Here is a 56,431-nt window from a genome sequence, read left to right on the forward strand (position 1 = left end):
GCCAGCACCGCGTGATTCGCTTCCCAGCCGTCCGGGAATTTCACCAGGGTGCCCAGCTGGACCGGTTCCGTGGACGGGTAGTCGTCCAGGAGGTCGCTCACGCCTGCCCGGCAGACCACCACGCAGGCGTGCCGGTGGCGGGAGGCCAGGACGCACAGGCGGCCCGTCTCCAGGTGGAAGGCGGTGGCGTCGGGGCGGCCGGAGAGCGGGTGCAGGATCACCGTGACGTCGAACTCCATGCCCTGGAGGCGGTTCGCCGTGTCCACCGTGACGTCCGCGACGCCCAGTTCCGCCAGCGCTGCCCGTACCGCCGCCGCCTGGTCGCGGTGGGCCGTGCCGACGGCGACCCGGTCGGCGGTCAGGGCAGTGGGGGCGTCCGAGCGTTCGGAGGTGGCCGCGCCGCCTCGGTCCAGGAGTCGTCGCACGACCGTCGCGACCGCCCGTACCGCCTCCGGGTCGGTGCGGGGCGTGTGCCGGGCGGGCAGCTCCAGCAGGCCCCAGCCGGACTCCGCCGCCTCGTCGATCACCCGGTCGGTGCCCGAGCCGTCGGATGGCACGGCGAAGGACAGCCGGCGGTCGCCGTGGCCGGTGCCGCTGCGGAACGGCGTGTAGGGGTAGAAGGCGTCCGAGACCAGCGGCGCCGCCGACGCCGGGAGCCGCCAGGACACCGGGAGGCGGTGCTGCGGCAGCTCGGGGTTGTGGGCGAGGAGCGTCGAGACGGCCGAGGCCGACGGGTCGTACGACAGGCCCGCCCACTGCTCACCGCCGACGATCGAGAACGGGTCCAGCTGCCCCGGGTCGCCCACGAACAGCGCCCGCTCGAACAGCCCGGCCACGGCCAGCAGCCCGTCCGAGCGCATCTGGTACGCCTCGTCCACGATCGCGTGCCGCCACGGCTCGTCGACCTTCACATGCGCCCACTTGGCGGCGGTGGAGATCACCACCGGCAGCCCGGCCAGCTCCGCAGCCTTCGCCGACTTCCGTACGTTCGGCAGCTCCTCCAGCGCCTTGTCGTACGGGTCGGCGTCGCTGCTGTGCAGGCGGCCCACCGGCAGCTCGGGGTTCTTCTCGGCGAGCCGCACGACCAGATCGTCGACCTGCGCGTTGGTCTGCGCCACCACCATCAACGAGCGTCCTGCGTCGGCGAGTTCGAGCGCCGCGCGCACCACGAGCGTGGATTTCCCGGCACCGGGCGGGGAGTCCACGACGACCCCGCGCGCGGTGCCGTGCAGCGTGTCGCGCAGGATCGCGTCGGTGGCCCGGCCGGCGGCGGCACCGGGGTCGAAGACGGCCTCGGTGGTCACAGCAGGTCCTCCTGGGTCAGCGGGTCGGCGGCTTCCGGCACGGCGGCCGCCTCACTCGGCGGACCGCCGTGCGTCCACGGAGTGTCCTCCGGGTCGGGCAGCTTCGCGCCGCCGCGCTGTTCGTGTTCGAAGAGCGTGAAGCAGAGCAGGTCGCCCTTCTCGGGCACGGACCCCGCCTCGGGCTCCTTGCCGCGGCCCATCTTGTCGACGATCCGCAGCACCAGCAGGCCCTCCTCCACCTGCTCCACGAACTCCGCCGCCTGCGGCTTCCCGCCCAGCGACCGGAACACCTTCGCCCGCCCCGCGAGCTGCGGCCGGTCGTCCGTCCGCACGGTGACCAGCGGGCGCGGGCTCGGCCGCCTGCCCTCGCTGTACGCCATGACGACGTCGACGACCTCGCCCGCGAACGCCTCCCCGGCCAGCCGCCGCCCGGCCATCACCAGCGGGTCGTCCAGCGCCTCCTGGGCTTCCAGACGGGCCTGTTCGCGCTCGCGGGTGGCGAGCTTGTTCGCGGCGGTGACCGCGTCGTCACGGCGGGGCTGCGGGGGCTCTCCGGCGACGACCCGGTCGCGGTGCCCGGTGAACGACCAGCGGTCCCGCGTCCACCGCTCCTCGACGTGCGCGCCCTCCGGCAGCGCCCGCAACAGGTCCAGGCCGTCCCAGACCTTCTCCCAGGTGGGGAGCGTCCGGCTGCCCACCAGCGCGCGGATCTCCTGCTCGGCGGCGCTGAGCGCGCCCAGCCGGTCGTCGGCCTGCAGGCCGTCCTCGGCGGCGGCCAGGGCGGTGCGCGCGCGGTCGTAGCGCTCGATGGCCGGGGCGAGCAGTTTGTTGTCGAACGCCGGGTCGGTCGCCGGACCGGCCGGCGGGCACAGCAGCTGCCCCGCCGCGTCCCGCGCGAGCTCCGCCCGCAGCGCCGCCGCCGCGCCCGTCTCGCCCGCCTCAGGGGCGATCCAGGCGAGCAGCGCCCCCAGATGCTGGTCCTCCAGGCTTGACTGTCCCGTCGCCCAGTGCCGGCCCAGCACCTCGGTCAGCGCCAGCAGCAGCGACGACCCCGGCACCCGCGACCGCTCCCCGAAGTGCGTCAGCCACCGCCCGAGCAGCGGCACGCGCGCAGGCGCCGGATACGGCGTCTCGGGATCCTGTTCCGCCGTACGCCTGAAGCGCATGGAGCGGCCCAGGAGGCGGACGAAGTCGACGCCGGCGCGGCTCGGGACGATCAGCTGGGGCGCGTCGGCGCACAGCTCGACCTCGACCTTGACGCGCTTTCCGGTCTCCGGATCGGTCTCGTTGCGCTCGGCGGTCTCCACGGCGTCGGCGTAGGAGTCGATGTACGGCAGGACGATGTCGGACAGTTCGGCGAGGAACGCGAACCTGAGGTCGCGGTCGCGCGGCTGCGGTACGACGAGCAGGCGCGGCGCGGCCCGGTCGGTGCCGACCAGCGCACCCAGTGGCGCGCCGGCCTCACCGGCGGTGGTGAGCGGCACAAGGACCAGCGGCCGCTCGGAGAGGCGCCGGTGGCGGACGGTGGCGATGGGCTGGGCGCGGCCGGTGGAGACGGCCTCCAGGCGGGCGAGGGTGGCGATCAGTGACACATCGCCCCCACGGCTTCGGCGCGCAGCTGTGCGGCTCTGCGCAGGGCGGCCACCGCCGGATCGGTCGGGTCCCCGGCTTCGCCGCGGGCCGCCGCGAGGACGTCCTCGACGGTCGTCAGGCCGCCGAGTTCCGCGCGCACGGAGCGGCCCAGCGAGGTGACCGCGCCGACCGCGCGGGAGCGGTCGCGGCAGTGGAAGGCCAGCTCGCAGGCGGCCAGGCACTCGGGCGCGTACGTCGCCGGAACCGACTCGACGGCGGCCGTGAGCTGCTCCGCGGGCAGGTCGGGGGAGAAGCAGGCGCCCTCGGGGAGGGCGTCGGCGATGTCCTCGATGCGGGTGAGGCGGGCCAGCTGGCGGGCGGTGACCGCGCGCTGCTTGCGCACGTCCACGGCGGAGGCGGTGGGCAGGTTGGAGAAGTCCTTGGGGCAGACCAGGAGCACGCGGTGACGCACGCGCGGGGCCGGGTCGAGACGGGCGGCGACCTCTTCCAGGGCCAGCACATAGACGGCGGCCTGCCGGGCGGCGGCGCCGACCTTCGCCGGGTCCGCCGAACCGTCCAGCATCGGGAAGGACTTGATCTCCACGACCGTCCAGCTGCCGTCCGGGTGCACCACCACCGCGTCCGGCTCCAGGAAGGCGGGGGAGCCGGCGACGTCGAGCGCGATCATCGGGTGGTCCAGCAGCGTCCAGGTGCCGCTAGCCGCGGTGGCCTCGCGCAGCGCCAGCGCGGTGCGCGCGGTACGGCCCTCGGGGCCGACCGCCGACAGGTCGGGCACGGCGGCGCCGACGGGCGGAGCGGCGGCCGGGTCCAGCCGCTCGTGCACCAGCCGCAGCAGTTCCGCGCCGCCGTCCGCCTTCACCTTCGCCTCGAACGCGTTGCCGCGCGTGAGGGCGAACTGGGACTGTCCGAACGCCGACGGCGAACCCAGCGCGCCCGCCACCGCCGCCTTGTCCACCCCGGCGCCGTCGAGGATCGCGCGCCGTTTGCAGCCCGGGTTGGCGGCGAGCGCCGCGAGGGCGCGGGCGTCCAGCGCCTTGGCCGGTACGTCCGGTCCGCGCAGCTCAGCGAGCCGCTGCCGGAGCGCCGTCCCCCGCGTCCGAGGGAGAGGCATCCGGGTCGGTTCCGGGCCGAAGCCGTGGCTCGCGCTGCCGTGGAATTCGCTCACCCGGGGAAGTCTGGCATCCGCCACTGACAATCGAGGCCGATGCGGCGGGAGAGTCCGCCGGGAGCAGCGGGATGCGGGCCGTGAACCACACCCGCGCGCGGTCCGCGCCGCGCATCACCAGCGGGGTCAGCAGCAGTCCGACGCCCATCACGGCGGCGCCCGCGACCGCGTCGAGGAAGTAGTGGTTGGCGGTGCCCATCACCACGAGCGTCGTCACCAGCGGGTAGACGACGCCCGCCGTCTTCGCCAGGCGGGTGCCGCCGTGGCGCCACAGCATCACGCCGCACCACAGGGCCCAGCCGACGTGCAGGCTCGGCATGGCCGCGTACTGGTTCGTCATGCCGCCCATGCCGCGCGGGGCGCTCGCCTCGCCGCCCCACCAGCCGTACGAGCTGTACTGGGCCATCGTGTCCACGAAGCCGTGGCCCGCCGACAGCAGCCGGGGCGGGCAGGTGGGCAGCAGGGTGAAGCCGATGAGGCCCATGAAGGTGGACGTCATCAGCCAGGTGCGGGCGGCCCGGTAGCGCACGGCCCGGGACCGGAACAGCCAGACCAGGATCGCGGGCGTCACCACGTAGTGCAGCGACGCGTACCAGAAGTCGGCCGGCACGCCGATCCACGCCTGGGTTCTGAACAGCCGGTTCAGCGGGTGCTCGGCGTTGATGTGCAGGAACTTCTCGATGCGCAGGATCGCCAGGCCGTGGTCGACCGCCGTCGTGACGTCGCCGCGCGCGAGCAGGCGCCCCGCCGAGTAGCAGGCGTACACCAGCATGATCAGGGGCAGCTCGGTCCACCAGCGCAGCCGTGTCCGCGGGGCCGCCTCGGTGCCTGGTGTCTCGGTCTGCGGCATCCGATTGCCTCCCCCTTCTTGTCGCTGTGTGCTCGTCGCTGCGGCGCCGGTGGCGCGGGACAGGCCACTTTACGGCGTATGTACGCGCCCGTTACGAGCGCCCCGGCTCTCAAAGACGCTGAGATCGCCCGGCGGGTTGCCCCTGTTCAGGGTGAGCGATGATGGAGGGGTTCCGCCTCCGTTTTCTCCCCTGATCCCTCCAAGGGTTTCCCCGGAAAGGCCCCTTATGGCACCGCGCATCCTGCTGGCCCGGCACGGACAGACGCAGTGGTCGCTGTCCGGCAAGCACACCGGCAGGACCGACGTGCCCCTTCTGGAGGAGGGCCGGCGGGGCGCCAAGCTGCTCGGCGAGCGGCTGCACCGGGCGCCGTTCGACGGTCTGAGGGACGTCGAGATACGCACCAGCCCGCTGGCACGCGCGCGGGAGACATGCGAACTCGCCGGCTTCGGCGAGCGGGCCACGACCTGGGACACCCTCATGGAGTGGCACTACGGCGCCTACGAGGGTCTGACGCCCGCCGAGATCCAGGCCGTCCGGCCCGGCTGGCTGATCTGGCGCGACGGCGTCCCCGAGGGCGAGACCCTCGCCGAGGTGACCGCCCGCGCGGACGAGGTCGTCGGCTGGGCGCGCTCGGCCGAGCGGGATGTACTGGTCTTCGCCCACGGGCACATCCTCCGCTCCATAGGGGCACGCTGGCTGGGTCTGCCGCTGGACTTCGCGGCCCGTATCCGGCTGAACCCGACGTCGCTCTCGGTCCTGGGCTGGGCCTACGGCGAACCGGCGATCGAGAGCTGGAACGACCTCGGGCACCTCGCGTAGGGACGGCCTCGGCTGTCTCGGCCGCCCGGGCTGCCAGGCGGTGACGCGAGGGCGGCGCGAGGGAGCCGGGGGGTTCACACCGTCCGCGGTGTCGAGGCGTGCCGTTCCAGGAACGTCGAGACGCCCGCCGCCCGCCGGTGCGGCAGCAGGACCCGCGCCGTTCCGGCCAGCATCGTCTGGATCCGGGACGACTGGACCTGGTCCAGCAGGTCCAGGACGCGCATCCCGGCCACCGCCGCCTCGTCGGGGCGGCCCCCGCGCGCGAGGTCGTCCGCCAGCTCGGCCGTGTACAGCGCGATGTTGCGGGTGAAGTGCGGGTCCTGGAGTTCCGCCGCCCGTCCCGCGTGCCGGGCCGCGCGCGGCCAGTCGCCCAGCGTCGACCAGCACTGTGCCTTGAGCCCCTCCAGCTCGGCCGCGCCGTAGAAGCTCATCCACTCGGGGTCGTCGTCACAGGGGCCGCGGTCGTAGAGGGCCTGCGCGCGGACCAGGGCCTGCTCGCAGCCGGTGCGGTCGGCGAGCCCCGCCCAGCCGCCCGCCTCGCGCAGCGCGAGCAGCGACATCAGGCGGGGGGAGCCCAGCGGGCGGGCGACGCGCTGGGCGGCCTGAGCGGCGCGGACGGCCTCGCGGGGGCGGCCCGCGTCCCGGGCGAGGAACGCCGTGTTGCAGAAGGCGTGCGCCTCCAGCGCCTGGTCGCCGGTCATCCGGGCAGTGGCGAGGGCCTCCGCGTAGTGCGAGCGCGCGTCGTCGAACCGGCCCGAGTCGTGGGCCAGCCAGCCCACGGAGATGGCGAGCTCCCCGGCCCCGGAGTGGAGCCGGTCGGCGGTGGTCTGCCGGGTTGTCCCGGCGTCCAGCAGCGCGTAGGCGGCGCGCAGTGGAGCGGCCGCGCGCCGGTAGAGGCCGTCGGCCCCGTGCCGGTCGTCCAGCAGCCGGATCCGGCGGACCGCTTCTTCGAGGGCGCCCGCCTCGCTCGTCCCCGCGCGGCGCACGGGCCGTGCCGCCGCCGACGCGTCGGGGGCGAGCCCCAGGGGGCCCAGTGTGGCGACGGCCATCGTGGCGCCTCCGCCGGTCATGAATGCGCGACGCAGCACGTCGCTCTCCTCGTCGTTGTGGTGCGTGTCGTACGGGTCCTGCGTGTCATACGGCTCGTGCGCCCTGCCCGTCTCACCCGTGTTCCGCCCGTCACTCGTGGTGCGCTCCGGTCTTGTGGTGTGCGTGGAGGGCGCGTCCTCGGTAATGCGCGCCCCCCGTCCGCGAACGGACGAGCGGGGCGCGAACCCCAGATCGGTCAGCGTGCGGCCGGGGAACATGTGCAGGAACACCCGTTCGTACGCGTAGTTGGGGCAGCGGATCTCCCCCGCCTCGACCCGCCCGATGTAGCGCGCGTCACAGCTGACCCGCTCGCCGATCTCGCGCGCGGCCCGCCGTACGAGCGCGGCGAACTCGGCCGGCGAGCGCCGTCCACGCACCTGCCGGAAGGCGAGGTTGGGCCGGGCCGGCCGGTCGGGCCGAGGTGAGGGCACCGTTGACGACGCCATGGCCGGGTCCTCTCGTGCGAACCGTCGAACCATGCCGGAGTCGGGGTGAGTTGTCCGTGTGGCACCCTTGTTCCCGGCGGGCAAGAACGTACCTGCTGTGCTCGGGCCGTCATGCGCTGTTTGGCTACAAACCGGATATCTCATCCGTGATCTGCCATGAACTGCCATCCTTTGCGGCGGACTTCCGCCGTAGCCCTTGACGCCGTGCCGCGTTGAGCCTTGCGGACTACAGGCGGGCTGCGCGGTGGAGGCCGGGATGGAGACCAGCCAGAGCAACGATCCTTGTGTGCCGTCGGGGGCGGCGTGCGACCTAGTGACGGTGCCGACCCGGCAGGGGCTGGAGGCCGTCGACATCCTGCGGAGGGCATCGGCCGGGGACGGGGTGGGGCCCGTTCTGCACGACGACGGCGGCGGCACCCTCGGCTTCGTGGTCCCGGCCGGCACGGCGGCGGCCTGGGACGTACCGGGCAGCACCTGCACACAGACCGACGGCCGCGGACTGAGACTCGCCCCCGAGCCCCCGGTCAAGGGCTCGGACTGGCTGGTACCCCCCGGCGAGGCGGACCTCGCGACGGACCCGGCGGTGCTGCGCCAGGCGTTGGGCGAGGCGGCCCGAATGATCGAGGCAGCAGACAGCTGCCGCTGAGCCGCACCTGTCACCACTGACGAGGTGGGTGGGCAGTGGGCGCGCGCGGTGTGCTCGCGGCCTGCGCGGGCGTTGGGTGGGGCAGCCTCGGTGATCGCCGCGGCCGGCAGCTGCCGCTGAGCCGCAGCCGGTCGGCACGGGCGCGCCGGGCCGCTGCTGCCCCGCAGCCGGTCGGCAGTCGGCGCGGTACCCGCAGGGCGTCGGCGCCGGAGCCGCAGGCCGTTGTCGCTGTACCCGCAGACCGGGAGCCCGGGCCGTCGCTGCTGTCTGCGCAGGGTGTCGGCGTGGGAACACCGCTGCTCACCGGGGAGCCCGCAGGGGTGGCTCGGCTGGGCGCGCGGGGGGTGTTCGGGGGCTGCGAAAATGTTGTCATGGGAAAGTCCAGGAACACCCGGCGTGAGCGGGACGCCGAAGCCGCTGTCGTCGAGACCGTCGACGGCGGACTCGCCCAGCTCATACCCGACCGGGACCGGGCGCGGGCCTGGAGACTGCTCATCGACGGAGCTCCCCAGTCGCACGTCGACCTCGACGACCCCGCCCACCTCTCCTTCGAGTACCAGCGCCGCCTCGGCCACGTCATCGACCTCACCGCACCGCCCGCCAAGCCCCTGCACGCAGTGCACCTCGGCGGCGGCGCTTTCACCCTCGCCCGGTACGTCGCCGCCACCCGCCCCCGCTCCACCCAGCAGATCGTCGAACGGGACGCGGCCCTCGTCCAACTGGTGCGCAGAGAGCTGCCGTTGGACCCGGGGGCGCGGATCAGGGTCAGGTCGGCCGATGCGCGCGAAGGGCTCGCCAAGGTGCCCGACGGGTGGGCCGACCTCGTCATAGCCGACGTGTTCAGCGGCGCCCGCACCCCCGCCCACCTCACCTCGACCGAGTTCCTCGACGAGGTCCGCAGGGCGCTGAGGCCCGGCGGGCGCTACGCCGCCAACCTCGCCGACGGCCCGCCGCTCGCCCATCTGCGCGGCCAGATCGCCACCGCCGCCGCCCGCTTCCCGGAACTCGCGCTGGTCGCCGACCCCACCGTGCTGCGGGGCAAACGGTTCGGCAACGCCGTACTCGTCGCCTCCGACCTGCCCCTGCCGATCGCCGAACTGACCCGCCGGGCCGCCTCCGACCCGCACCCCGGGCGGGTCGAGCACGGCCGCGCCCTCATCGACTTCACCGGCGGGGCGGTGCCGGTCGCGGACGCGTCGGCGGTGGCGTCCCCGGCCCCGCCGCCGTCGGTGTTCCGCTGAACCTCTAGTACGTGCCCACCTCGACGTGTGGTGGGCCGTCGTGCCAGGTGCAGAACACCGAGACGCGGTCCGCGCCGGAGCTGAACTCCACCCGGATCCATGACTCCGTCTTCCACACCTGCATCGACCAGCCGGCCCCCGGGGTCGCCGAGACGAGGGTCGCGGAGGCCGTGCCGAGGTCGAAGACGACCCGGCCGCCGTCGGTGTCGTAGCTCTTGACCGTGCCGGCGGGGGTGGGGGAGGACGGCTTCGTGGGGGTCGTCGGGGCGGGCGCGGGGGAGGTGCGGCTGGGCGTCGGGGACGCGCTGGACGCACTGGACGGACTCGGTGAGCGCGACGGCGGCCGGCTCGGCGTCGGTGTCGTCAGGGGTTTCGCGTCCTGGGCGGTCGCCTCGCCCACCGTCAGCGGCAGGGCGCGCGGCGGGTCGTAGGCCGTCCCCGCCATCACCGTGTGGACGCCCCACCACGACAGCGTGACCGCCGCGCCCGTGGCGAGCGCCCAGGCCAGCAGGTGTACGAGTCCTCTGCGCATCGCGGGCCATCTTGCCCCACGCGCCTCACCCGTGTCGCACAGATGTCCCCTCCACCACGCGCGGCCGCCATACCGGTTGTCCACAATCGCTTGGTTGTCCACAGGCCCGGATGGGGCTCGGCGGTATGGCGTAGGTTGCGGCGCATGGCAAGTGTGCTCGTGGTCGAGGACGACCAGTTCGTACGCTCGGCGCTCATCCGGCAGCTGACCGACGCCTCGCACACGGTGCGCAGCGTCGGCACGGCGCTGGAGGCGCTTCGCGAGGTCGCCCATTTCCGCTTCGACGTGGTCGTCCTCGACCTCGGACTGCCCGATCTGGACGGCTCCGAGGCCCTGAAGATGCTGCGCGGCATCACGGACGTGCCGGTCATCATCGCCACCGCGCGCGACGACGAGACGGAGATCGTCCGGCTGCTCAACGCGGGCGCGGACGACTATCTGACGAAGCCGTTCTCGGTGGAGCACCTGTCGGCCCGGATGGCGGCGGTGCTGCGGCGGGCCCGGCCCGGCGCCGGGGAGCCCCCGCCCTCCGCCGTCCTGCGGGTCGGCGGCCTGACCGTCGACCCGCTGCGCCGCCAGGCCGAGTTGGACGGCGTGCGCCTGGAGCTCACCCGCCGCGAGTTCGACCTGCTGGCCTTTCTCGCGGGCCGGCCGGGGGTCGTCGTCCCGCGCCGGGAGCTGCTGGCCGAGGTGTGGCAGCAGTCCTACGGCGACGACCAGACCATCGACGTCCATCTGTCCTGGCTGCGCCGCAAACTGGGCGAGACGGCGGCCCGGCCGCGCTATCTGCACACCCTGCGGGGCGTCGGCGTGAAGCTCGAACCACCGGGGGAAGCGGAGCCGGCACTATGAGGTGGGCGCTGGTCAAGGTCTGTCTGGCGGTCACCACGATGGTCGTGGTCGCTTTCGCGGTCCCGCTCGGACTGGTCATCAAGGAGATGGCCCGCGACCGCGCGTTCTCCAACGCGGAGCGGGAGGCCGCGGTCGTGGTCCCGGGGCTGTCCATCACGACCGACCGCGACCAGCTGGAGCGGGTCGTCGCCTCGGCCGGTTCCGACGACGGCATGGCCGTGCACCTGCCGGCGAGCGACGGCCGCGCCGCCGTCGACCTCGGCCGGCAGCGCGCCGCCGACCCCGACATCGCGGCCGTACGGAAACTGGGCCGCGTCTCGACCACCGAGGTCCCCGGGGGTTCCGCGCTGCTCCAGCCCGTCGCGCTGAGCCTGGGGACGGTGGTGATCGAGGTGTACGTCCCCGAGTCCGAGGTGAGCAACGGCGTCGGCACGGCCTGGGCGGTGCTGGCGGCGGTCGGGGTCGCGCTGGTCGTCGGCTCGGTGGCGGTCGCCGACCGGCTGGGCGTACGGATGGTGCAGCCGGCGCGGCGACTGGTCGAGGGCGCGCACGAGTTGGGGGAGGGAAAGCTGGGGGCGAGGGTCCCGGAGGAGGGTCCGAACGAACTGCGCCTGGCAGCGGTGGCGTTCAACGCCATGGCCGACCAGGTGGTCCAACTGCTGGCGAACGAGCGGGAGTTGGCGGCCGACCTGTCGCACCGCCTGCGTACCCCGCTCACCGTGCTCCGGCTCAACGCGGCCTCCCTCGGCGACTCCCCGGCGGCCGAGCAGACCAGGACGGCGGTCGCCCAGTTGGAGCGCGAGGTGGACACGATCATCCGTACGGCGCGGGAGGCGAAACCGCAGACGACGGCCCTCGGTCCGGGCGCCGGCTGTGACGCGGCGGAGGTGGTGCGGGAGCGGATGGCGTTCTGGTCGGCGCTCGCGGAGGACGAGGGCCGCAAGGTGCGCACGGCCGGCGTCGACCGCCCGGTCCGCATACCTGTGGCCCGCACCGATCTGGCCGCCGCCCTGGACGCCCTCCTCGGCAACGTGTTCCGGCACACCCCGGAGGGCACGGCCTTCGCGGTCGACGTCCACAACGGCGAGGACGCGGTGATCGTCCTGGTCTCGGACGCGGGCCCCGGCATACCCGACCCCCGGACGGCCATGGCCCGCGGCCGCGGCTCGGGCGCGACCGGCTCGACCGGCCTCGGCCTGGACATAGTCCGCAGACTCGCCGAGTCGACAGGCGGTGACGTTCGTATCGGCTCATCGGTGCTGGGCGGCACGGAGATACGCGTCTGGATCCAGCTGGACGGGCGGGAGCCGGTGCGCAAGGGGCATCGGGGGGCTGTGCGCAAGCGGAGACGGGCGGTGGTGAGGTGACGCGCGGAGAGGGGGAGCGGGCGGCCGACCTGCTGTGGGAGGACGTCGAGCGGCGCTTCGTACCGGACGGGTCGCTGCCCGATGTGTTCGTGCCCGGAGCGACGGCGCGGGACTGGCATGCGGTGCTGGACCTTGTCGCCGAGAGCGGCTGGGAGTGTGAGTACTTCGAAGGCGCCACGCCGCTTCCGGTTCCGTCGGCGGAGGCCGTGCTGGCTCGCCCCGCGGGCGCGGAGCGTCCCGCCCTGCATGTGTGGCCGACGGCCGACATGCTGGCCATCTTCCGCTTCTACTCGGACGAGGAGATCGACTTCGACGTCGATCTGCGGGAACTCCAAGGGCAGGAGCGGCTCGATGTGTTCTGCGACTTCCTGCGGTCGATCGGGAGGCGTCTGGGCAAGCCGGTGCTGATGTATCCCGAGAGCGGCGGGCAATGTCCTGCGTTGCTCGGATTCGACGTCGACGCCGACCGGGTGGTGCTGTTCGCCGACGGCCCGGCGGATCCCTGATTGGTCTCGACCTTTAACCGCCGCCGATGCCTTCCTTAAGCGCGCCGTAAGTTCGTCAACGCCCGTCCCTATCAGGCACTTTGCCCGTTTGGGGATCGCTAGCGTGCTGCCGCACCCCACGCCCGGATACCTCCGGGAGTGCGGGAATCCCCGTGAGCAGCGAAGGCAGGCACGTGATGGCGCGTACGCATCGGCGCAAGGTCAGTGGCAGGAACAGGGTCGTCGGGGGTGCGGTCGCCGCGGCCGTCGTGGGCGGCGGCGTCGTCCTGGTCACCGGTACCGCGCAGGCGGCCGGGGTGGGGGCCGCGTACACCAGGACCAGTGACTGGTCGACGGGGTACACCGCGCAGTACGTCGTCACCAACAACGGCGGTCGGGCGAAGGCGGAGTGGAAGCTGGAGTTCGATCTGCCGTCCGGGGCGAAGCTGAGCTCCCTGTGGAACGGGGTGTCGAGCGTCAGCGGGCAGCACGTCACGGTGTCGCCGCCCGCGTGGGACATCGACGGGCTCGCCGCCGGGGAGTCCGTCACCGTCGGCTTCGTCGTCAACGGCAGCGGGGATCCGGCGGGTTGTCTCGTCGACGGGGCCAGGTGCTCGGCCGGCGAGGGAGCCACGCCCGAGCCCGGCGGACGTCCGACGCGGTCCACGACCCCCACCTCTGGCCCGTCCCGGACCGCTGCTCCTTCCCAGACCCCTGCCCCTTCCCGGACGGCTGATCCTTCACCGAGCACGAGCACGAGCACGAGCACGAGCCCCGGCACCGGTGGCGCCGCCTCCGCCGGGTTCGCCCCCTACGTCGACACCTCCCTCTACCCGGCCTTCGACCTCCTCGCGAGCGCGAGCGCGACCGGCGTGAAGGAGTACACCCTCGCCTTCGTCACCGACGGCGGCGGCTGCACGCCGAAGTGGGGCGGGGTGACCGACCTCGGGAGCGACGGGGTGGCCTCGCAGATCGGGGCGCTCAGGGCGAAGGGCGGCGACGTCCGGGTCTCCTTCGGCGGAGCCTCTGGCGCCGAGCTCGCCACCACCTGCTCCTCCGCGGACGCGCTGGCGACGGCGTACGGGAAGGTCGTGGACCGGTTCAAGCTCACCAAGGTCGACTTCGACGTCGAGGGCGGTGCGCTGCCGAACACGGCCGCGAACACCCGCCGCGCCCAGGCGATCGCCAGGCTCCAGCAGCAGCACCCGGGCCTCGATGTCTCCTTCACGCTCCCCGTCATGCCCGAGGGGCTGACCCAGGACGGTGTGAGTTTGCTCTCCAATGCCAAGGCCAACGGTGTGAAGGCGGCCACTGTCAACGTCATGGCCATGGATTACGGTCCGGCCTACGGCGGTGACATGGGTACGTACGCCGAACAGGCAGCCACCGCTACTCAGGCCCAGGTCAAGAGTGTGTTCGGGCTCAGTGACAGCGCTGCCTGGAAGGCTGTCGCGGTCACCCCGATGATCGGTGTGAACGACGTCACGTCCGAGGTCTTCAAGGTCGAGGACGCCACTCAGCTCGTCGCTTTCGCGAAGTCGAAGGGTCTCGGCCGACTGTCGATGTGGTCGGCGACCCGCGACAAGCAGTGCCCGGGCGGGGCCAAGAACCAGGCCGACGCCACCTGCAGCTCCATCCTCCAGGCCGACTCCGCGTTCTCGAAGGCCTTCGCCGCCCTCAAATGATCAAGAAAGTGATCAGGGAGGCGGTGAGGGAAGTGATCAAGGAGGGTGGGGCATGTGTGAGCAATAGGTGATCAAGGTGTGTCGATCACGTTTCGACAAATGAAGCCAGCGGCTCTTGACGCACGACCGGACATAAGGCTGTTATTGCGCCACCCCGTGTTCGGTCAAGTTGATTTCTGGTCGATTGAGATCAGCTTTCAGCCATACCTCATGGCCGAACCCCGCGTCAGGAGCCGTTCATGCACCACCTCACCCCCTCCGGCCGCCTCTCCCTCCCCTCGCTGCCCTCGGCGAGTCGCCGCTCCGTGCTGCGCGGCATAGGCGGGGCGGTCGCCCTGGGCGCCGGAATCCCCCTGCTGTCGGCCTGCGGCGGCAGCGGTACCGCGACCGACTCGAAGACGGTCACCCTCGGCTCCAACGCCTCCGACGCCGTCCCGAAGAACGCCTTCGCCGAGATCTACGCGGCGTTCAAGAAGCAGTCCGGGATCACGGTCGACGTGAACACCAAGGACCACAACACGTTCCAGGAGCAGATCAACTCCTACCTCCAGGGCACCCCGGACGACGTGTTCAACTGGTTCGCCGGCTACCGCATGCAGTTCTTCGCGGCCAAGAAGCTCGCCACCCCCATCGACGACGTGTGGCAGACCATCGGCGGCAACTTCCCCGACGCGATGAAGGCGCTCAGCAAGGGCGAGGACGGCAAGTACTACTTCGTGCCGCTGTACACGTACCCCTGGGCGCTCTTCTACCGGAAGAGCGTGTTCCAGCAGCACGGCTACACCGTGCCCACCACCTGGGACCAGCTGGTCGCGCTCTGCAAGCAGATGAAGAAGGACGGTCTGGTCCCGATCGCGTTCGGCGACAAGGACGCCTGGCCCGCGCTCGGCACCTTCGACCAGATCAACTTCCGCACCAACGGCTACGACTTCCACGTCGAGCTGATGGCGGGCAAGGCCTCCTGGACCGACGCCAAGGTCCGCAAGACCTTCGACCACTGGGCCGAGCTCCTCCCGTACCACCAGGACGGCGCCGTCGGCCGCACCTGGCAGGACGCCGCCCAGACCCTCGTCTCCAAGAAGGCCGGCATGTACCTGCTGGGCACCTTCGTGGCGCAGCAGTTCACCAACAAGGCCGACGCCGACGACCTCGACTTCTTCGCCTTCCCGGAGATCGACCCGACGTACGGCCAGGAGACGGTCGAGGCGCCCACCGACGGCTTCATGCTCTCCAAGGCCCCGAAGAACAAGGCGGCCGCCGTCAAGCTGCTGGAGTTCCTGGGCACCCCGGCGGCCGAGGCGATCTACCTCAAGGCCGACCCGAGCGTGGTGGCCGCCTCCTCCAAGGCCGACACCTCCTCGTACTCCGCGCTGCAGAAGAAGGCGTACGCGATGATCAGCGGCGCCAAGCACCTGACGCAGTTCATGGACCGCGACAGCCGGCCGGACTTCACCTCCACGGTGATGCAGCCCGCGCTGCAGAAGTTCGTCCGCGACCCCAAGGGCATCGACAGCCTGCTGACGTCGATCGAGCGTCAGAAGAAGACGATCTTCGCCTCCGGCTGAGACGGCCGAGACGGCCGAGACGGCCGAGACGGCTGAGACAGCTGCGACTGCCGAACCGGCCGAGACGGCCGGGACGGCTGAGACCCTTCTGCTGAGCGGATGAGCACCGACACCATGACCGTGGACACCACGAAGACCCCGGAGGCGGCAGCCGTGCCGCCTCCGGGCACCGCATCCCCGAAGAAGCGGGCCGTGCAGGGCCACCGGCGCCTGCTGACCCGCCGCGACCGCATCACGCTGGGCCTGATGGCCGGCGTGCCGACGATCCTGCACGTGGCCCTCGTCTGGGTCACCGCCCTCGCCTCGGTCGCCCTGGCCTTCACCACCTGGGACGGCATCGGCTTCGACTCGATCAAGTGGGTGGGGCTGGACAACTTCAAGGAGCTGTTCACCAACAACCCGCAGTTCTGGCCCGCCGTCGAGCACAACGTCATCTGGTTCGTCGTGCTCATCCTGATCCCGACCCCGCTGGGCCTGTTCCTCGCCATCCAGCTGGACAAGAAGATCCGGTTCAGCCGGGTCTACCAGACGGCCTTCTTCCTGCCGGTCGTCGTGTCGCTGGCGGTCACCGGCTTTGTCTGGCAGCTGGTCTACAACCCCGACACCGGCCTGATCAACAGCATCATCGGGGCGAACAAGCCCGGCCACTACATCGACTGGATCGGCGACCCCCACCTCAACCTGTGGGCCGTCCTGGTCGCCGCCTGCTGGCGGCACACCGGCTACATGATGATCCTTTACCTGGCCGGTCTGAAGGGCGTCGACCCGTCCCTGCGGGAGGCCTCGTCCCTGGACGGCGCCAACGAGTGGCAGACGTTCAAGAACGTCATCTTCCCGACCCTGCGGCCCACGAACACGGTCGTCCTCGTCGTCACGATCATCGAGGCCCTGCGCGCCTTCGACCTGGTCTTCGTCTTCAACAAGGGCGCCCAGGGCACCGAGCTGCTGTCGATCCTGGTCACCAACAACATCATCGGCGAGTCCAGCCGGATCGGATACGGCTCGGCGATCGCGGTGGTGCTGCTGGTGATCTCCCTCGCCGTGATCATCCCGTACCTGATCTCGACCTTCCGGAAGGAGCGGAGCGCATGAGCACCCCCACCGCCGCACTCGGCAAGCAGCGCACCCCCGTCCGCCCCGCCCGGATCCTGCTGCACACGTTCCTCGTCGTCACGGCCCTGGCCTGGCTGGCGCCCCTGCTGTGGGCCCTGTTCGCGGCCCTGCGCCCGTACTCGGAGACCAGCACCAAGGGCTACGTCTCCTGGCCCGACAAGCTGAGCCTCGACAACTTCACCAACGCCTTCCAGCAGTCGGACATGCTGCACTACTTCGGGAACACGCTGATCATCGCGGTCCCGGCGGTGCTGCTGACCCTGTTCCTGTCGTCCTGCGTGGCCTTCTACGTCAGCCGCTTCGACTTCCGGGTCAACCTCTCCCTGCTGCTCGTCTTCACGGCCGGCAACCTGCTCCCGCAGCAGGTCATCATCACCCCGCTGTACCGGCTGTACCTGCTCATCGACCTGCCCGGCATCACCATGAGCGGCAAGCTGTACGACTCCGCGCTCGGCCTGGTGCTGATCCACGTGGCGTTCCAGTCCGGCTTCTGCGCCTTCGTGCTGGCGAACTACATGCGCTCGCTGCCGCACGAGCTGACCGAGGCCGCGCTCGTCGACGGGGCGTCCGTGTGGCGCCTGTACTGGCAGATCGTGCTGCCGCTGTGCAAGCCCGCGATGGCCGCCCTGGCGACGCTGCTGTCCATCTGGATCTACAACGACTTCTTCTGGGCGATCGTGCTGATCTCCACCGGTGAGAACATGCCGATCACCTCGGCCCTGAACAACCTCTCCGGCCAGTACTTCACCGACCCCAACCTGGTCGCCGCCGGCGCCCTGCTCACCGCGATCCCCACGCTGATCGTGTACTTCGTACTCCAGCGCCAGTTCGTCAGCGGCCTGACCCTGGGCGCCAACAAGGGCTGAGCAGGCCGAGCTCCTCCGTCCCGTCGTGAAAGAGATCTCCGTGCAGCACCCCTTCACCCACGTCGCCACCGTCCCCGTGGACCCGCGGCGCGCCCGCGTCCACGAGGAGGGCTGGCAGTCCTGGAGCCCCAGCGGCGCCTACGCCCTCGACGCCGCCCCGTACCGCCCGACCAACGCCAACTGGGCGACGGTCTGCTACCGGCCGGGCGTGACCGTGCCCGCCGGGGTCTTCCAGGGGGAGGGACTGCTGGCGCTGGCTCCCAAGGGCGAGGACGGACCGGTCGTCGTGTGCGCGGCGGTCGATCCGCTGCGGTCCGTGCCCTCCATCCGGCTGGAGCTACACGAGGACCGTGCGCAGATCAGCGCCGACGGCAAGGTGGACTTCTACTCCTATCTGGGCCCCGGCGGCATCCAGGGCGCCCTCGCCGACTGGGCCGACAGCCTCGGCCTGGCGGCTCCCCGCCCGGCCCCCACCGTCTGGTGCTCCTGGTACGAGTACTTCACCGCCGTCACCGAGGACGACGTCCACGAGAACCTGCGCGCCATGGACACCCTCGACCTGCCCGTCGACGTCGTCCAGATCGACGACGGCTACCAGCGCGCCCTCGGCGACTGGCTGACCCTCTCCGGCCGCTTCCGCTCCCGCGCCGGCATCGCCGACGCCATCCGCGCCCGGGGCCGCCGGGCCGGCATCTGGACGGCTCCCTTCCTCGTCGACCCGAGCAGCGAACTGGCCGCCGGGCACCCCGACTGGCTGGTCGCCTCCGCCGACGGCGGCTTCGCGCACGCCGGCCACAACTGGGGCCACGACCTGCGCGTCCTCGACACCACCCACCCGGAGGCGGCGGCGTATCTGACGGACGTCTTCCGCACCCTGCGCGCCGAGGGCTACGACTACTTCAAGGTCGACTTCCTGTACGCGGGCGCCCTGGACGGCGTCCGGCACGACCGGACCGCGGACCCTCTGACGGCCTACCGCTCGGGCATCGAACTCATCCGGGCGGCGATCGGCCCGGAGTCCTACCTCCTGGGCTGCGGCGCGCCGATCCTCCCCTCCCTCGGCCTGTTCGACGCGATGCGGGTCAGCCCCGACACGGCGCCGCACCGCCGTCCCGAGGCCGACGACTACAGCCAGCCCGGCCAGGACCCGGCCGAGTTCACCGGCGCCGGCCGCCAGTGGCAGCACGGCCGCCTCTGGGTCAACGACCCCGACTGTCTGATGGCCCGCCCGGCGGTTCAGACCCGTGAGCGGTGGGCGGCGCACGTCGAGGCGACGGGCGGACTGATGGCCTCCAGCGACCGCCTGCTGTCGCTCGACGAGTGGGGCGTGCGCACCACGCGCCGACTGCTGTCGGGAGGCGAGTGATGGAGCGCGCGCTGAACGTCCCCGGTCTCGCCTACGGCGGCGACTACAACCCCGAGCAGTGGTCCGAGGAGGTCTGGGCCGAGGACATGCGGCTCATGGCCGAGGCCGGCGTGACCATGGTCAGCGTCAACATCTTCTCCTGGGCGCTGCTGGAGCCCGCCGAGGGCGTGTACGACTTCTCGCGCCTGGACCGCATCCTCGACATGCTCTACGCCCACGGCATCGCCGCCGACCTGGCCACCCCGACGGCCGCGCCACCGGCGTGGTTCTTCCGGGCCCATCCCGAGGCGCTGCCCGTGGACCAGGACGGCCGGGGACTGTCGTACGGCAGCCGCCAGACGTTCTGTCCTTCGAGCCCCGCCTACCGGGAGGCGGCGCTGCGGATCGCCCGCGCGCTCGGCGAGCGGTACGCCGACCATCCGGCGGTCGTCATGTGGCACGTCCACAACGAATACGGCTGCCACAACGCGGAGTGCTTCTGCGACACGAGCGCGCAGGCGTTCCGCCGCTGGCTGCGGGCCAGGTACGGCGATGACCTGAAGGCGCTCAACGACGCCTGGGGCACCGCCTTCTGGAGCCAGTGGTACTACGACTGGGACGAGATCATCCCGCCCCGGGCGACCGGCGCCGTCCCCAACCCCACCCACCGGCTGGACTGGCGCCGCTTCTGCAGCGACGAACTGCTGTCGCTGTGCACGGCGGAGCGGGACGAACTGCGGGCGGCCGCCCCGGCGACGCCCGCCACCACCAACTTCATGGTGATGTACAACTTCGACGCGCTGGACTACTGGCGCTGGGCGCCGCAACTGGACATCGTCTCCAACGACCACTACCTCCGTTCCACGGATCCCGAGTCGGAGATCGACATCGCGATGAGCGGCGACCTGGTCCGCTCCCTGGCCGGCGGCCGGCCCTGGCTGCTGATGGAGCACTCGACGGGCGCGGTGAACTGGCAGCCCGTCAACAGGGCCAAGACGGCGGGGGAGTTGCGCCGTAACGCGCTCGCGCACGTCGCCCACGGCGCCGACGGCGTCGCCTACTTCCAGTGGCGGGCGGCGAAGGCGGGCGCCGAGCAGTGGCACTCGGCGATGCTGCCGCACGCGGGCACGGACAGTGTGATCTGGCGGGACGTCGTGGCGCTCGGCGCGGATCTCAAGGCGCTGGCGGAGGTGCGCGGCAGCACCGGCACGGCCGAGACGGCGATCGTCTGGGACTGGAACGCGAAGTGGGCGCTGGAACTCCCGTCCCAGCCGAGCGAGTCGATCCGGTACCTGGACCTGGTGCGCGCCTGGTACGAGCCGCTGTGGCGGGCGGGCGTCCCCGTGGACTTCGTCCGCCCGGACGCGGACCTGTCGGCGTACCGCCTGGTCCTCGCCCCGAGCCTGTATCTGGTCGACGACGCGGGCGCGGCGAACCTGACCGCGTTCACCGAGCGGGGCGGCACACTGGCGGTCGGCTTCCACAGCGGGGCGGTGGACGAGAACTGCCATGTGCGGCTGGGCGGTTACCCGGGCGCGTTCCGCGAGACGCTCGGCGTCCGCACGGACGAACTGTTCCCGCTGCTGCCGGGCGAGACGGTCGGCCTGGACGGCGGCGGCGGCAGGGGTTCCCTGTGGTCGGAGCGGGTACGGCCGGCCGGCGCGCAGACGGTGTCCTCGTACACGCAGGGCCCGCTGGCGGGCGTCCCGGCGATCACCCGGCACGGCTACGGCACGGGCACGGCCTGGTACGTGGCGACTTTGCCGGACCCGGCGACGCTGGCGGCGCTGCTGGACCGGGTCCGGGAGGAGACGGGCGTACGGCCGGTGCTGGACGGCGGCGTGCCGACGGGCGTGGAGGCGGTCCGGCGCCGGGGAGACGACGCCGACTACCTCTTCCTCATCGACCACGCCGGCACTGGAGCGAAGGTGACCGTGGCCGGCGAGACGCTCGAACTCCTCACCGGGAACCCGGTGTCGGACGGTTCGGTGACACTCCCGCCAGGCGGAGTCGCCGTCATACGGGAGCCGCGCGGAGCATAGCCGAGAAAGGCCACGACCTGCCCCCGGGGGAAGCCCCCCGGGGGCAGGCCCGGGGGAGGCCCTCTTGTCCGCCCGCCCGGGGTCCTCCTACCCTGCTCTTCCCGCAGGTGTCACCCGTTGACGAGGGGGAACGGCGTTGACCACGGCACCGTCCGACGAGGCGATACTGCAGGCCGTCGAACGTCACATCTCCGAGCACGGAACCTCCGTCGACCTGTCCGCTCCGGGTGCGGCCCGGATCTCCTGGCATTCGGTGTTCGAGTTCCACGTCCATCGCTCCATCGAGAAGCGGTACGAGCAGCAGGGGAAGGCGAAGGGCAGCGACGGGAAAGTCGCGACCAAGCCGACCTACACCGATCTCGAGGCCTATCCCGTCGCACCGCCCGCCGACCCGCAGACCTCGCAGCGGACCAGTCTCGTGCTTCAGGGCACGATCGACGAGGAGTTGTGCGGCGGCTGCGTCGGAGGCAGGAACCAGTGCGGGGCGTGCAAGGGGCGCGGAAGGCTTCCCTGCCCCACCCATGTCGAGTGCGAGGCCTGCCACGGCGGCCCCGACACGTGCTGGGAGTGCGACGGCACGGGAACCCCGCGCACCCGCCGGCGCCGGTCGGGCACCCGGGACCGTGGCCCGGACGCCCCGAAACGGGAGACCTGCAAACGATGCAGGAGCCGGGATGTCGCCTGCCCGACGTGCCTCGGCGAAACGGCGACGCCGTGCCGGGAATGCGACAAGAAGGGGTCCTTGCCCTGCGAGGAGTGCAACGGCGCGAAACATGTGGAGCACAAGCGGTGCGGCGGCACCGGCCGCTTCACGGTGTGGACGGAGGGGATCATCGCCCACACCCCGGACACCGACGAAGTGATCCTGCCGGGCCCGCAGTTCTCCTGGCTGAAGACGGCGAGCCTGGGTGAGTGGAGGCGGGCCGAACTGACCGGCGTCACCGAGAAGCTCCCCGACTTCCTCCAGGACGCCCATCGCAGACTGGTCGCCCCTCACCTCCCCGCGAAAAAGCACGAGGTGAGCCGCCGTATGACGTTCCGTCATCTCCCCATCGCCCGGGTAGAGGTGGTCGCTCACCCCCACCGGGTCTACTACGCCTTCCCCGCCGTCACCGGCATCGAGGTCGCCCGCCGCCCCAGCAGAGACCATGTCAAAGCCCTCGTCTGGACCGCCGCGGCCCTCGCCGCCCTCACCACCGTGGTGACCCTGACCGTGCTGCGGTGAGTCGTCGGCACACCTCGCCGATGTATGCCGTCTCCGTTCCAGCACCCTCGCCGCTCTCCTGCCCGGAAGGCAGCGGGGCGCGGCACGCCCCCACCGCGTGCCGCGCCCCGTTCCCCCTCCCCGGGTCAGGTGGTCAGGTGGTCGGGTGGTCGGGTGCGGGAAGGGTTCCCGTGCGTGCTGCCTCGCCGTACCACCGGGCGCTCGACTTCGGGGTGCGGGCCAGCGTCGCGTAGTCCACGTACACCGCGCCGAACCGCTTCTCGTAGCCGTACGCCCACTCGAAGTTGTCCAGCAGGGACCACAGGTAGTAGCCCCGGACGTCCGCGCCGTCGGCGATGGCCCGGTGGACGGCCGAGAGGTGGCCGTGCAGGTAGGCGATGCGCTCGGGGTCGTGGACGCGGCCGTCGGGGTCGGGCTTGTCGTCGTAGGCGGCGCCGTTCTCCGTCACGTACAGCGGCAGGCCCGGGGCCTCCCGGGTGTAGCGCATGATCAGCTCGTGCAGGCCCGTCGGGTCGATCGTCCAGCCCATCTCCGTGCGGTCGCCGGGCGTCTGGTGGAAGGCGACGTCGTCGGCGGCCGGCCAGGGGGAGTGGTCGCTCGCGCCGTGGCCGTCCGTGCGCGGGCCCTTCACGGTGGCGTCCGCCGCCGAGACCAGCGTGGGCGTGTAGTAGTTCAGCCCCAGCGCGTCCAGCGGCTGGTTGATGCTGCGCAGATCGCCGTCCAGGACGTACGACCAGTCCGTCAGGGACGAGGTCGCCGCCAGCAGGGTCTCCGGGTACGCGCCCCGCAGGATCGGGTCGTGGAAGACGCCGTTCGCCAGGTCGTCGATCTTCCGGACCGCCGCGAGGTCCGCCGGGTCGCCCGGGGAGAGCGGGCGCACCACCGACGAGTTGAGGCTGATCGCCACCGCGTTGCGGGCCGGCATGGCCGCGCGCAGCGCCGAAGTGCCGAGGCCGTGCGCCAGGTTCAGGTGGTGGGCCGCCTTCAGCGAGGCCGCCGGGTCCGTGCGCCCCGGCGCGTGCACCCCGGAGGCATAGCCGAGGAACGCGCTGCACCACGGCTCGTTCAGCGTGATCCAGTTCTCGACCCGGTCGCCGAGCGCCTCCCCGACGATCTGCGCGTACTCCGCGAACCGGTACGCCGTGTCCCGCTCCGGCCAGCCGCCCGCGTCCTCCAACTCCTGCGGAAGGTCCCAGTGGTAGAGGGTGACGGCGGGCTTGATGCCCTTCGCCAGCAGCTCGTCCACCAGCCGGCGGTAGAAGTCCAGGCCCACCTGGACCGCGGGACCGCGCCCCGTCGGCTGGACCCGCGACCAGGAGATCGAGAAGCGGTACGCCGTGAGGCCCAGCTCCGCCATCAGCGCCACGTCGTCGCGGTAGCGGTGGTAGTGGTCGACAGCGATGTCACCGTGCTCGCCGCCGGCCGTCTTGCCCGGCGTATGGCTGAAAGTGTCCCAGATCGAGGGCGTGCGGCCGTCCTCACGCACCGCCCCCTCGATCTGGTACGCGGACGTCGCGGCGCCCCAGAGGAAAGCGGGAGGAAAGGTCACCGCAGTGACGGGCTCAGGCATGGAAGCGCTCCCATGAAAGGTCGTCGAGACCGACGAAGGTTGTGGGGAAGTGGTGCGAAGGGGGCCGGGACGGCGGTGACCCGGCCCCCGGGGACGTCACCGACGGGGGGCGTGGGCGTCGTACGGCGAAGCGGGCGTCGTCACCCCTTCACCGCGCCCTGCATGATGCCGCCCACGATCTGCTTGCCGAAGATCGCGAAGACCAGCAGCAGCGGCAGCGTGCCCAGCAGCGCGCCCGCCATGATCAGGGACTGGTCCGGGGTGTAGCCACGGCCCAGGCCCGCGACCGCGACCTGCACGGTCGGGTTGCCGGTCTGGCTCAGCACCAGGAACGGCCACAGGAAGTCGTTCCACGTCTGGACGAACATCAGCATGCCGAGCACCGCCATCGCGGGACGCGCCGCGGGGAACACCACGTGCCACACCACACGCCAGCTGCTCGCGCCGTCCACCCGGGCCGCCTCGATGATCTCGTCGGGCAGCGCCTGGATGAGGTACTGCCGCATGAAGAACACCCCGAACGCGCTCACCAGCGACGGCAGAATCACCGCCTGCAGCTGATCCGTCCACTCCAGCTTGGCGACCATCATGTACAGCGGGATCACGCTCAGCTGCGGCGGCACCATCATCGTGCCGATCACGATCAGCATCAGCGCGCCCCGGCCCCGGAACCGCAGCTTGGCGAAGGCGAACCCGGCGATCGTCGACAGGAAGACGATCGTCGCCGCCGACGTGCCCGCCACGATCGTCGTGTTGACGAACGCCTTGCCCAGGTTCGCGTCGTTCCAGGCCACGTCCAGGTTGTGGAAGAGGTTGGAGCCGAACACGAACGGCGGCGGGTTCTGCGCCAGCCGGTTGTTGTCCCGGGAGGCGGCGATCGCCGTCCACACCAGCGGGAACAGCGAGCCGATGGTGAACAGGATCAGGATCGCGTACGCGATCGGGCCGCCGTGCATCTGCCCGCCCGCCCGCGCGGACTTCGGCCGGTGCACCTTGCGGGCCGCCGGTGCGGCGTCCTCGGGTTCCACGGTCTTCGCGGTCGTTGTCGTCGTCGTCACGGCCGGTACTCCTAACTACTGGCGCGCAGCCGGCGCGAGATGACGTAGTTGACGATGCCGACCACGATCAGGATGAGGAACATCGTCCAGGCGATCGCCGAGGCCCGGCCCAGGTGCTGGTTCACCCAGCCCTGCTCGTACAGATACAGGCCCAGCGTCTGGAACTGGTGCTCCGCGCCGCCCGACGCGCCCTTGTTGGCGTCGAACAGCAGCGGCTCGCCGAAGACCTGAGAGGCGCCGATCGTCGACACGACGACCGTGAACAGGATCGTCGGCCGCAGCGACGGCAGCGTGACGTGCAGGAACTGCCTCCAGCGGCTCGCGCCGTCCAGCGCCGCCGACTCATAGAGGTCCTGCGGGATCGCCTGCATCGCGGCCAGATAGATCAGCGCGTTGTAGCCCGTCCACCGCCAGATGACGATCGACGACACCGCGATCTGCGACGGCCACTTGTCGTTCTGCCAGTCGATCGCGTCGATCCCGACGAAGTGCAGCGCCCAGTTGATCATGCCGTAGTCGCGCCCGAAGAGCAGCACGAAGACGAGCGAGGCGGCCGCGATCGACGTCGCGTACGGCGCGAGCATCGCGACCCGGTAGAAGGTCGAGGCCCGCAGCTTGTAGTTGAGGATGTGGGCCAGGCCCATGGCCATCATCAGCTGCGGAACGGTGGAGATGATCCCGATCGTCAGGGTGTTCTTCGCCGCGTTCCAGAAGAAGTCGTCGTCGAAGATGCGCGTGTAGTTGCGCATCCCCACCCACGTCATGTCGGTGGGCGCGGTCAGCTCCACCTGGTGCAGCGAGGCCCAGCCGGTGTAGAGCAGCGGAAACAGGCCGAACGCGAGGAAGAGCAGGAAGAACGGCGAGACGAACGCGTACGGGCTCCAGCGCATGTCGCGCTGCCAGCGGCGGGAGAGCCGGGCCCGGCGCCGCTGTTCCGCCTCCGGTGAGACGGCGGGCGGGCGGCCCGGGGCCGCGCCCCCCTCCTTGACGGGGGGCGCGGCGGTGTCGTGGCGGGTGGCCATGCGGGTCACTTGTCCAGGTTGTTGTCGATGGTCTTGGTGGCCGTGTCCCAGGCCTCCTTCGCCGTCTTGCCCTTTGTCACGAGGAAGACGCCGTTGTCGGACAGGCCCTGCTGGATGATCTGGTCCTTCGGGCCGATCACCTGCACCGGGGCGGTCTTGGCGGCCTCGGAGAAGACCGTGCCGACCGGCGAGTCACCGGTCATCGCGTTCTTGGCGCCGGTGACTTCGGGCATCGTGTACGTGGCCGGCGCGCTCGGGAAGTTGCCCTGCACCTTGAAGAGCTTCGCCTGCTGCTCGGGCGCGGTCAGCCACTTGACGAGCTCTTCGGCCTCCTTCACGTGCTTGCCGCTCTTGGGCACGCCCAGGAAGGAGCCACCCCAGTTGCCGGACTTGGGTGCGACGGCCACGTCCCACTTGCCGGCGTCCTCGGCCTTCGCGTTGCCCTTGATGGTGCCGAGCATCCACGGCGGGCAGGCGATGGTGGCGAACTTGCTCTGGGCGATCGTCGTGTTCCAGGCCGGCTGGAACTGTGTCTGGGGCTGGACCAGGCCCTCCTCGGCGGCCTTCGCGGTCAGGTCGAAGGCGGCCTTCACGGCCGGGTTCTTCTTGTAGATGACCTCGCCGGAGGAGTCGTAGAACTTCTCCTTCTCACTGCTGAGGATCGCGTTGATCAGACCGCCGGGGGAGTCCATGAAGAACGTGCCCGCCTTGGCCTTCCTCTTGTACTGCTCGCCGGCGGTGATGAACTTGTTCCAGTCGCCGGCCCACAGCTTGCCGACCGCCTCACGGTCGGTGGGCAGACCGGCCGTCTGGAAGAGGTCCTTGCGGTAGCAGAGGGCCATCGGGCCGACGTCGGTGCCGAGGCCGATTGTCTGGCCGTCCTTGGTGGTGGCCTGCGACCACTTCCAGTCCAGCCACTGGCTCTTGTCGACGCCCGAGACCTTCGACATGTCCTCGAACTTGGCCGCCTGGGTGGCCACGACCTCGGCGATGTTGCCCACCTCGATGGCCTGGACGTCCATCAGGCCGCTGTTGGTGGTGAGGTGGTTGACCAGCGCCGGGTAGTAGTTCTCGTTCTTCTCCGTGACATTTTCGGCGATCTTGATGTCGGGGTGGAGCTTCTCGTACTCGGTGTAGAGGCCGGCTTCCTTGTAGCCGAAGGTGCCGAACAGACCCAGCGTGATCGTGGTCTTGCCCTTGCCGCCGCCCGACGACGCGCCGTCCGAGGCGTTGTCGTCGCCGCTGTCGTCGGCACAGCCGGCCAGCAGACCGGCGCCCAGTGTCGCGACGGTCGCGAGGACTACCGCCCGGCGGGCGGTTCGGGTACGTGCTCGCATTGCGTCCTCCTGTTGCCCTGACGTGCCGACCCCCCGGCCAACTGCATTGTTGGGCCCGTTAGTTACTCGCTGCGGCTCGGGCGGGGAACGTGCGGGATGTGTATGTGTCAGGTACCGTGGGAGCGCTCCCACAGGTGATGTGTTGAAGAGTCGTCGGTTCGGGCGGGGGTGTCAAGGGCGGGGACCCGGAGAGATGCGTTCAGTTATCGGCCCGTTAGCTAACTCGCCCGGACAGCGCTTTCCCGCCAGGGGAGGCCGAGTTGACCCTGTCGCGCGCGGGGCGCCGACGGCCCGCGCGGTGGTGCCGGGGCGCGCGCCGCCCGGCGACGGCGGCCCGACCGGGCCGGATCGGACAGGACTGTTAGATTCCAGGCCAGCGCGAACAACGGCGGGAAGGCGGAGCCCATGGCAAGCCACGGAGCGCGGGGGCGGAGCGGTGGTCGGCCGACCCTCGAAGAGGTGGCCGCACGTGCCGGCGTCGGCCGCGGCACGGTCTCCCGGGTGATCAACGGTTCGCCCCGGGTCAGCGACGCGACCCGCGCGGCGGTGGAGGCGGCGGTCGCCGAGCTCGGCTATGTCCCGAACACCGCGGCCCGCGCCCTCGCCGCCAACCGCACGGACGCGATCGCCTTGGTGGTCCCCGAACCGGAGACGCGTTTCTTCGCGGAACCGTACTTCTCGGACATGCTGCGCGGTGTCGGCGCGGAGCTCTCGGACACCGAGATGCAGCTGCTGCTGATCTTCGCGGGTAGCGACCGCGAACGCCGCCGGCTGGCCCAGTATCTGGCGGCGCACCGGGTGGACGGCGTCCTGCTGGTCTCGGTCCACGCCGACGACCCCCTGCCCGATCTGCTCGCCCAGCTGGAGATCCCGGCGGTGATCAGCGGCCCGCGCTCGGCCGGGGAGACGCTCCCCTCGGTGGACTCCGACAACTACGGCGGCGGCCGCTCGGCGGTCGAGCACCTGCTGTCCCGCGGTCGCACCCGTATCGCCCACATCACCGGCCGCCTCGACGTCTACGGCGCCCAGCGGCGCGTCGACGGCTATCGCGACGCCCTGCGCGACGCGGGGTACGAGGTGGACGAGGGTCTCATCGCCCCGGGTGACTTCACCGAGGAGGGCGGCCACCGCGCGATGCGTGAACTCCTCGCCCGCACCCCCGCCCCCGACGCGGTCTTCGCCGGCTCCGACGTCATGGCGGCCGGCGCCCGCCAGGCCCTGCGCGAGGCGGGCGTGCGCATCCCGGAGGACGTCGCCCTGGTCGGCTACGACGACTCGGCCATCGCCCGCCACATGGACCCGCCGCTGACCAGCGTCCGCCAGCCCATCGAGGAGATGGGCCGCAGAATGCTGGATCTGCTGCTGACCGAGATCGCGGACCGCCGCCCGGCGGTGTCCCGGGGCCTGGAGCGCCGACAGGTGGTGCTGGCCACGGAGTTGGTGGGGCGGGCCTCGTCCTGAGGCCGTCCGGGCGGGAGCATCGCCGGGGCGGTCGGGAGCTCCGGCGCCGGGCGGTGTGGGTCACTGCCGCAAAGGCGACCGCCACCTGATCTCGCCGTCGTGTTCCTCGCCCGTCGGCGACAGTCCTGCCGCCGCGGCGACGGCGGCCGAGGCGTGGTGGTCGGGGTGGATGTGGGCGATGACCGTGTGCACGCCCTGCTCGCGCAGCCACCCGACGAGCCCTCGCGCCGCCTCCGAGGCGAGGCCGCGGCCCTGCCAGGGGGTGCCGGTGACCCAGGCGATCTCCGCGGTGCGGCCCCGGTCCGTGACCGTCGCCTGGACGGTGCCGGTCAGGCGGTCGGCGTCGCGCAGGCGCAGGACCCAGTTGCACCAGGAGACGGCCGGATCCGGGGAGCCGGCGACGAGACGTCCGTAGCGGATGTGCAGGGCTTCGGGGGTGCTGGGGGCGCCGCCGATGAAGGTGTGCAGGGCGGGATCGGCCAGGACGGTCGCCATCTCCGCCGCGTGGTCCACGCGCAGGGGGAGGAGGTCGAGGCGGGCGGTGCTGATCGGTTCGGCGTGGACGGCCGGCCCCATGAACGAACGCTCCCGTTCTCGGAAACACATCAGCCGGCGACCTCCCTTACGGGAAGTCACCGGCTGATGACTCAGGGTGAGTGACGGGACTCGAACCCGCGGCATCCTGGACCACAACCAGGTGCTCTACCAGCTGAGCTACACCCACCACGCCCGGCAGTTGGACTCTGTGGTCTCCCTACCGGCCGAGAAAAAGTGTACAGGGTCCGAAGGGGTGCTCGCGCACGGCTTTTCCGGGCGCCTCCCGCGGCCCCCTACTCGGCGGGCAGGACGTGCTTCGCGGCGATGGCCTTGGCCGTGTCGGAGTCCGGGCCGGGCTGCGGTACGAAGACGGCCTCGCGGTAGTAGCGCAGTTCCGCGATGGACTCGCGGATGTCGGCGAGCGCGCGGTGGTTGCCGTTCTTCTCCGGGCTGTTGAAGTACGCCCGCGGGTACCAGCGCCGGGCGAGCTCCTTGATGGAGGAGACGTCCACGATGCGGTAGTGGAGGTAGTTCTCCAGGGCCGCCATGTCCCGCGCCAGGAAACCGCGGTCGGTGCCGACGGAGTTGCCGCACAGGGGCGCCTTGCCGGGCTCCTTCACGTGCTTGCGCACATACGCCAGCACCTGCGCCTCGGCCTCCGCGAGCGTCGTCCCGCCGGCCAGCTCGTCGAGCAGCCCGGACGAGGTGTGCATCTCACGCACCACCTCCGGCATCGTCTCCAGTGCCTTGGCCGGCGGGCGGATGACGATGTCCACACCGTCGCCGAGGATGTTCAGCTCGGAGTCGGTGACGAGGGCGGCAACCTCGATGAGAGCATCGTCCGACAGCGAGAGGCCGGTCATCTCGCAGTCGATCCACACCATGCGATCGTTCATGCGACCACCCTAAAGCTGACGTCGCCTTTTGGGACGCCCCGCGTTTGTGTGGGCCTTGTCCAGGAGGGCACGTCTGCGAGCGGCACGTCTGCGAGCGGCACGTCTGCGAGCGGTGCGTCTGAGAGCGGTACCTGCGTGAGGGCCGCGTCGAACGCCGGACGGGTCGAGTCGGTCCACCCGTCCGGCGTCACGAGGTGCTCAGCTACCGCTGCGCTGCCCCGGCACACTCGCCCGCGACGTCGCGTACGCCTCGCGCGCGTGCTCGGACGGCAGGGACGCCGACGAGCCCACCGCGCCGGCCGCCGCGGTCGCCGTGCGCCGGATCTGCGGTGGGACCGGCCCCGGCCCCTCCGGGTGCAGCGACGGCGGTGGTGGCGGTGGCGACGACGGCTCGTTGTCCGCCGTGCGTTCGCCCTGCGGCCTGCGCGCCCGGTACGCCGCCCGGTACGCCGCCGGGGACGAACCCAGCTGGCGCCGGAAGTGGCCGCGCAGGGCCACCGGCGAGCGGAAGCCGCAGCGGCCCGCGACCTCGTCCACCGAGTAGTCCGACGTCTCCAGCAGACGCTGCGCCTGCAGCACCCGCTGGGTGATCAGCCACTGCAGTGGCGCACTTCCGGTCAGCGACCGGAAGCGGCGGTCGAAGGTGCGGCGGCTCATATAGGCGCGTGCCGCCAGCGTCTCCACGTCGAACTGCTCGTGGAGGTGTTCCAGTGCCCAGGCGACGACCTCGGCGAGCGGGTCGGCGCCGATCTCCTCCGGTAAAGACCGGTCGAGATAGCGCTCCTGGCCGCCGGACCGTCGCGGTGGGACGACGAGACGCCGGGCCAGCGCGCCCGCCGCCTCGTTGCCGTGATCCGTCCGCACGATGTGCAGACAGAGATCGATTCCGGCCGCGGTGCCCGCCGACGTCAGGACGTCGCCGTCGTCCACGAAGAGTTCTCGCGGATCGACGTGCACCGACGGGTAGCGCTTGGCCAGCGTCGGTGCGTACATCCAGTGGGTCGTCGCCGGGCGGCCGTCGAGCAGGCCTGCGGCGGCCAGCACGAACGCGCCGGTGCACAGGCCCACGATGCGGGCGCCCTCTTCGTGCGCCCGGCGCAGCGCGTCGAGCGCCTCCTCCGGCGGCGGCGAGGTGATCGAACGCCAGGCCGGCACGACGACCGTGCCCGCCCGTGAGATCGCCTCCAGGCCGTGTGGCGCGGTGAGTTCCAGGCCCCCTGTGGTCCGCAGCGGGCCTTCTTCGCCGCCGCACACCAACAGGCGGTAGCGCGGCACGCCGGCGTCCTGGCGGTCAATCCCGAACACCGACAACGGAATGGAACTCTCGAAGATGGGGCCGCCGCTGAACAGCAGCACCGCGACGATCTCCTTGCGGCGTCGCCCGGACAGTTTCCGGGCCGCGGCTTCCGGCGCGGCAGTGGAGTCGTGGCTCATCCTGCTAAGCCCCCCTCGGTGGTCGCGGCTCCTCGGTTGTGTCGCTCCTGCACGTTTCCCCTCGGTCCTGCACGAGTCCCCCGCCGTAGACAGTCAAGATCGAATCTACTGTGTCGCATGATGCCGGCGTGGCCAGTTCACCACCCGGCAGATTGTCGACATGGCAACTTGGCGTGAAGCATTCGATCACGAAGCGTTGCACTAGTGGGCCGTGCAGGGAAGTGCGCCTCGGTGCGGTGGCCAATCCACGTAGGGTGCGCAGGGCCCCGGAGGCCCTTTCCGTGCAGGTGGAACGGGGGGTGGGGGGTGGTTACGGCAAGGAATGCACAGAGTCGGGAAGTTGGCTGAAAAGAAGCGGGTCCGTGCGCGAAAACCGGTCAACCGACCGGTGAGTTTCCCCCAGAGTGACGACCGCCACGATGTGACCCTGTTCCGGTGCGCTGATGGCGCCCCCGGTGGTGCGCCTGCGGCGCACGCTCGTCGTCGAGCAAGCGGGCCGCGCACCGCTCGGACCGGCGCAGCAGCACCCGGCAGACCGCCGTGACGGCGGCGAGGCCGAGGGCGGTGCCGGCGGTGCCGGCCAGCGAGGTGCCGTACCAGAGGAGGACCACCGGGACCAGGACACAGCTGAAGGCCGCCCAGCGCATCAGATCGGTCGTCCGGTCGTCGCGGGGGGCGGTCTCGCGGGCGGCGGGGGACGTGGGCACGGGGCGGGCTCCTTCCTGGGGTGACGGTACGGCGGTCGGTGCGCGGGTGACGGTGTGCGGGCGGCGGTCGGCGGGGTGGTGCGGGGGTGGCGGTGCAAGGGGTTCAACGCCCGTTGGGGCGGTCGGTCACTGTCGGGGGTCGGTTCCGCGTAAATGAATCCTGTGCAAACCGCCTGTACGGGGCAGCAACCATTGCGTTACGGGCGTCCGCTCGTGCATGCTCCCTGGAACCCCCACCGGGGGGCGTGCGGGATCTGGGCCCAGGAGGCGTGCCGCCGTACCCTTGGGGGTATGGGGTTGGGAAGACAATTCCCGGACAGCTCCGCCGCTCACCGCCGTCCCACCCGTATAAGGATCGATACGCCGAGACAGCCATGGCCGGTCACGAATTCTTCGAACCCGCGGACCGCAAGCGGCCCGTCGCCGACCCTACGGCGGCCGAGCCCCTGGCGGCGGAAGACGCACGCCACACCTGCGATCCCGCTTTCAAGCACGGTGTGGTCGTCGGCTTCGACGGCTCCACGTCCAGTGAGCGCGCGCTCGCGTACGCCATCGGCATGGCCCATCGCTCCGGCTCGGGCCTGATCATCGTCCATGTCGCCAACCGGCTGCCCACCACGGTGTGGGCCGGCTGCGAGCCGCCCGTCTTCGTCGACGTGCCGGACCACCGCACCGAGGTGCTCGGTCTGGAGCTCGCGTGCGCGGACTACCTCGCCGAGGTGCCCTGGATCCTGGTCGAGCGCGGCGGCGACATCTGCCACGAACTCGAAGAGGTGGGGCGGGAGTACGAGGCCGACGCGATCGTCGTCGGCTCGACCCACGGCATCGTCGGGCGCATCTTCGGCTCCGTCGCGGGGCGGCTCGCCAAGCGGGCGAAGCGGCCCGTCATCGTCATTCCCTGACGCGCCGTCATCCCGGCGGGACGAGATCCGGGCGCCTCACGCTTCTGCCGTCCACTCCCGTCCGCTGCCGCCGTTTCCGTCTGCTGCCGTCACTCCCCTTGTGCGCAGCGTAATACTACCGACGCGTAGAGGTGTTTGTGCCCTTGTGAAGGGCATATATCGCTCACACACCTGCACATGCGTGAAGCATGAAGCGTGAAGGGAGCTTGCCGTGGACAACGACGTCTCTGCGGGAAGCAGCATCACCACCATCGCCGGCCGACTGGCCCTCGGCGTCACCCTGTTGGCCTTCGGCCTCGGGTACACCGACCTCATCGACGGCGTGACGGCTGCGGACGCCGTATCCATCGCCCACTACGTCGGCGGCGTCGCGCTGTTCGTCGCCGGCCTGTTCGCCCTCCGGGACCGCGACACGGCCACCGGAACCGCCTACACCGTCCTCGGCGCCTTCTGGTTCACCTGGGCGGTCTCCGCCGGGAACCAGGTCTCCGGCAACGCCGCGGGGCTCTTCCTGCTCCTGTTCGCCCTCGTGGCGCTCTCCCTGACCGTCGCGGGCGGCGACCAACTGACCCAGGGCACCTACGGGTTGTTCCTCGTCGGGCTCGTCCTGCTCGCCGTCGCCCGGTTCGCCGGCGGCGACGGGCTCACCAAGGCCGGCGGCTGGTTCGCCGTCGCGGCGGGGGCGGTCGCCTGGTATGCGGCGACGGCGGCGCTGGCTCACTGGCCCACGGCGCTTCCCAGGCGGGCTGCTCGCCCCGGCGTGACGGCCACGGGCTGATCGGCAGCCGCGCCGGGGAGTTGGGCTTCCCCGGCGAACGAGAGCGGACCCCCCGTGACCGGTGGCGTCACGTGGGGGTCCGTTCCGTTCGTCTCGCCTACTCGACCGTTACCGACTTCGCGAGGTTGCGGGGCTTGTCGATGTCCCTGCCGAGGGCCTTCGCCGTGTAGTAGGCGAGGAGTTGGAGGGGGATGCCCATGAGGATCGGGTCGAGTTCGTCCTCGTTCTTCGGGACGACGATCGTCTGGTCGGCCTTCTCCTGGCACTCGTGGGCCACGGCGAGGATCCTGCCGCTGCGGGCCTTGATCTCCTCCAGGGCCGCGCGGTTCTTCTCCAGCAGGTCGTCGTTCGGGACGATCGCGACGGTCGGCAGGGCGGGCTCGATGAGGGCCAGCGGGCCGTGCTTGAGCTCGGAGGCCGGGTAGGCCTCGGCGTGGATGTACGAGACCTCCTTCAGCTTCAGGGAGGCCTCACGGGCGACGGGGTAGCCCCGGACGCGGCCGATGAAGAGCATCGAGCGGGCCTCGGCGAACTCCTCGGCCAGCTTCTTGATCTCCTCCTCGTAGGAGAGGATCTCGGCGATCTGGCCGGGCAGCTTGCGCAGTCCCTCGATGATGCGCTTGCCGTCGCGCACGGAGAGGTCCCGGGTGCGGCCGAGGTGCAGCGCGAGCAGCGCGAAGGCCACCGTGGTGTTGGTGAAGCACTTGGTGGACACGACGCAGACCTCGGGGCCGGCGTGCACGTAGACGCCGCCGTCGGCCTCGCGGGCGATCGCCGAGCCGACGACGTTGACGACGCCCAGCACCCGGGCGCCCTTGCGCTTGAGCTCCTGGACGGCCGCCAGCACGTCGTAGGTCTCACCGGACTGGGAGACGGCGATGTACAGGGTGTCGGGGTCGACGACCGCGTTGCGGTAGCGGAACTCGGAGGCGGGCTCGGCGTCCGCGGGGATGCGGGCCAGCTCCTCGATCATCTGGGCGCCGATCATGCCCGCGTGGTACGAGGTGCCGCAGCCGAGGATCTTCACGCGGCGGATCTGGCGCGCCTCGCGGGCGTCCAGGTTGAGGCCGCCGAGGTGCACGGTGGAGAAGCGGTCGTCGATGCGGCCGCGCAGCACGCGGTCCACGGCGTCGGCCTGCTCGTGGATCTCCTTGTGCATGTAGGTGTCGTGGCCGCCCATGTCGTAGGAGGCGGCCTCCCACTCGACGGTGGTGGGCTCCGCGGTGGTGCGGGTGCCCTCCGTCGTGTAGGTGCGGAAGTCGTCGGCCTTGAGGGTGGCCATCTCGCCGTCGTCGAGCGTGACTATCTGGCGGGTGTGGGCGACCAGCGCGGCGATGTCCGAGGCGACGAACATCTCCTTCTCGCCGATGCCGAGGACGACCGGCGAGCCGTTGCGGGCGACGACGATGCGGTCGTTGAAGTCGGCGTGCATGACGGCGATGCCGTAGGTGCCCTCGACGACGCGCAGCGCCTCGCGGACCTTGTCCTCGAGCTTGTCGGCCTGGGCGCGGGCGATGAGGTGGACGAGGACCTCGGTGTCCGTCTCGGAGAGGAACTCGACGCCGTCCGCCTCAAGCTTCTTGCGCAGGTCGGAGGCGTTGTCGATGATGCCGTTGTGGACGACGGCGACCTTGAGGTCGGCCGACATGTGCGGGTGGGCGTTCACGTCGGAGGGGGCGCCGTGGGTGGCCCAGCGGGTGTGGGCGATGCCGGTCGTGCCCTTGAAGCGCGCCGGGACCTTGGCCTCCAGGTCACGGACCCGGCCCTTGGCCTTGACCATCTTCAGGCCGGCCGTCTTCGGGGCGGTGACGACTATGCCCGCGGAGTCGTACCCGCGGTACTCCAGGCGCTGCAGGCCCTCCAGGAGCAGGGGAGCGACGTCACGCTTCCCGATGTATCCGACGATTCCGCACATATACAGGTATCCCCAAGCTTCGGTTCAGCCGTAGACGATGCGCCGCAGTTGCCTGAGCGTGAGCTCGGGCGGGGCCACCGCACGGTATTTCAGGTCCGCCTCGATCCGTTCGAAGATCTCCGTGTTCACCAGGCCCTGGGCCTGGAGCTCGCGGTGGCGGCGACGGACGTAGTTCTCGGTCGTCTCGTCGAAGAAGGCGAGCACGTCCTGGATCACCCGCAGTGCCTCGCCCCGCTGGAGGGGCGTGGAGCGCGTCAGGTGATCAACAAGTTCGTCGTGCACCCGTAGATCCTGAGGGACGCGAGCCGGTTTCGCAAGAAACGTGCCCGATTTCGGGCAGGCCCCTGATGGAGAGACTTGGGGGAACGTTGAATGTGTTATGAGCCCCTGTTCGCGATCCGTCCATTTGGCGTCTTGCGGCCCGTCGCTCGGGGCCACGAGTTTCAGACGTCATGGACACTCCTCGCATGGGCGTACCCGAGCAGCTCGCCGACCGCATGAGCATGGCCGAGCAGCACGAGTACCTGCGCGCCAAGTTCTCCCGGCGCACGATGATCAGAGGCGGCGCCGTCACGCTCGGCGCCGTCACCGGTGGCGCGTTCGTGACCGGCGCCACGGCCCAGGCCGCCGTTCCCACGCAGCCCCTCACGCACACCGAGTCCGTCGACGGCGCCCTCGTCGCGCCCTTCGGCCGCCACCTCGCCTACGGCAACGACCCGCGCACCGAGATCACCGTCTCCTGGCAGGTCCCGGTCGCGGTGAAGAAGCCCTTCATCCGCATCGGCGCCCACCCCTGGGACCTCTCCCGCAAGATCGAGGCCGAGGTGCGCACCCTGTTCACCCCGGCGGGCGTGGGCGCGAGCGGCAACTACACCCAGTACTACGTGCACGCCAAGCTCACCTGCCTCAAGCCCGGCAAGACCTACTACTACGGCGTCGGCCACGCCGGCTTCGACCCGGCCGAGCCGCACCTGCTGGGCACCCTGGGCACCTTCACCACCGCCCCCGCCCACAAGGCGCCGTTCACCTTCACCGCCTTCGGCGACCAGGGCGTCAGCTACCACGCGCTGGCCAACGACAGCCTGATCCTCGGCCAGAACCCGTCCTTCCACCTGCACGCCGGCGACATCGCCTACGGCGACCCGGCCGGCCAGGGCAAGACCTCCGACACGGTGTTCGACTCGCGCACCTGGGACCAGTTCCTCGCCCAGACCGAGTCCGTCGCCAAGTCCGTGCCGTGGATGGTGTCGTACGGCAACCACGACATGGAGGCCTGGTACTCGCCCAACGGCTACGGCGGCGAGGAAGCCCGCTGGAGCCTGCCCGACAACGGCCCGGACGCGAAGAACCTCCCGGGCGTCTACTCCTTCGTCTACGGCAACACGGCGATCATCTCGCTGGACCCCAACGACGTCTCCTTCGAGATCCCGGCCAACCTCGGCATCTCCGGCGGCACCCAGACCAAGTGGTTCGAGGCGCAGCTGAAGAAGTTCCGCGCCGCCAAGGACATCGACTTCATCGTCGTGTTCTTCCACCACTGCGCGTACTGCACCTCCACCGCGCACGCCTCGGAGGGGGGCGTGCGCCAGGAGTGGGTGCCGCTGTTCGACAAGTACCAGGTGGACCTGGTCATCAACGGCCACAACCACCAGTACGAGCGCACCGACGTCATCAAGGGCAACACGGTCACCAAGAAGCTGCCGATCGGCGGCACGGCCTACTCCGAGACCGAGGGCGTCGTCTACGTCACGGCGGGCGCGGCAGGCCGCAGCCTGTACGCCTTCACCGCCCCGGACTCCTACGAGGGCCACGAGCACGAGGTCGACTCCGTGGCCTCCTTCATCAACCTCAAGGACGGCAAGCAGAACGAGACCGTCACCTGGTCGCGCGTGCGCTACCTGAACTACTCGTTCCTGCGCGTGGACGTCACCCCCGCGCCGAAGGGCCACTACACGACCCTGAAGGTCCAGGGCATCGCCGAGACGGGCGACCGGATCGACCATTTCACGGTGGCCCGCAAGGCCAAGTAACCGGCCGAGTAACCGTGGGGTGTGCGCCTGGAAGGCGGGGCGCACACCCCAGGCCGGCAGGCGGTCCTCACCCGCGCTACATGCGCTTGAGGACCGCCTGTTTGGCCATCGTGAACTCCTCGTCCGTCAGGACGCCGTCGCGGTGCAGTTCGCCGAGCTCGCGCAGCCGGCGCAGCAGCGCGTCGTGGTCGCTGCCCGGCAGCGGGTCCGGCTCGGGCCGCTGGGCCGGTACGGCGTCCTCGGGGGCTGTGGCCGGGTGCGGCAGCCGGGCCTGCACCGCGGCCGCGACCAGCGCCATCAGCGGGTCCTTCTTGAAGCCCCACAGCTGCACCGCGTTGGGGTCGTACTGCGGCGGTGTCGTCGTGACCGCGCCGCGCACCCGGAACCGCAGGAAGCCGCTGTCCAGACCGCCCGCGGGATGCCACTCGACGCCCACGATGTCCTCGACGGCGAGGGTGCGGGCGCCCGCCGAGGACTTTGCATCTTCCGTCTTCCAGTTCCACTCCAGGCGCACCCGCTCGCCGTCGAAGCCGGCCGTGCCGTCCCCGGCGGAGGCCGACAGGGGCACGGCCGGCCCCGGCAGCAGATACCGGTCCACCGGCCCGGCCGGGACCCGGTCCAGCAGCAGCGCGCTGCGCACCTCGTCCACGACGTACTCGGCGACGCCGTACCGGTCGGACTCGACGGTGAGCTGGTAGGGGTCGTGCGGCTCGGCCAGCCGTCCGCCGGTCGCGTGCAGCAGCGGGTCCGCGCCGTCTCGCAGCCGCAGCCTCAGCCGTCCGGTCTTCTTGCCCTGCTCGAACGAGATCCCCGCCAACGCGCCCAGCGGGACGACGAGTTCACCCAGTTCCCGGCGGAGCAGACCGACGTTCCTGTCCCGCCCCGGGGTCAGCCGCAGGGCGTCGCCGTCGAAGACCCAGGTGCCGTCCTTCTGGATGATTTCCGCCATGGGGCGATTGTTCCAAAGAACAGGGCGGGCGCCCCCGAGGACCGTACTCGGGGGCGCCCGCCTGTCGTGATCAGAACCCTGCGACGGGATTCTTCAGGGTGCCGATCAGCTGGAGGGCACCCGACGGGTCGGCCAGGTCCACCATCTGCCTGTTGTCGCGCAGCTGGAGCCGGTTGAGGCAGGACAGGGCGAACTCGGGCGCGAACATGTCGTACTGGCGGAACCTGTCGGACAGTTCGGGGTTGGCGTCCTGGTAGGCGCGGGTGACCTCGGCGACCGTGCGCCAGAAGTCGTCCTCCTCCAGGATGCCCTCGGTGGCGAGGCCGGCCGCGAGGAAGCGGAAGAAGCAGTCGAAGACGTCCGTGAAGATCGACAGCAGTTTCGTGTCCTCGGGCACGTCGACGCGGATCCGCCGGACCTCCGGCGGCAGCACCGCGTCCGGGTCCATGACGGCGATCTCCTCGGCGATGTCCTTGTAGACCGCCCGCTGCACGACCCCGTCCTTCAGCACCAGGATCGTGTTCTCGCCGTGCGGCATGAAGGCCAGGTCGTAGGCGTAGAAGCTGTGCAGCAGCGGGGTGTAGTACGCCTGGAGGTAGTGGCGCAGCCACTGGGCCGGCGCCAGGCCGGACCGTTCGACGAGCGCGCCGGCCACCGACCGTCCCTCGTGGTCGACGTGCACCAGGGAGGCCATCGTGGCGAGCGACTCGCCGTCCTGGAGCGTCGGCACCGGGCTCTCCCGCCACAGCGCGGCCAGCATCTTGCGGTACGGCGAGTAGCGGTCCGTCGCCGCCTCGTACTCCAGGTGCCGGTAGCCGACGGCCGCCCGCTCCCGGATGATCGACAGACCGGTCGACTTCAGCACCGGGTCGTTGTCGATGAGCTGCGCGAGCCAGTCGTTGATGGCCGGGGTCGCCTCCATGTAGGCGGCCGACAGCCCCCGCATGAAGCCCATGTTGAGGACGGACAGCGCCGTCTTCACGTAGTGCTTCTCGGGGTGCGAGGAGTTGAAGAACGTCCGGATGGACTGCTGGGCCAGGTATTCGTCGTCGCCCTCGCCCAGGCACACCAGGTGCCGGCGGGCGATCTCGGCGGCGAAGGTGACGGTGAGCTTGTTCCACCACTGCCAGGGGTGGACGGGGATGAGGAGGTAGTCGGCGGGGGCCAGCCCCTGCTCGCGCAGCCGGCCGTCGAACCGTTCGACGGTGGCCTCGCCCAGCTCCTTGCGTACGAACGACTCGTAGTCGATCCCGACGCCGGCCGTGAACGCGGCCCGTGAGCGGTGCGCGGCCAGCCACACCAGCCGGACGGGGCTCGCCGTCTCCGGGGCGTACGACAGGTACTCGTGGATGCCGAAGCCGAGCCGCCCGTTGTTGGCGACGAAGCAGGGGTGGCCCTCGGTCATGCCGGTCTCGATGGCCTGGAAGCCGCTGCGCACCAGCTCGGCGGAGGTCACCTGGGGCTTGGTGAGCTTGTAGCAGGTGCTGGAGAGGGTGGAGGAGATCTCCTCCAGGTAGACCGGCAGGATCTCGTCGCTCAGGCCCAGCGTCTTCTTCAGCTCGATGAGGAAGTCCAGGGCGGCGACGGGGAGTTCGGCGCCGTCGCGGGTGCGGGTGATCGAGTCGGCGTCCACCTGCCAGTGGTCGAGGGCGCGGCGGACGGCGGTGAAGCGGTAGTACGTCAGTCCGTCGTCGCTGCGGACGACGTACCGGCCGTCCCGCTCCTCGGGAGTGATGAGCCGCTCGTGCGCGAACTCCGCGAGGGCCTTGCGGACGAGGAGACGGTTGGCCTTCTCCCAGCGTTCGGGGGAGAGGTGCGCGACGGCGTCGGCGAGGCTCATATGGTCACCCCCTGCGCGGCGGGGCGGTGCCTGTCGAAGAAGCGCTCCCGGGTGCAGAAGCTCAGCAGGGCCTTCTTCTCCGGCTTCTGGATCTCCCGCTCGGGCACGAACCCGACGGCCTCGTTCAGGGCGTGCACGGCCTTGTTGGACACGTCCGGCTCGACGACGACGCGCCGCACCGCCGGGTCCTCGAAGAGGTGGGCCATGACGGCGGTGATGACGGCCCGGGTGAAGCCGTGCACGGGCGTGTCGGTCGGCGGGGTGAGGAAGTGCATGCCGACGTCGCCGGGCCGCGGCTCGTAGAGGCCGACCAGCTCGCGGTGGGCGGGGTCGTACTTCTCCATCAGGAAGGCGGGGACGCCGTCCTCGTCGAGACCGAGCAGCGCGTGGTGGTGCTCGTCGGCCGCGATGTCCAGGTAGGCGCGCTCGACGTCCACCAGGGTCGCGTCCTGCATCATCCAGAAGGCGGCCTTGGGGTGGGTGACCCAGGTGTGCAGGAGCTCGGCGTCCTTCAGGGGGTCGAGCGGGCGGAAGGCGAAGGTCATATGGCGAACTCCTGGAACGCGATGGTCTTCTCGACCGGGTAGTACTCGCTGCCGAGCAGCTCTCGGATGATGCAGCTGTTGCGGTAGGCGCCCATGCCGAGGTCGGGCGAGGTGATGCTGTGCGTGTGCACGCCCGCGTTCTGAAGGAACACGCCCCGGCCCGTGGTGTCGATGGCGTAGTTGCGGGCGACGTCGAAGCTGCCCCGGGAGTCGTAGCGCAGTCTGTCCCTGACCGGGGCGAGGAACTCCGGCTCGGCGTACCGGTAGCCGGTGGCCAGGACCAGGCCCTCGGACTGGATCTCGAAGTCCTTCTCCTGCTCCTCCTGGCGGAAGGACAGGGTGTACGACCCGTCCGCGTAAGCGGCGTGGGTGAGCGCGGAGTTGGTGAGCAGCCGGGTCGGGACCGGGCCGCCGAGGTTCTTCTGGTAGAGCAGGTCGAAGATCTCGTTGATCAGGTCGCCGTCGATGCCCTTGAACAGGCCCTTCTGCTCGGCCGTGAGGCGGTAGCGGGTGTGCTCCGGCAGGGCGCGGAAGTAGTCGATGTACTCCGGGGACGTCATCTCCAGCGTGAGTTTGGTGTATTCCAGCGGGAAGAAGCGCGGGGAGCGGGTGACCCAGTTCAGCCGGTAGCCGTGGACGTCGATCTCGCCCAGCAGGTCGTGGTAGATCTCGGCGGCGGACTGGCCGGAGCCCACCAGCGTGATCGACTCCTTCTTCTGCAACTGCGCCCGGTGCTGCACATAGCGGGAGTTGTGGATGAAGTCGCCGCCCAGGCCGGCGCAGGCCGGCGGGACGTAGGGGGAGGTGCCGGTGCCGAGGACCAGGTGACGGGCGCGGTACACGTCGCCGGCCGTGGTCCGTACGGCGTACAGCGCGTCGCTCTCGTCGTACGTCACCTCCGCGACCGTCGTCGAGAAGCGCACGCTGCCGAGTTTGCCGGCCGCCCAGCGGCAGTAGTCGTCGTACTCGACGCGCAGCGGGTAGAAGTTCTCGCGGATGTAGAACGAGTACAGCCGCCCTTTCTCCTTCAGGTAGTTGAGGAAGGAGTACGGCGAGGTCGGGTCGGCCAGGGTGACCAGGTCCGACATGAACGGCGTCTGGAGATGGGCGCCGTCGAGGAACATGCCGGCGTGCCACTCGAAGTCGGGCTTGGACTCCAGGAAGACGCCGTCGAGTTCGTCGATGGGCTCGGTGAGACAGGCGAGGCCGAGGTTGAAGGGGCCGAGCCCGATCCCCACGAGGTCATGGACGCGGCTGGCTTCAGGAAGCGCGGTCAAGGGACTCTCCCAGGTACTGCTCGGCGTGGCCGGCGATCAGGTCGAGGACGGCGGCGATGTCGTCGGTCGTCGTCTCGGGGTTGAGCAGGGTGAACTTCAGGTAGTGGCGGGCGCCGACCTTGGTGCCCGCGACCACCGCGTCGCCGGAGGCGAACAGGGCCTTGCGGGCGTGGAGGTTGGCGCGGTCGATTTCGGCCGGGTCGGTGACGGCGGCGGGGATGTGGCGGAAGACCAGGGTGGAGAGCGAGGGCTGGACGACGACGTCGAAGCGGGGGTCGGCGGCCAGCAGTTTCCAGCCTTCGACGGCCAGGTCGCAGACCTCGTCGAAGAGCTGCCCGATGCCGTCGGCGCCCATCGTGCGCAGCGTCATCCACAGCTTGAGCGCGTCGAAACGGCGGGTGGTCTGCAGGGACTTGTCGACCTGGTTGGGGATGCGCTCGGTGACCATGCGGCGCGGGTTGAGGTACTCCGCGTGGTAGGTCGCGTGCCGCAGGGTCGAGGCGTCGCGCACCAGGACGGCGGACGAACTCACCGGCTGGAAGAAGGACTTGTGGTAGTCGACGGTGACGGAGTCGGCGCGCTCGATGCCGTCGATGCGGTCCCGGTACCTGAGGGAGGCGAGCAGCCCGCAGCCGTAGGCGGCGTCGACGTGCATCCAGGCGCCGTACTGGGTGCACAGTTCGGCGATCTCGGGCAGCGGGTCGATGGACCCGAAGTCGGTGGTGCCGGCGGTGGCGACGACGGCCATGGGGACGAGGCCGGCCTTCTTGCAGCGCTCCAGCTCGTGGGCGAGCGCGACGGTCTGCATGCGCTTGTCGTGGTCGACGGGGATGGAGACCACCGAGTCCTGGCTCAGCCCGAGGAGTTTCGCGGACTTCTTCACGCTGAAGTGGCTGACCTCGGAGGCGAAGATGCGCAGTTTGGCCAGGGAGTCGGTCTTGGCCTCCTCCCGCGCGAGCAGCAGGGCCTGGAGGTTGGACTGCGTGCCGCCGGAGGTGAACACCCCGTCGGCGGCCGGGCCGAGGCCGATGCGCGCGGTCGTCCAGTCGATCAGTTTCCGCTCGATGAGGGTGCCGCCGGCCGACTGGTCCCAGGTGTCCAGGGAGGAGTTCACGGCGGACAGGACCGCCTCGCCCAGCACGGCGGGGATGACGACCGGGCAGTTGAGGTGGGCGAGGTAGCGGGGGTGGTGGAAGTAGATCGCGTCGCGGAGGTAGACCTCCTCCAGCTCGTCCAGGACCGCCGCGGTGTCGTGCAGCGGCTGGTCCAGATCGATCCCGTCGATGCGGGGCGCGAGGGCGTCGACCGTGACGCCGGTGAACGGACGGTCGGTGGCGGCGAGTTTGGCGGCCACCCGCTCGACTCCTTCGGTCACGGAGCGGCGGTACTGCTCCGCGGTCGTGTCATTGAGCAGGTGCGAGCGCATGAGGGGCCCTCCGAGGGTCGCTTAACTTAGGTAAGCCTAACCTAACTAACATCGGGGAAGCTCTGTCCCTGTGGTGACCGTGATCACGTCGTTCACTCGCTCTCGCGGAGCTGTTCCTCCGTCAGGCCCTGGCGCCAGTACCCGACGAAGGTGACCCGCCGCCGGTCGACCCCGCGCTCCCGCACGAAGTGCCGGCGCAGCGCCTTCACCGACCCCGACTCGCCCGCGATCCAGACGTACGGGTGCGCGGCGGGCGGGAGCTGCGCTTCCCGGAGGGCGTCGACGGAACTCTCCCCGACCGTCCAGGTGATCTCGGCGTCCGCCGCGGTCGCCAACTCCTGTACGTCCCCGGCGTCATGCACCTGGAGCCACACCCGCACCCGCTGCCCGGCCGGCAGCGACTGAAGGATCGAGGCGATCGCCGGCAGCGCGCTCTCGTCGCCCCACAGCACGACCAGATCGGTGTCCTGCGGCGGCCGGAACCGGATCGCCCGGTTGTCGGCGATCGCGGGGCCCAGCAGGACCACCCGGTCCCCGGCGGCGGCCCGGGCGGCCCACGCGGAGGCGGGGCCGGCCGGTGTGTGCAGCACGAAGTCGATGTCGATCTCGTCGGGCTCACGCCGCAGCGCCCGCAGCGTGTACGACCGCATCACCGCCCGTACGCCGTCCGGCAACTCGCGCCACGCCTGCCACCAGCCGTCCCCGAGCTCGAAGGGAACGGCGGGCTCCGACTGCCCCGGCTGCGGCAGGAAGAGGGAGAGTGACTGATCACGCCCGTCGGAGAAGAAGTACTGCAGGTCTTCGCCGGAGAAACTCACCCGGACGAGAGACGGGCCGAGCCGCCTCGTTCGCGTGACCTGAAGGGAGAAGAAACGGAACGGTGCGGCAACGGCCGTTGTCATGGGGGCTCCCTGGAGTTGTTGGGGAGGGCGGCGTCTTCTGGGGCGCGGGGCTGTGTCGCCTCACCCACGACCTCGAGCCACCCTGATCAGGTGACCTTCTTCGCCTTCTCGAGAGCCTCGGCGAGGTTCTCCAGCAGCGGCACACACTTGTCGTACGAAAGGATCGGTTCCGGCGACCGGGCGATGACCTGCCCCGCGTTCACCGCGGGCAGCTTCTTCCATGTGGCCTCCGTGATCGCCGAAGGCTGGATGGTCGTGGACCTGTCGTCCATCATGATGATGTCCGCCGGGTACTTGTCGACGTTCTCCCAGCTCAGCGACTCGTACCAGCCGCCCCCCTGCTTCTTCGCGCTCTCCGGCGGCTCGACGAAGTTCACGCCGAGCGCCTTGAAGTACTCCAGGTCGATGGAGAGGTTGGTGCCGGAGACGTAGAACAGCTCGGCGCTCGCGGAACCGGCCATCACCTTGATGCCGGGCTTGGCCTTCGCGGCGGCGCGCAGCCGGGCGGCCGCGTCCTCGAACCTCTTCTTCGCGGCGGTGACCGCGGCCGCCGTCATGTCGGCGCCGAGGGACTCGGCCAGCTCCCACATGCGCTGTAGCGGAGCGGTCAACTGACGGTCGTAGACGGAGATGCCGACGCTCGGGGCAAGCTTGGCGATCTTGTCCTTGGATGCCTCGGGGACGTACCAGAGGGTGCCGGCGTCGTCGAACATCGTGGAGATGAGGACGTCGGGCGCGAGGGCCGCGTACTTCTCGACGTTGAACTCGTCCCAGACGTTGCCGAGGATCTCGACCTTGGTGACATCCATGTCGCCGGCCTGGACGTCGGCCTTGCCGGTGGTCGTTTCGGTCGGGCCGAACACGCCCTTGACCTGGATGCCGTAGTCGTGGAGGGCGGCGCCGACACCGGTGAACGCGACGATGTTCGCGGGGGTCTTGTCGAGCTTCACCGTGGTGCCGCGGTCGTCCTTGAACGTCCAGGGGCCGGACTTGCCCGACGTGCCCGCCGACGACCGGGAGTCGCTGCTGCTCGCGTCGTCGTCCCCGCAGGCGGCGAGGACGGCGCCGAGTCCGAGGGCGCCGCCGGCGGCGAGGATGCCGCGGCGGGTGGGACGAGCGGCACTGGCGTTGGGCATGGCTCTGGCTACTTTCGAACGGGGCGGATCACCCGAGGACGGTTCGAATGTAGGTTAGCCTAACCTCAGTTTCTGTCCAGGGGGCGTCAAAAGAGCGGCGAGAGACCGGCAAGAGAGCAAGACAAAGAGCGGCAAGGGCGGCCTCAGGGGGATGCCCTGAAACCGCCCTGCCGGCCCGATCAGCCCGATGTGCTCGATCAGCCCGCCAGGCCCAACTCCCTCGCGATCAGCATCCGTTGCACCTCGCTCGTGCCCTCCCCGATCTCCAGGATCTTGGAGTCGCGCCACATCCGGGCCACCGGATACTCGTTCATGAAGCCGTACCCGCCGTGGACCTGCGTGGCGTCGCGGGCGTTGTCGACGGCGATCGTCGACGAGTAGAGCTTGGCGAGCGCCGCCTCCTTCTTGAAGGGCTCGCCGGACACCAGACGGGAGGCCGCGTCGCGCCAGGCGAGGCGGGCGGTGTGGGCCTTCATCTCCATGTCGGCGATCTTGAACTGGATGGCCTGGTTGGCGCCGATCGGACGGCCGAACGCGTGCCGTTCCTTCGCGTACTTCACCGACTCGTCCACACAGCCCTGCGCGAGGCCGGTGGCGAGGGCCGCTATGGCGATCCGGCCCTCGTCGAGGATCCGCAGGAACTGCGCGTACCCGCGGCCCTCTTCGCCCAGCAGGTTCGCCGCCGGGACCCGCACGTCGGAGAAGGACAGCTCACGGGTGTCCGAGGCGTTCCAGCCGACCTTCGAGTAGGGCGCGGCGACCGTGAAGCCCGGGGTGCCGGACGGCACGATGATCGCCGAGATCAGCGGCCTGCCGTCCGGCTTGCGGCCCGTCACGGCCGTGACCGTGACCAACCCCGTGACGTCCGTGCCCGAGTTGGTGATGAAGCACTTGGTGCCGTTGATCACCCACTCGTCGGTCTCCGGGTCGATCCGCGCCGTCGTCCGGGTCGCGCCCGCGTCCGAGCCGCCGTCCGGCTCCGTCAGCCCGAAGGCGCCCAGGATCTCGCCGGAGCACAGCCGCGGCAGCCACTGACGCTTCTGCTCCTCGGTGCCGAACAGATGGATCGGCATCGCGCCCAGCGAGACGCCCGCCTCCAGGGTGATCGCCACGGACGAGTCGACACGCGCCAACTCCTCCAGCGCTATACCGAGGGCGAGGTAGTCGCCGCCCATGCCGCCGTACTCCTCCGGGAACGGCAGCCCGAACAGGCCCATGCGGCCCATCTCGCGGACGATCTCGTACGGGAACTCATGGCGCTCGTAGAAGTCGCCGATCTTGGGCGCGACGACATCGTGCGCGAACTCCGCGACGGTGCGCCGGAGTTCTTCCAGCTCGGGGGAGAGACGGTGGTCCATGTCGGGTCACTGCTCCTTGTGGGGCTGTGGCGTCCTGCCGAGGGCGCGGACGGTGCGGGACGGGCTGGGTCGGCCCAGTTGGTCGGCCATCCACACGCTGGTGGCGACGAGACGGCCGAGGTCGACCCCGGTGTCGATACCGAGGCCCTGAAGCATCCACACGAGGTCTTCGGTGGCGAGGTTGCCGGTGGCGGACTTGGCGAACGGGCAGCCGCCGAGACCGCCCGCCGAGGCGTCGACGACGGTGACGCCGTGCTGGAGCGCGGCAAGGGTGTTGGCGAGCGCCTGGCCGTAGGTGTCATGGAAGTGCACACCGATCACGTTCGTCGGCACGGCCTGCTCGTTGAGCGACGACAGCAGCTCCAGGACATGGCCCGGGGTGGCGACGCCGATCGTGTCGCCCAGGCTCAGCTCGTCGCAGCCCATGTCCCGCAGCGCCGCGCAGACCCGCACGACCTGGTGCAGCGGGACCGATCCCTCCCAGGGGTCGCCGAAGCACATCGACACATAGCCGCGGACGTGCGCGCCCTCGTCCTTCGCCCGCCGCACCACCGGCTCGAACACGGCGAGCGACTCGTCCACCGTGCGGTTGAGGTTGGCCTTGGCGAAGGACTCCGTGGCGCTGGCGAACACGGCGACGCGCCGCGCACCCAGCGCCAGCGCCCGGTCCAGCCCACGTGCGTTCGGCACGAGGACCGGCAGTGCCACCGGCAGGCCGGAGACGAGCGGGAACAGCTCCTCGGCGTCGGCGAGCTGCGGCACCCACTTGGGGTGGACGAAGCTCGTCGCCTCGATCGTCGTCAGGCCCGCGTCGGCCAGCCGGCGCACGAACTCCGCCTTCACGGCCGTCGGCACGGTCGACTTCTCGTTCTGCAGCCCGTCGCGCGCGCCGACCTCGTGGATCCTGATCCGCGCGGGCAGGTCCGGGGCCGGTACGACCATGGGGAGTGTCACTGGTCCTCCTTGGCCGAGGCCTCAGCCGGTGCCTCTGCCGAGGCCTGTGCGGGGGTGATGACGGCGAGCACCTGGTCCATGGCGACCGTCGTCCCCGGGGTGACGTCCAGCTCGGCGACCGTGCCGTCGTGCGGGGCGGAGATGACGTGTTCCATCTTCATCGCCTCGACGACCAGCAGGCTCTGGCCCGCGGTCACCTCGTCGCCGACGGCGACCTTGAGGACCGTCACCGTGCCGGGCATGGGCGCGGTCAGCGAGTCGGCGCCCGCGTGCGTGGCGCCGGACAGGGACGCGGCGACCGGATCATGGTCACGCACCTGCCAGGCGTCGCCGTCCCGGCCCAGCCAGGTGCCGTCCGGCAGCGCGACGAAGGTGTGACGGACGTCGTCGAGCCGGAAGCCGAACCGGTGTCCGGCCGCGCCCCGCGGGGGCACGCCCCCGGACCCCCGCAGGGGCCGGTCCGCGCCGGGCAGGAGCAGCTCCGTCGCGTCGCCCGGCGTGCTGCGCACGCGCACGGTCACCGGCTCGTGGCCGGCCGCCTGGAGGTGGTGCGGTGTCCAGGCCCGCTCGCCGCCCAGGCGCCAGCCGTCGGCGGCGGCGAACGGGTCCGCCCAGCCGGAGCCGGAGCCGGAGTGAGTGTCGGAGGCGGGGCGGGCGTCGGAGCCGGAGGGGGCGTCGGAGCGGGCGTCGGTGTCGGGGGCGAGCGCGCCATGGCGCAGCAGCGCCGCCGCCGCGTACACCTCCTGCGGCACAGTGTCCGAGATCAGCCCGGCCGCCTCGCGCTCGACCAGCCCCGTGTCCAACTCGCCCGCCACCACCGCCGGATGGGCGAGCAGCCGGCGCAGGAAGCCCGCGTTGGTCTGCACGCCCAGCGTGACCGTCTCCGCGAGGGCCGCGCGGAGCTTGCGGAGCGCGGTGGCGCGGTCGGGGCCGTACGCGATCACCTTGCTCAGCATCGGGTCGTACAGGCTGCCGACCTCGGTGCCCTCGCTGAGCCCGGAGTCGGTGCGCACGCCGTCGCCCTGCGGCTCGTGCAGCTTGAGCACCGTCCCGCCGGAGGGCAGGAACCCGCGCGCGGGGTCCTCGGCGCAGATGCGCGCCTCGACCGCGTGCCCGGTCAGCCGGATGTCCTGCTGTGCGAAGGACAGCGGCTCGCCGGCCGCGACCCGCAGCTGCCACTCCACCAGATCGAGCCCGGTGACCAGCTCGGTGACCGGATGCTCCACCTGGAGCCGGGTGTTCATCTCCATGAAGAAGTACGACGACGGGTCCTCGCCGGGGACGATGAACTCCACCGTGCCCGCGCCCCGGTATCCGCAGGACCGGGCCGCCTGCACGGCCGCCTCGCCCATCGACGCGCGCGTGGCCTCGTCGAGGAGCACGCTCGGCGCCTCCTCGACGATCTTCTGGTGCCGGCGCTGGAGGGAGCACTCGCGCTCGCCCAGGTGCACCACGTTGCCGTGTCCGTCGGCCAGGACCTGGATCTCGATGTGCCGGGGTCGGTCCACCCACCGCTCGACGAGCAGCGTGTCGTCGCCGAAGGAGGCGCGGGCCTCGCGGCGGGCGGCGGCGATCTCGTCGGCCAGCAGTGCGGCGTCCCGCACCAGCCGCATGCCCTTGCCGCCGCCGCCCGCGCTCGGCTTCAGCAGCACCGGGACGCCGATCTCATGGGCGGCGGCGACGAGCTGGTCGTCCGTCAGCCCGCTGCCGCTCGACCCCGGGACGACCGGCACCCCGGCCGCCCGCACGGTCTCCTTCGCCCGGATCTTGTCGCCCATGAGGGAGATGGCGTCGGCGGGCGGCCCGATGAAGACGAGCCCCGCGTCGCCGCAGGCGCGCGCGAAGCCCGCGTTCTCGGCCAGGAAGCCGTACCCGGGGTGGACGGCCTGCGCGCCCGTCCGCGCGGCGGCCGCCAGCAGCCGCTCCACGGACAGATAGCTCTCGGCCGCCGCGGCCGGACCGATCCGTACCGCCGTGTCGGCCTCCCGGACGTGCCGAGCGTCCGCGTCGGCGTCCGAGAAGACGGCCACCGAGCGCACGCCCATCGACCGCAGCGTCCGGATGACGCGGACGGCGATCTCACCCCGGTTGGCCACAAGCACCGTGTCGAACATTGTCGTCATGCCCCTCACATCCGGAAGACGCCGAACTGGGGGTCGCCCAGGGGCGCGTTGGCGCAGGCGGTCAGTGCCAGTCCCAGCACCTGCCGGGTCTCCATGGGGTCGATGACCCCGTCGTCCCACAGGCGGGCCGTCGCGTAATAGGCGTTTCCCTGGCGGTCGTACTGCGCACGGATCGGGTCCTTGAAGGCCTCCTCGTCCGCGGTGGGCCAGGACTCGCCGTGCGCCTCCAACTGGTCCCGCTTGACGGTCGCGAGCACCGACGCGGCCTGCTCGCCGCCCATGACGGAGATCTTGGCGCCCGGCCACATCCACAGGAAGCGCGGCGAGTAGGCCCGGCCGCACATGGAGTAGTTCCCGGCGCCGTACGACCCGCCGATCACGACCGTCAGCTTCGGCACGCGTGTGCACGCCACGGCCGTCACCATCTTGGCGCCGTGCTTGGCGATGCCCCCGGCCTCGTAGTCCCGGCCGACCATGAAGCCGGAGATGTTCTGCAGGAACACCAGCGGGATCCCGCGCTGGTCGCACAGCTCGATGAAGTGGGCGCCCTTCTGGGCGGACTCGGAGAACAGGATGCCGTTGTTGGCGACGATGCCCACCGGGTGGCCGTGGATCCGGGCGAAGCCGGTGACCAGGGTCTGCCCGAACTCGGCCTTGAACTCCGCGAACCGGGAGCCGTCGACCACGCGCGCGATGACCTCCCGTACGTCATAGGGGGTGCGGGAGTCGACCGGCACGGCGCCGTACAGCCCGTAGGGGTCCACCTTGGGCTCGACGGACGGCCGCACCTCCCAGGGGAGGGGACCGCGGGCGGGGAGCGTGGAGACGATGTTCCGCACGATCCGCAGCGCGTGCGCGTCGTCCTCCGCGAGATGGTCGGTCACGCCCGACACGCGCGCGTGCACCTCGCCGCCGCCCAGTTCCTCCGCGGTGACGACCTCACCGGTGGCGGCCTTCACCAGCGGGGGCCCGCCCAGGAAGATCGTCCCCTGGTTGCGCACGATGACGGCCTCGTCGCTCATGGCCGGGACGTACGCCCCGCCGGCCGTGCACGACCCGAGGACGGCCGCGATCTGGGGGATGCCCGCCCCCGACATCCGGGCCTGGTTGTAGAAGATCCGCCCGAAGTGCTCCCGGTCCGGGAACACCTCGTCCTGCATCGGCAGGAAGGCGCCGCCGGAGTCGACCAGGTACAGACAGGGCAGGCGGTTCTCCAGAGCCACCTCCTGCGCGCGCAGGTGCTTCTTCACCGTCATCGGGTAGTAGGTGCCGCCCTTGACGGTGGCGTCGTTGGCGACGATCACGCACACGCGCCCGGCGACCCGCCCGATCCCGGCGATGACCCCGGCGGCGGGAGCCTGTCCGTCGTACATCCCGTCGGCGGCCAGTGGCGCGAGCTCCAGGAACGGCGAGCCCGGGTCCAGCAGGGCGTCGACCCGGTCCCGGGGCAACAGCTTGCCGCGCGCGGTATGGCGGGCCCGCGCCTTCTCCCCGCCGCCCAGCCGGGCCGCGGCGAGCTTGCCGCGCAGCTCCTCGACGAGGACGCGATGCGCCTCCTCGTTGGCCTGCCAGGCCTCCGACGCGGGGTCTCCCGCGCTCGTCAGCTCCGGTGCCTGCTCCATCCTGCGGTTCCCCTCACCCGTGAGACCCGTGTGCCCCGTGAGACCCGCGGTCGCCCGTGATCACCCGTGACTGCCCGTGCTCGGCTGTTAATGAGCGTTAACCATTGCCTTCAGGTTAACGACCGCTAACCTCCCTGTCTAGAATTGCTTTCATGGCCACGAGAACCGACGCCCCCACCCGCCGCGAGCAGATCCTCAAGGAGGCCGCGCGGCTGTTCGCCGAGCGCGGGTTCCACGGCGTCGGGGTGGACGAGATAGGGGCCGCTGTCGGTATCAGCGGTCCGGGGCTGTACCGGCACTTCCCGGGCAAGGACGCGATGCTCGCGGAGCTGCTGGTCGGCATCAGCGGCCGACTGCTGACAGGTGCGAAACGGCGCCTCCAGGAGGCCGACGGCGTGCCCTTCGAGGCGGTCCTCGACTCGCTCATCGAGGGGCACATCGACTTCGCCCTCGACGACCGCCCTCTGATCACCCTGCACGACCGCGAGCTGGACCGCCTCCGGGACAGCGACCGCAAGCTGGTGCGCCAGCTCCAGCGGCAGTACGTCGAACTGTGGGTGGAGGTCGTCCGCGAGGTCTACCCTGCGTTGACGGAGCCGGCGGCCCGTTCGGCGGTGCACTCCGTGTTCGGTCTGCTGAACTCGACCCCGCACCTCGGCCGGCCGGGCGCCCTGCCGGGCCGCGGGGTGACCGCGGAGCTGCTGCACCGGATGGCCAGGGGGGCGTTCGCGGCGGCCGGGGCGTGACGAGCGTTACCCCGGGTGCACCCTGGACGGCCCCTGTACTCGCCGGTACGGTTGTCTGAGCAAGCGCTTAGACACGCATGCGCTTGGACAGGGCGAAGTTCGCGATGCAGGTACGTGGAGGTGGCGGAGAGTGCGCCGTACGGTGTTCAACGAGGACCACGAGGCGTTCCGGGAGACCCTTCGGGCCTTCATCGAGGCCGAGGTCGTCCCCGTCTACGACGAGTGGTTCGCCGCCGGCCAGGCGCCGCGCGACTTCTACTACAAGCTCGCCGAGCTGGGCGTCTTCGGCATCCGCGTCGACGAGGAGTACGGCGGCGCCGGCATCGACTCCTACAAGTTCGAGGCCGTCCTGTACGAGGAGACCGCCCGCGCGGGCGTGACCTTCGGCGGCTCCGGCGTGCACGTCCTGCTCGGCCTTCCCTACATCAAGATGCTCGCGAACGACGAGCAGAAGAAGCGCTTCCTGCCGAAGTTCGTCTCCGGCGAGGAGATGTGGGCGATCGCGATGACCGAGCCGGGCACCGGCTCCGACCTCGCGGGCATGAAGACCACCGCCAAGCTCAGCGAGGACGGCACGCACTACGTCCTCAACGGCTCCAAGACCTTCATCACCGGCGGCGTCCACGCCGACCGCATGATCGTCTGCGCCCGCACCGCCCCGGCCGGCGCCGAGGACCGCCGCCACGGCATATCCCTCTTCGTCGTGGACACCAAGGCCGAGGGCTACTCCGTCGGCCGCAAGCTCGACAAGCTCGGCCTGAAGACCTCCGACACCGCCGAGCTGGCGTTCGTCGACGTCAAGGTGCCCGTCGAGGACCTCCTCGGCGAGGAGAACAAGGGCTTCTACTACCTCGGCCACAACCTCGCCTCCGAGCGCTGGGGCATCGCCTACGGCGCGTACGCGCAGGCCAAGGCCGCCGTCCGGTTCGCCAAGCAGTACGTGCAGGAGCGCACCGTCTTCGGCAAGCCGGTCGCGCACTTCCAGAACACCAAGTTCGAGCTGGCCGCCTGCCAGGCCGAGGTGGACGCGGCCGAGGCCGTCGCCGACCGCGCCACGGAGGCCCTCGACGCGGGCGAGCTGACCCCGGCCGAGGCCGCCAGCGCCAAGCTGTTCTGCACCGAGGTCGCGCACCGCGTCATCGACCGCTGCCTCCAGCTGCACGGCGGCTACGGCTTCATGAACGAGTACCCGATCGCCCGCCTGTACGCGGACAACCGCGTCAACCGGATCTACGGCGGCACCAGCGAGATCATGAAGACGATCATCGCCAAGGACATGGGCCTGTAAGGCCCGCGAAACCTCTCGCACATCCCAGGAAACGACTGGCGGGTACAACTGTCTGCCATGAGCCAGGCACTACAGGATCTCCTCGATCTGCTCGACCTCGAGCAGATCGAGGAGAACATCTTCCGCGGCCGGTCCCGGTCCGCCGTCGTCCCGCGCGTCTTCGGCGGGCAGGTCGCGGCCCAGGCACTGGTCGCCGCCGGACGGACGGTCCCCGAGGACCGTCTCGCCCACTCCCTGCACGCGTACTTCCTGCGCGCGGGCGACCCGGGCGCGCCCATCGTCTACACGGTCGACCGGATGAACGACGGCCGTTCCTTCACCGCGCGCCGCGTCGTCGCCGTCCAGCACGGACAGCCGATCTTCGCGCTGTCCGCGTCCTTCCAGCGGTACGAGGAGGGGTTCGAGCACCAGGCCCCCATGCCCGCCGCCCCGGACCCGGTCACGCTCCCCACCTCCGAGGAGCGACTGCGCGGCTACGGCCACCTGGCCCCCGAGATCGTCGAGAGGTTTCTGGAGGCCCGCGAGGCGGTCGATCTGCGCTACGTCGACGAGCCGCCGTACGGCCGGTACGGCGAGCCGCGCGAGCCGCACTCCCAGGTGTGGTTCCGCGCCAACGGCAAGCTGGCCGACGACCCTCTCCTGCACGTCGTCCTCGCCACCTATGTCTCCGACATGACGCTCCTGGACTCGACCCTCCTCGCACACGGCCGCGGCGGCTGGGCCGTCGGCGACGTCGTGGGCGCGTCCCTGGACCACGCGATGTGGTTCCACCGCCCGTTCCGCGCCGACGAATGGCTCCTCTACGACCAGGAGTCACCGTCCGCGCACGGCGGCCGGGGCCTCGGCCAGGCCCGCATCTACACCCAGGACGGCCGCCTCGCGGTATCGGTGGTCCAGGAGGGTGTCGTCCGCGTTCCCCGCGAACGCTGACGGACAAGCTGACGGACAAGCTGAGGGACAAGCTGGCTGACGGACAACGGAAGCGGGCCGCCGCCCGACATGACGCACGGCGGATGCGGGATTAGGCTCTTGGAGTGAAAGCCGCAGCGCACGGCACGCCCGGCCGACGAGGCTTCCGGACACCGGACCTCAGCCGCAGTGCCGGTCCGCGAGAACCACGAGCGGACGGTCTGCAGGCGTCGGCGGTGAAGCAGTCGTGCAGGTCATGACCCAGCGGTGACCCAGGTCGACGCCGCATCCCTTTTCTCGGCGGCGGCGGCCATTCGCCTCGCGAGCTCCTTCCGGGGCCGCGGGGGACGATGGACGAAAGGGTTCCTCTCATGCGAGCACAGCGCGCGAGGCGTGTCCTCGCGGCGTCGGCTGCCGGCCTGCTGATGGCGGGTGGCGCCGCGATCGGCTCGGCGGGCGTCGCATCGGCGACCGACTCCAACAGCCACGACCACAGCAGCTTCAGTCGGAACTGCGACGACGACAACGGTCACGGCTGGTGGAACAACAACGACGACGACTGCGACAACAACGGCCGTCACGACAACAACCGCAGCGACCACCGCGACAACGGAGACCACGGCAACAGGGACAACGGAGACCACGGCAACAGGGACAACGGAGATCACGGCAACAGGGACAACGGAGATCGCGGCAACGACTACGGTCGGTGACGACTGATCCAACGTCTCCCTGACGCAGTGCGACGTGCGACCCCCAGCGGGCCGCACGTCGGCTGCTTCAGGCCGCCAGTCCCGCCTCGGCCAGCAGATACGCCGTCATCGGGTCGTAGTGGCGGGGGCTCACCACATGGTCGTCGAGGGGGACCGCCACCTGCACCGTCCCCTCGGACTCCGCGATGAACAGCGCCGGGTCGTTGCAGTCGGCGTACCCGACGGAGTCCACACCGTGCTGCCCTGCGTAGCCCGCCCAGCCGTGGTCGGCGACGACGAGGTCGGGCAGCGGCCGGCCCGCCCGCTCCAGAGCGGTGAGGATGGCCTTCATCGGCTCCCCTGAGTGCGTGTGCCACAGCGAGGCCCCGTGTTCGAGGACCGCCACGTCCGCGACCTGCCACACGTACCCCTCGTCCGTCTGGAGCCCGCTCGGGATGACGACGATCTCGCAGCCGGCCGTGCGCAGCGCGGCGGCGGTGGCGCGATGCACATCGAGCAGACCGCCGGGGTGACCGGTGGCGAACAGCACCCGCTGCCGCCCGTCGGCGGCCTTGCGCAGCCGCGCCGCCAGCCGGTCCAGACCGCCGGCCGTCAGCTCGGGGTCGATGGTGTCCTGGCCGTAGCGGTACTCGGGATCGTCGTTCACGCCGACCCGCTCGGCCATCACCGCGAGCACGTCCTGCTCGTCGCTCCAGCGGTCGCCGAGCTCCAGCCCGAGCCAGAAGTTGCGGACGCCGTTCGCGAGTTGGCGGTAGTGGGAGAGAT

General features: G+C 70.9%; 49 protein-coding genes and 1 tRNA gene (1 of these 50 cut by a window edge). 21 read left to right on the plus strand and 29 right to left on the minus strand.

The window, feature by feature from the left end; genetic code table 11:
* The 4 genes from ACZ5SK_RS20540 to ACZ5SK_RS20555 all read right to left on the minus strand — a co-directional run.
* On the minus strand, window positions 1–1,304 hold a 1,304-nt coding region (locus ACZ5SK_RS20540), incomplete at its 3' end, for an AAA domain-containing protein (protein ID WP_468576398.1).
* Window positions 1,301–2,896: a hypothetical protein gene (locus ACZ5SK_RS20545; RefSeq protein WP_361700829.1), complete on the minus strand. Its 1,596-nt coding sequence runs from the start codon at window positions 2,894–2,896 to the stop codon at window positions 1,301–1,303. The genes ACZ5SK_RS20545 and ACZ5SK_RS20540, both read right to left, overlap by 4 nt.
* Window positions 2,887–4,008, minus strand: a complete 1,122-nt coding sequence (locus ACZ5SK_RS20550) for a hypothetical protein (protein WP_334581332.1) — start codon at window positions 4,006–4,008, stop codon at window positions 2,887–2,889. The genes ACZ5SK_RS20545 and ACZ5SK_RS20550 overlap by 10 nt, the downstream gene beginning before the upstream one ends.
* Window positions 3,959–4,912, minus strand: coding sequence for a phosphatase PAP2 family protein (locus ACZ5SK_RS20555; RefSeq protein WP_334579628.1), 954 nt, complete (start codon window positions 4,910–4,912; stop codon window positions 3,959–3,961). The genes ACZ5SK_RS20550 and ACZ5SK_RS20555 overlap by 50 nt, the downstream gene beginning before the upstream one ends.
* A gap of 226 nt (window positions 4,913–5,138) precedes the next feature.
* On the opposite strand from ACZ5SK_RS20555, the gene ACZ5SK_RS20560 reads away from it, so the two are divergent.
* Window positions 5,139–5,732, plus strand: a complete 594-nt coding sequence (locus ACZ5SK_RS20560; protein ID WP_079662045.1) for a histidine phosphatase family protein — start codon at window positions 5,139–5,141, stop codon at window positions 5,730–5,732.
* A gap of 74 nt (window positions 5,733–5,806) precedes the next feature.
* Here ACZ5SK_RS20560 and ACZ5SK_RS20565 read toward each other — a convergent pair whose 3' ends face one another.
* Window positions 5,807–7,267, minus strand: coding sequence for a hypothetical protein (locus ACZ5SK_RS20565; protein WP_334579629.1), 1,461 nt, complete (start codon window positions 7,265–7,267; stop codon window positions 5,807–5,809).
* A gap of 256 nt (window positions 7,268–7,523) precedes the next feature.
* Here ACZ5SK_RS20565 and ACZ5SK_RS20570 point away from each other — a divergent pair, with 256 nt between their 5' ends.
* Together ACZ5SK_RS20570 and ACZ5SK_RS20575 are read left to right on the plus strand one after the other, a co-directional pair.
* Window positions 7,524–7,913, plus strand: coding sequence for a hypothetical protein (locus ACZ5SK_RS20570; protein ID WP_079662047.1), 390 nt, complete (start codon window positions 7,524–7,526; stop codon window positions 7,911–7,913).
* Between the two features lie 371 nt (window positions 7,914–8,284).
* Window positions 8,285–9,154 carry a spermidine synthase gene (locus ACZ5SK_RS20575; RefSeq protein WP_468157112.1) on the plus strand — a complete coding sequence of 290 codons (870 nt, stop codon included), beginning with the start codon at window positions 8,285–8,287 and terminating at the stop codon, window positions 9,152–9,154.
* 4 nt (window positions 9,155–9,158) lie between these two features.
* Here the strand turns inward: ACZ5SK_RS20575 and ACZ5SK_RS20580 are convergent, their stop codons facing one another.
* Window positions 9,159–9,686 carry a hypothetical protein gene (locus ACZ5SK_RS20580; RefSeq protein ID WP_334579631.1) on the minus strand — a complete coding sequence of 176 codons (528 nt, stop codon included), beginning with the start codon at window positions 9,684–9,686 and terminating at the stop codon, window positions 9,159–9,161.
* 144 nt (window positions 9,687–9,830) lie between these two features.
* Here ACZ5SK_RS20580 and ACZ5SK_RS20585 point away from each other — a divergent pair, with 144 nt between their 5' ends.
* The 10 genes from ACZ5SK_RS20585 to ACZ5SK_RS20630 all read left to right on the plus strand — a co-directional run bounded on the left by ACZ5SK_RS20585 (window position 9,831) and on the right by ACZ5SK_RS20630 (window position 22,231).
* Window positions 9,831–10,538, plus strand: coding sequence for a response regulator transcription factor (locus tag ACZ5SK_RS20585; protein ID WP_079662049.1), 708 nt, complete (start codon window positions 9,831–9,833; stop codon window positions 10,536–10,538).
* Window positions 10,535–11,905 carry a HAMP domain-containing sensor histidine kinase gene (locus ACZ5SK_RS20590; RefSeq protein WP_468576400.1) on the plus strand — a complete coding sequence of 457 codons (1,371 nt, stop codon included), beginning with the start codon at window positions 10,535–10,537 and terminating at the stop codon, window positions 11,903–11,905. Before ACZ5SK_RS20585 ends, ACZ5SK_RS20590 begins: the two co-directional genes overlap by 4 nt.
* Window positions 11,902–12,411, plus strand: coding sequence for a hypothetical protein (locus ACZ5SK_RS20595; RefSeq protein WP_468576402.1), 510 nt, complete (start codon window positions 11,902–11,904; stop codon window positions 12,409–12,411). The genes ACZ5SK_RS20590 and ACZ5SK_RS20595 overlap by 4 nt, the downstream gene beginning before the upstream one ends.
* A 176-nt stretch (window positions 12,412–12,587) precedes the next feature.
* On the plus strand, window positions 12,588–14,075 hold the full coding sequence (locus tag ACZ5SK_RS20600; protein ID WP_468576403.1) for a glycoside hydrolase family 18 protein: 1,488 nt from the start codon (window positions 12,588–12,590) through the stop codon (window positions 14,073–14,075).
* A gap of 239 nt (window positions 14,076–14,314) precedes the next feature.
* A complete protein-coding gene (locus tag ACZ5SK_RS20605; protein WP_334579635.1) occupies window positions 14,315–15,640 on the plus strand; it encodes an ABC transporter substrate-binding protein in 1,326 nt (441 codons plus the stop codon).
* 114 nt (window positions 15,641–15,754) lie between these two features.
* Window positions 15,755–16,732, plus strand: a complete 978-nt coding sequence (locus tag ACZ5SK_RS20610; RefSeq protein ID WP_334581333.1) for a carbohydrate ABC transporter permease — start codon at window positions 15,755–15,757, stop codon at window positions 16,730–16,732.
* Window positions 16,729–17,619, plus strand: coding sequence for a carbohydrate ABC transporter permease (locus tag ACZ5SK_RS20615; RefSeq protein WP_334579636.1), 891 nt, complete (start codon window positions 16,729–16,731; stop codon window positions 17,617–17,619). Before ACZ5SK_RS20610 ends, ACZ5SK_RS20615 begins: the two co-directional genes overlap by 4 nt.
* Window positions 17,620–17,659: 40 nt before the next feature.
* Window positions 17,660–18,985, plus strand: coding sequence for a glycoside hydrolase family 36 protein (locus ACZ5SK_RS20620; RefSeq protein ID WP_334581334.1), 1,326 nt, complete (start codon window positions 17,660–17,662; stop codon window positions 18,983–18,985).
* Entirely contained in the window at window positions 18,985–21,006 is a 2,022-nt protein-coding gene (locus tag ACZ5SK_RS20625) for a beta-galactosidase (RefSeq protein WP_468576405.1), read from the plus strand. The genes ACZ5SK_RS20620 and ACZ5SK_RS20625 overlap by 1 nt, the downstream gene beginning before the upstream one ends.
* A gap of 136 nt (window positions 21,007–21,142) precedes the next feature.
* Window positions 21,143–22,231: a hypothetical protein gene (locus ACZ5SK_RS20630; protein WP_468576406.1), complete on the plus strand. Its 1,089-nt coding sequence runs from the start codon at window positions 21,143–21,145 to the stop codon at window positions 22,229–22,231.
* 133 nt (window positions 22,232–22,364) lie between these two features.
* Here ACZ5SK_RS20630 and ACZ5SK_RS20635 read toward each other — a convergent pair whose 3' ends face one another.
* The 4 genes from ACZ5SK_RS20635 to ACZ5SK_RS20650 all read right to left on the minus strand — a co-directional run bounded on the left by ACZ5SK_RS20635 (window position 22,365) and on the right by ACZ5SK_RS20650 (window position 27,218).
* Window positions 22,365–23,801, minus strand: a complete 1,437-nt coding sequence (locus ACZ5SK_RS20635) for a GH1 family beta-glucosidase (RefSeq protein WP_361700810.1) — start codon at window positions 23,799–23,801, stop codon at window positions 22,365–22,367.
* 140 nt (window positions 23,802–23,941) lie between these two features.
* On the minus strand, window positions 23,942–24,859 hold the full coding sequence (locus tag ACZ5SK_RS20640; protein WP_443041279.1) for a carbohydrate ABC transporter permease: 918 nt from the start codon (window positions 24,857–24,859) through the stop codon (window positions 23,942–23,944).
* 11 nt (window positions 24,860–24,870) lie between these two features.
* Window positions 24,871–25,881 carry a carbohydrate ABC transporter permease gene (locus tag ACZ5SK_RS20645; RefSeq protein ID WP_334581336.1) on the minus strand — a complete coding sequence of 337 codons (1,011 nt, stop codon included), beginning with the start codon at window positions 25,879–25,881 and terminating at the stop codon, window positions 24,871–24,873.
* Window positions 25,882–25,886: 5 nt separating this feature from the next.
* Entirely contained in the window at window positions 25,887–27,218 is a 1,332-nt protein-coding gene (locus ACZ5SK_RS20650; protein WP_334579640.1) for an ABC transporter substrate-binding protein, read from the minus strand.
* A gap of 405 nt (window positions 27,219–27,623) precedes the next feature.
* On the opposite strand from ACZ5SK_RS20650, the gene ACZ5SK_RS20655 reads away from it, so the two are divergent.
* Window positions 27,624–28,679: a LacI family DNA-binding transcriptional regulator gene (locus ACZ5SK_RS20655; protein WP_468576408.1), complete on the plus strand. Its 1,056-nt coding sequence runs from the start codon at window positions 27,624–27,626 to the stop codon at window positions 28,677–28,679.
* A gap of 60 nt (window positions 28,680–28,739) precedes the next feature.
* Here the strand turns inward: ACZ5SK_RS20655 and ACZ5SK_RS20660 are convergent, their stop codons facing one another.
* The 5 genes from ACZ5SK_RS20660 to ACZ5SK_RS20680 all read right to left on the minus strand — a co-directional run bounded on the left by ACZ5SK_RS20660 (window position 28,740) and on the right by ACZ5SK_RS20680 (window position 32,193).
* Complete coding sequence (locus ACZ5SK_RS20660; protein WP_443041349.1) at window positions 28,740–29,255, minus strand: GNAT family N-acetyltransferase; 516 nt, start codon at window positions 29,253–29,255, stop codon at window positions 28,740–28,742.
* A gap of 75 nt (window positions 29,256–29,330) precedes the next feature.
* Window positions 29,331–29,403: transfer RNA gene (locus tag ACZ5SK_RS20665), tRNA-His, on the minus strand.
* A 106-nt stretch (window positions 29,404–29,509) separates the two neighbouring features.
* Window positions 29,510–30,112, minus strand: coding sequence for an oligoribonuclease (orn, locus tag ACZ5SK_RS20670; protein WP_334579643.1), 603 nt, complete (start codon window positions 30,110–30,112; stop codon window positions 29,510–29,512).
* 198 nt (window positions 30,113–30,310) lie between these two features.
* The gene (locus tag ACZ5SK_RS20675; RefSeq protein ID WP_334579644.1) at window positions 30,311–31,546 is read right to left on the minus strand and encodes a helix-turn-helix domain-containing protein; all 1,236 of its coding nucleotides are present in this window, start codon (window positions 31,544–31,546) and stop codon (window positions 30,311–30,313) included.
* 377 nt (window positions 31,547–31,923) lie between these two features.
* A complete protein-coding gene (locus tag ACZ5SK_RS20680) occupies window positions 31,924–32,193 on the minus strand; it encodes a hypothetical protein (protein WP_319342190.1) in 270 nt (89 codons plus the stop codon).
* A gap of 434 nt (window positions 32,194–32,627) precedes the next feature.
* Here ACZ5SK_RS20680 and ACZ5SK_RS20685 point away from each other — a divergent pair, with 434 nt between their 5' ends.
* A complete protein-coding gene (locus ACZ5SK_RS20685; RefSeq protein WP_079662063.1) occupies window positions 32,628–33,155 on the plus strand; it encodes a universal stress protein in 528 nt (175 codons plus the stop codon).
* A 211-nt stretch (window positions 33,156–33,366) separates the two neighbouring features.
* Window positions 33,367–33,933 carry a GPR1/FUN34/YaaH family transporter gene (locus ACZ5SK_RS20690; protein ID WP_468576409.1) on the plus strand — a complete coding sequence of 189 codons (567 nt, stop codon included), beginning with the start codon at window positions 33,367–33,369 and terminating at the stop codon, window positions 33,931–33,933.
* 97 nt (window positions 33,934–34,030) lie between these two features.
* Here ACZ5SK_RS20690 and glmS read toward each other — a convergent pair whose 3' ends face one another.
* On the minus strand, window positions 34,031–35,848 hold the full coding sequence (gene glmS / locus ACZ5SK_RS20695) for a glutamine--fructose-6-phosphate transaminase (isomerizing) (RefSeq protein ID WP_319673326.1): 1,818 nt from the start codon (window positions 35,846–35,848) through the stop codon (window positions 34,031–34,033).
* Between the two features lie 24 nt (window positions 35,849–35,872).
* Entirely contained in the window at window positions 35,873–36,130 is a 258-nt protein-coding gene (locus ACZ5SK_RS20700; protein ID WP_334579646.1) for a hypothetical protein, read from the minus strand.
* Between the two features lie 185 nt (window positions 36,131–36,315).
* Between ACZ5SK_RS20700 and ACZ5SK_RS20705 the strand changes: the two genes are divergently transcribed.
* Window positions 36,316–37,878: a purple acid phosphatase family protein gene (locus ACZ5SK_RS20705; RefSeq protein WP_334579647.1), complete on the plus strand. Its 1,563-nt coding sequence runs from the start codon at window positions 36,316–36,318 to the stop codon at window positions 37,876–37,878.
* 76 nt (window positions 37,879–37,954) lie between these two features.
* Here ACZ5SK_RS20705 and ACZ5SK_RS20710 read toward each other — a convergent pair whose 3' ends face one another.
* From ACZ5SK_RS20710 to ACZ5SK_RS20760, 11 genes are all read right to left on the minus strand, one after another.
* Entirely contained in the window at window positions 37,955–38,827 is an 873-nt protein-coding gene (locus ACZ5SK_RS20710) for a DUF4429 domain-containing protein (RefSeq protein WP_361700799.1), read from the minus strand.
* A gap of 70 nt (window positions 38,828–38,897) precedes the next feature.
* Entirely contained in the window at window positions 38,898–40,667 is a 1,770-nt protein-coding gene (locus ACZ5SK_RS20715; protein ID WP_334579649.1) for an IucA/IucC family protein, read from the minus strand.
* Complete coding sequence (locus ACZ5SK_RS20720) at window positions 40,664–41,212, minus strand: GNAT family N-acetyltransferase (RefSeq protein ID WP_334579650.1); 549 nt, start codon at window positions 41,210–41,212, stop codon at window positions 40,664–40,666. The genes ACZ5SK_RS20715 and ACZ5SK_RS20720 overlap by 4 nt, the downstream gene beginning before the upstream one ends.
* Window positions 41,209–42,489: a lysine N(6)-hydroxylase/L-ornithine N(5)-oxygenase family protein gene (locus tag ACZ5SK_RS20725; RefSeq protein ID WP_468157101.1), complete on the minus strand. Its 1,281-nt coding sequence runs from the start codon at window positions 42,487–42,489 to the stop codon at window positions 41,209–41,211. The genes ACZ5SK_RS20720 and ACZ5SK_RS20725 overlap by 4 nt, the downstream gene beginning before the upstream one ends.
* Window positions 42,473–43,915: a lysine decarboxylase DesA gene (gene desA, locus ACZ5SK_RS20730; RefSeq protein WP_334579652.1), complete on the minus strand. Its 1,443-nt coding sequence runs from the start codon at window positions 43,913–43,915 to the stop codon at window positions 42,473–42,475. The genes ACZ5SK_RS20725 and desA overlap by 17 nt, the downstream gene beginning before the upstream one ends.
* A 92-nt stretch (window positions 43,916–44,007) precedes the next feature.
* Complete coding sequence (locus tag ACZ5SK_RS20735; protein ID WP_334579653.1) at window positions 44,008–44,817, minus strand: siderophore-interacting protein; 810 nt, start codon at window positions 44,815–44,817, stop codon at window positions 44,008–44,010.
* Window positions 44,818–44,903: 86 nt separating this feature from the next.
* Complete coding sequence (locus ACZ5SK_RS20740; RefSeq protein WP_468576410.1) at window positions 44,904–45,953, minus strand: ABC transporter substrate-binding protein; 1,050 nt, start codon at window positions 45,951–45,953, stop codon at window positions 44,904–44,906.
* Between the two features lie 197 nt (window positions 45,954–46,150).
* Window positions 46,151–47,311 (minus strand): acyl-CoA dehydrogenase family protein, encoded by a 1,161-nt coding sequence (locus ACZ5SK_RS20745; protein WP_334579655.1) that lies wholly within the window; start codon window positions 47,309–47,311, stop codon window positions 46,151–46,153.
* Between the two features lie 6 nt (window positions 47,312–47,317).
* Entirely contained in the window at window positions 47,318–48,253 is a 936-nt protein-coding gene (locus ACZ5SK_RS20750) for a hydroxymethylglutaryl-CoA lyase (protein WP_334581337.1), read from the minus strand.
* A gap of 8 nt (window positions 48,254–48,261) precedes the next feature.
* Complete coding sequence (locus ACZ5SK_RS20755) at window positions 48,262–50,379, minus strand: acetyl/propionyl/methylcrotonyl-CoA carboxylase subunit alpha (protein ID WP_468576461.1); 2,118 nt, start codon at window positions 50,377–50,379, stop codon at window positions 48,262–48,264.
* A gap of 14 nt (window positions 50,380–50,393) precedes the next feature.
* A complete protein-coding gene (locus ACZ5SK_RS20760; protein ID WP_334579656.1) occupies window positions 50,394–52,010 on the minus strand; it encodes a carboxyl transferase domain-containing protein in 1,617 nt (538 codons plus the stop codon).
* A 152-nt stretch (window positions 52,011–52,162) separates the two neighbouring features.
* On the opposite strand from ACZ5SK_RS20760, the gene ACZ5SK_RS20765 reads away from it, so the two are divergent.
* From ACZ5SK_RS20765 to ACZ5SK_RS20780, 4 genes are all read left to right on the plus strand, one after another.
* Window positions 52,163–52,756 (plus strand): SACE_7040 family transcriptional regulator, encoded by a 594-nt coding sequence (locus ACZ5SK_RS20765; protein ID WP_319342056.1) that lies wholly within the window; start codon window positions 52,163–52,165, stop codon window positions 52,754–52,756.
* Window positions 52,757–52,886: 130 nt separating this feature from the next.
* Window positions 52,887–54,044, plus strand: a complete 1,158-nt coding sequence (locus tag ACZ5SK_RS20770; protein ID WP_334579657.1) for an acyl-CoA dehydrogenase family protein — start codon at window positions 52,887–52,889, stop codon at window positions 54,042–54,044.
* A 57-nt stretch (window positions 54,045–54,101) separates the two neighbouring features.
* A complete protein-coding gene (locus tag ACZ5SK_RS20775; RefSeq protein ID WP_334579659.1) occupies window positions 54,102–54,974 on the plus strand; it encodes an acyl-CoA thioesterase in 873 nt (290 codons plus the stop codon).
* A 350-nt stretch (window positions 54,975–55,324) separates the two neighbouring features.
* A complete protein-coding gene (locus tag ACZ5SK_RS20780) occupies window positions 55,325–55,666 on the plus strand; it encodes a hypothetical protein (protein ID WP_334579660.1) in 342 nt (113 codons plus the stop codon).
* A 67-nt stretch (window positions 55,667–55,733) separates the two neighbouring features.
* Here ACZ5SK_RS20780 and ACZ5SK_RS20785 read toward each other — a convergent pair whose 3' ends face one another.
* A protein-coding gene (locus ACZ5SK_RS20785) for a phosphatase (protein WP_334579661.1) crosses the window boundary here: on the minus strand, window positions 55,734–56,431 show its 3' portion. Its footprint extends 94 nt past the window's final position; the window shows 698 of its 792 coding nt (coding positions 95–792); its start codon lies off the right edge, out of view; its stop codon occupies window positions 55,734–55,736.

This window comes from Streptomyces sp. NPDC031474, assembly GCF_055581185.1.

Coding starts and splice junctions, on each gene's coding strand:
- ACZ5SK_RS20635 (WP_361700810.1), bottom strand. CDS start 23,801: ATGCCTGAGCCCGTCACTGCGGTGACCTTTCCTCCCGCTTTCCTCTGG.
- ACZ5SK_RS20580 (WP_334579631.1), bottom strand. CDS start 9,686: ATGCGCAGAGGACTCGTACACCTGCTGGCCTGGGCGCTCGCCACGGGC.
- ACZ5SK_RS20555 (WP_334579628.1), bottom strand. CDS start 4,912: ATGCCGCAGACCGAGACACCAGGCACCGAGGCGGCCCCGCGGACACGG.
- ACZ5SK_RS20680 (WP_319342190.1), bottom strand. CDS start 32,193: ATGCGCTGGGCGGCCTTCAGCTGTGTCCTGGTCCCGGTGGTCCTCCTC.
- ACZ5SK_RS20645 (WP_334581336.1), bottom strand. CDS start 25,881: ATGGCCACCCGCCACGACACCGCCGCGCCCCCCGTCAAGGAGGGGGGC.
- ACZ5SK_RS20780 (WP_334579660.1), top strand. CDS start 55,325: ATGCGAGCACAGCGCGCGAGGCGTGTCCTCGCGGCGTCGGCTGCCGGC.
- ACZ5SK_RS20575 (WP_468157112.1), top strand. CDS start 8,285: ATGGGAAAGTCCAGGAACACCCGGCGTGAGCGGGACGCCGAAGCCGCT.
- ACZ5SK_RS20615 (WP_334579636.1), top strand. CDS start 16,729: ATGAGCACCCCCACCGCCGCACTCGGCAAGCAGCGCACCCCCGTCCGC.
- ACZ5SK_RS20560 (WP_079662045.1), top strand. CDS start 5,139: ATGGCACCGCGCATCCTGCTGGCCCGGCACGGACAGACGCAGTGGTCG.
- orn (WP_334579643.1), bottom strand. CDS start 30,112: ATGAACGATCGCATGGTGTGGATCGACTGCGAGATGACCGGCCTCTCG.
- ACZ5SK_RS20660 (WP_443041349.1), bottom strand. CDS start 29,255: ATGGGGCCGGCCGTCCACGCCGAACCGATCAGCACCGCCCGCCTCGAC.
- ACZ5SK_RS20650 (WP_334579640.1), bottom strand. CDS start 27,218: ATGCGAGCACGTACCCGAACCGCCCGCCGGGCGGTAGTCCTCGCGACC.
- ACZ5SK_RS20600 (WP_468576403.1), top strand. CDS start 12,588: ATGGCGCGTACGCATCGGCGCAAGGTCAGTGGCAGGAACAGGGTCGTC.
- ACZ5SK_RS20585 (WP_079662049.1), top strand. CDS start 9,831: ATGGCAAGTGTGCTCGTGGTCGAGGACGACCAGTTCGTACGCTCGGCG.
- ACZ5SK_RS20755 (WP_468576461.1), bottom strand. CDS start 50,379: ATGTTCGACACGGTGCTTGTGGCCAACCGGGGTGAGATCGCCGTCCGC.
- ACZ5SK_RS20655 (WP_468576408.1), top strand. CDS start 27,624: ATGGCAAGCCACGGAGCGCGGGGGCGGAGCGGTGGTCGGCCGACCCTC.
- ACZ5SK_RS20705 (WP_334579647.1), top strand. CDS start 36,316: ATGGGCGTACCCGAGCAGCTCGCCGACCGCATGAGCATGGCCGAGCAG.
- ACZ5SK_RS20735 (WP_334579653.1), bottom strand. CDS start 44,817: ATGACAACGGCCGTTGCCGCACCGTTCCGTTTCTTCTCCCTTCAGGTC.
- ACZ5SK_RS20750 (WP_334581337.1), bottom strand. CDS start 48,253: ATGGTCGTACCGGCCCCGGACCTGCCCGCGCGGATCAGGATCCACGAG.
- ACZ5SK_RS20675 (WP_334579644.1), bottom strand. CDS start 31,546: ATGAGCCACGACTCCACTGCCGCGCCGGAAGCCGCGGCCCGGAAACTG.
- ACZ5SK_RS20765 (WP_319342056.1), top strand. CDS start 52,163: ATGGCCACGAGAACCGACGCCCCCACCCGCCGCGAGCAGATCCTCAAG.
- ACZ5SK_RS20590 (WP_468576400.1), top strand. CDS start 10,535: ATGAGGTGGGCGCTGGTCAAGGTCTGTCTGGCGGTCACCACGATGGTC.
- ACZ5SK_RS20605 (WP_334579635.1), top strand. CDS start 14,315: ATGCACCACCTCACCCCCTCCGGCCGCCTCTCCCTCCCCTCGCTGCCC.
- ACZ5SK_RS20610 (WP_334581333.1), top strand. CDS start 15,755: ATGACCGTGGACACCACGAAGACCCCGGAGGCGGCAGCCGTGCCGCCT.
- ACZ5SK_RS20745 (WP_334579655.1), bottom strand. CDS start 47,311: ATGGACCACCGTCTCTCCCCCGAGCTGGAAGAACTCCGGCGCACCGTC.
- glmS (WP_319673326.1), bottom strand. CDS start 35,848: ATGTGCGGAATCGTCGGATACATCGGGAAGCGTGACGTCGCTCCCCTG.
- ACZ5SK_RS20685 (WP_079662063.1), top strand. CDS start 32,628: ATGGCCGGTCACGAATTCTTCGAACCCGCGGACCGCAAGCGGCCCGTC.
- ACZ5SK_RS20625 (WP_468576405.1), top strand. CDS start 18,985: ATGGAGCGCGCGCTGAACGTCCCCGGTCTCGCCTACGGCGGCGACTAC.
- ACZ5SK_RS20570 (WP_079662047.1), top strand. CDS start 7,524: ATGGAGACCAGCCAGAGCAACGATCCTTGTGTGCCGTCGGGGGCGGCG.
- ACZ5SK_RS20710 (WP_361700799.1), bottom strand. CDS start 38,827: ATGGCGGAAATCATCCAGAAGGACGGCACCTGGGTCTTCGACGGCGAC.
- ACZ5SK_RS20720 (WP_334579650.1), bottom strand. CDS start 41,212: ATGACCTTCGCCTTCCGCCCGCTCGACCCCCTGAAGGACGCCGAGCTC.
- ACZ5SK_RS20565 (WP_334579629.1), bottom strand. CDS start 7,267: ATGGCGTCGTCAACGGTGCCCTCACCTCGGCCCGACCGGCCGGCCCGG.
- ACZ5SK_RS20550 (WP_334581332.1), bottom strand. CDS start 4,008: ATGCCTCTCCCTCGGACGCGGGGGACGGCGCTCCGGCAGCGGCTCGCT.
- ACZ5SK_RS20740 (WP_468576410.1), bottom strand. CDS start 45,953: ATGCCCAACGCCAGTGCCGCTCGTCCCACCCGCCGCGGCATCCTCGCC.
- desA (WP_334579652.1), bottom strand. CDS start 43,915: ATGCGCTCGCACCTGCTCAATGACACGACCGCGGAGCAGTACCGCCGC.
- ACZ5SK_RS20715 (WP_334579649.1), bottom strand. CDS start 40,667: ATGAGCCTCGCCGACGCCGTCGCGCACCTCTCCCCCGAACGCTGGGAG.
- ACZ5SK_RS20760 (WP_334579656.1), bottom strand. CDS start 52,010: ATGGAGCAGGCACCGGAGCTGACGAGCGCGGGAGACCCCGCGTCGGAG.
- ACZ5SK_RS20775 (WP_334579659.1), top strand. CDS start 54,102: ATGAGCCAGGCACTACAGGATCTCCTCGATCTGCTCGACCTCGAGCAG.